This is a genomic window from Streptomyces sp. NPDC044704 (assembly GCF_056433525.1).
In genome coordinates, this window is record NZ_JBWKGY010000001.1 from 575174 (window position 1) to 632844 (window position 57671).

46 protein-coding genes are annotated in these 57671 nt (G+C 72.8%); 20 read left to right on the forward strand and 26 right to left on the reverse strand.

The annotated features are described in order from the left end of the window. Both AC07B0_RS02715 and AC07B0_RS02720 read left to right on the forward strand, forming a co-directional pair. On the forward strand, positions 1 to 3445 hold a 3445-nt coding region (locus tag AC07B0_RS02715; RefSeq protein WP_478896346.1), incomplete at its 5' end, for a HAMP domain-containing protein. Beyond that, positions 3438 to 5780 (forward strand): GAF domain-containing SpoIIE family protein phosphatase, encoded by a 2343-nt coding sequence (locus tag AC07B0_RS02720; protein WP_478896347.1) that lies wholly within the window; start codon positions 3438 to 3440, stop codon positions 5778 to 5780. The genes AC07B0_RS02715 and AC07B0_RS02720, both read left to right, overlap by 8 nt. On the opposite strand, the gene AC07B0_RS02725 is transcribed toward AC07B0_RS02720, so the two are convergent. The 3 genes from AC07B0_RS02725 to AC07B0_RS02735 form a co-directional block, all read right to left on the reverse strand. Next, positions 5758 to 6777 carry a glycoside hydrolase family 26 protein gene (locus tag AC07B0_RS02725; RefSeq protein WP_478896349.1) on the reverse strand — a complete coding sequence of 340 codons (1020 nt, stop codon included), beginning with the start codon at positions 6775 to 6777 and terminating at the stop codon, positions 5758 to 5760. The two genes, AC07B0_RS02720 and AC07B0_RS02725, sit on opposite strands and share 23 nt — an antisense overlap. 142 nt (positions 6778 to 6919) lie before the next feature. Continuing rightward, complete coding sequence (locus AC07B0_RS02730) at positions 6920 to 8308, reverse strand: sensor histidine kinase (RefSeq protein WP_478896702.1); 1389 nt, start codon at positions 8306 to 8308, stop codon at positions 6920 to 6922. Between the two features lie 166 nt (positions 8309 to 8474). Continuing rightward, a complete protein-coding gene (locus tag AC07B0_RS02735) occupies positions 8475 to 9152 on the reverse strand; it encodes a response regulator transcription factor (protein WP_356875177.1) in 678 nt (225 codons plus the stop codon). Between the two features lie 136 nt (positions 9153 to 9288). Between AC07B0_RS02735 and AC07B0_RS02740 the strand changes: the two genes are divergently transcribed. After that, entirely contained in the window at positions 9289 to 9879 is a 591-nt protein-coding gene (locus AC07B0_RS02740) for a hypothetical protein (protein ID WP_469384501.1), read from the forward strand. A gap of 79 nt (positions 9880 to 9958) precedes the next feature. Further along, positions 9959 to 10282: a divalent-cation tolerance protein CutA gene (gene cutA, locus AC07B0_RS02745; RefSeq protein ID WP_469384499.1), complete on the forward strand. Its 324-nt coding sequence runs from the start codon at positions 9959 to 9961 to the stop codon at positions 10280 to 10282. Between the two features lie 61 nt (positions 10283 to 10343). Here the strand turns inward: cutA and AC07B0_RS02750 are convergent, their stop codons facing one another. Beyond that, positions 10344 to 11771 (reverse strand): lamin tail domain-containing protein, encoded by a 1428-nt coding sequence (locus tag AC07B0_RS02750; RefSeq protein ID WP_478896351.1) that lies wholly within the window; start codon positions 11769 to 11771, stop codon positions 10344 to 10346. A 344-nt stretch (positions 11772 to 12115) separates the two neighbouring features. Here AC07B0_RS02750 and AC07B0_RS02755 point away from each other — a divergent pair, with 344 nt between their 5' ends. After that, positions 12116 to 14104 (forward strand): CASTOR/POLLUX-related putative ion channel, encoded by a 1989-nt coding sequence (locus tag AC07B0_RS02755; protein WP_478896352.1) that lies wholly within the window; start codon positions 12116 to 12118, stop codon positions 14102 to 14104. A gap of 238 nt (positions 14105 to 14342) precedes the next feature. Beyond that, a complete protein-coding gene (locus tag AC07B0_RS02760; RefSeq protein ID WP_478864795.1) occupies positions 14343 to 15077 on the forward strand; it encodes an NPP1 family protein in 735 nt (244 codons plus the stop codon). Between the two features lie 143 nt (positions 15078 to 15220). Here AC07B0_RS02760 and AC07B0_RS02765 read toward each other — a convergent pair whose 3' ends face one another. Further along, positions 15221 to 15721: a cupin domain-containing protein gene (locus tag AC07B0_RS02765; RefSeq protein WP_467297660.1), complete on the reverse strand. Its 501-nt coding sequence runs from the start codon at positions 15719 to 15721 to the stop codon at positions 15221 to 15223. Positions 15722 to 16069: 348 nt separating this feature from the next. On the opposite strand from AC07B0_RS02765, the gene AC07B0_RS02770 reads away from it, so the two are divergent. Together AC07B0_RS02770 and AC07B0_RS02775 are read left to right on the forward strand one after the other, a co-directional pair. Further along, on the forward strand, positions 16070 to 17689 hold the full coding sequence (locus AC07B0_RS02770; RefSeq protein WP_478896354.1) for a Rossmann-fold NAD(P)-binding domain-containing protein: 1620 nt from the start codon (positions 16070 to 16072) through the stop codon (positions 17687 to 17689). Positions 17690 to 18025: 336 nt separating this feature from the next. Beyond that, a complete protein-coding gene (locus AC07B0_RS02775) occupies positions 18026 to 18430 on the forward strand; it encodes an aggregation-promoting factor C-terminal-like domain-containing protein (RefSeq protein WP_478896356.1) in 405 nt (134 codons plus the stop codon). A gap of 163 nt (positions 18431 to 18593) precedes the next feature. On the opposite strand, the gene AC07B0_RS02780 is transcribed toward AC07B0_RS02775, so the two are convergent. After that, the gene (locus tag AC07B0_RS02780; protein WP_478896357.1) at positions 18594 to 19808 is read right to left on the reverse strand and encodes a hypothetical protein; all 1215 of its coding nucleotides are present in this window, start codon (positions 19806 to 19808) and stop codon (positions 18594 to 18596) included. Positions 19809 to 20076: 268 nt separating this feature from the next. Between AC07B0_RS02780 and AC07B0_RS02785 the strand changes: the two genes are divergently transcribed. The 3 genes from AC07B0_RS02785 to AC07B0_RS02795 all read left to right on the forward strand — a co-directional run bounded on the left by AC07B0_RS02785 (position 20077) and on the right by AC07B0_RS02795 (position 23216). Next, positions 20077 to 20451 carry a VOC family protein gene (locus AC07B0_RS02785; protein WP_478896359.1) on the forward strand — a complete coding sequence of 125 codons (375 nt, stop codon included), beginning with the start codon at positions 20077 to 20079 and terminating at the stop codon, positions 20449 to 20451. Between the two features lie 201 nt (positions 20452 to 20652). Further along, the gene (locus AC07B0_RS02790; RefSeq protein ID WP_356875199.1) at positions 20653 to 21045 is read left to right on the forward strand and encodes a nuclear transport factor 2 family protein; all 393 of its coding nucleotides are present in this window, start codon (positions 20653 to 20655) and stop codon (positions 21043 to 21045) included. Positions 21046 to 21224: 179 nt separating this feature from the next. After that, the gene (locus tag AC07B0_RS02795) at positions 21225 to 23216 is read left to right on the forward strand and encodes an ATP-binding protein (RefSeq protein ID WP_478896360.1); all 1992 of its coding nucleotides are present in this window, start codon (positions 21225 to 21227) and stop codon (positions 23214 to 23216) included. Between the two features lie 217 nt (positions 23217 to 23433). Here AC07B0_RS02795 and AC07B0_RS02800 read toward each other — a convergent pair whose 3' ends face one another. Both AC07B0_RS02800 and AC07B0_RS02805 read right to left on the reverse strand, forming a co-directional pair. Further along, entirely contained in the window at positions 23434 to 24627 is a 1194-nt protein-coding gene (locus tag AC07B0_RS02800) for a PP2C family protein-serine/threonine phosphatase (RefSeq protein ID WP_356871406.1), read from the reverse strand. After that, complete coding sequence (locus AC07B0_RS02805; protein WP_469381988.1) at positions 24624 to 26231, reverse strand: sensor histidine kinase; 1608 nt, start codon at positions 26229 to 26231, stop codon at positions 24624 to 24626. Before AC07B0_RS02805 ends, AC07B0_RS02800 begins: the two co-directional genes overlap by 4 nt. A gap of 115 nt (positions 26232 to 26346) precedes the next feature. On the opposite strand from AC07B0_RS02805, the gene AC07B0_RS02810 reads away from it, so the two are divergent. Continuing rightward, the gene (locus AC07B0_RS02810; protein WP_356871410.1) at positions 26347 to 27120 is read left to right on the forward strand and encodes a response regulator; all 774 of its coding nucleotides are present in this window, start codon (positions 26347 to 26349) and stop codon (positions 27118 to 27120) included. A gap of 46 nt (positions 27121 to 27166) precedes the next feature. Here the strand turns inward: AC07B0_RS02810 and AC07B0_RS02815 are convergent, their stop codons facing one another. From AC07B0_RS02815 to AC07B0_RS02845, 7 genes are all read right to left on the reverse strand, one after another. Beyond that, complete coding sequence (locus AC07B0_RS02815) at positions 27167 to 28633, reverse strand: PE-PGRS family protein (RefSeq protein WP_478896362.1); 1467 nt, start codon at positions 28631 to 28633, stop codon at positions 27167 to 27169. A 144-nt stretch (positions 28634 to 28777) separates the two neighbouring features. After that, a complete protein-coding gene (locus AC07B0_RS02820; RefSeq protein WP_478896364.1) occupies positions 28778 to 30193 on the reverse strand; it encodes a TerD family protein in 1416 nt (471 codons plus the stop codon). 166 nt (positions 30194 to 30359) lie between these two features. Further along, positions 30360 to 31721 (reverse strand): carotenoid oxygenase family protein, encoded by a 1362-nt coding sequence (locus AC07B0_RS02825; RefSeq protein WP_478896704.1) that lies wholly within the window; start codon positions 31719 to 31721, stop codon positions 30360 to 30362. A 50-nt stretch (positions 31722 to 31771) separates the two neighbouring features. Continuing rightward, positions 31772 to 32233, reverse strand: coding sequence for an SRPBCC family protein (locus tag AC07B0_RS02830; protein WP_478896365.1), 462 nt, complete (start codon positions 32231 to 32233; stop codon positions 31772 to 31774). A 48-nt stretch (positions 32234 to 32281) separates the two neighbouring features. Next, the gene (locus tag AC07B0_RS02835; RefSeq protein WP_478896367.1) at positions 32282 to 33784 is read right to left on the reverse strand and encodes an MFS transporter; all 1503 of its coding nucleotides are present in this window, start codon (positions 33782 to 33784) and stop codon (positions 32282 to 32284) included. A gap of 161 nt (positions 33785 to 33945) precedes the next feature. Beyond that, positions 33946 to 34512, reverse strand: coding sequence for a DUF1062 domain-containing protein (locus AC07B0_RS02840; protein ID WP_478864804.1), 567 nt, complete (start codon positions 34510 to 34512; stop codon positions 33946 to 33948). 247 nt (positions 34513 to 34759) lie between these two features. Next, entirely contained in the window at positions 34760 to 35695 is a 936-nt protein-coding gene (locus tag AC07B0_RS02845) for a LysR family transcriptional regulator (RefSeq protein WP_478896369.1), read from the reverse strand. Positions 35696 to 35864: 169 nt separating this feature from the next. Between AC07B0_RS02845 and AC07B0_RS02850 the strand changes: the two genes are divergently transcribed. Together AC07B0_RS02850 and AC07B0_RS02855 are read left to right on the forward strand one after the other, a co-directional pair. Next, on the forward strand, positions 35865 to 37073 hold the full coding sequence (locus tag AC07B0_RS02850) for an MFS transporter (RefSeq protein WP_478896370.1): 1209 nt from the start codon (positions 35865 to 35867) through the stop codon (positions 37071 to 37073). A gap of 116 nt (positions 37074 to 37189) precedes the next feature. Then, the gene (locus tag AC07B0_RS02855) at positions 37190 to 38005 is read left to right on the forward strand and encodes a hypothetical protein (protein ID WP_478896372.1); all 816 of its coding nucleotides are present in this window, start codon (positions 37190 to 37192) and stop codon (positions 38003 to 38005) included. An 11-nt stretch (positions 38006 to 38016) separates the two neighbouring features. Here AC07B0_RS02855 and AC07B0_RS02860 read toward each other — a convergent pair whose 3' ends face one another. After that, positions 38017 to 39150: a winged helix DNA-binding domain-containing protein gene (locus tag AC07B0_RS02860; RefSeq protein ID WP_478896374.1), complete on the reverse strand. Its 1134-nt coding sequence runs from the start codon at positions 39148 to 39150 to the stop codon at positions 38017 to 38019. Between the two features lie 243 nt (positions 39151 to 39393). Here AC07B0_RS02860 and AC07B0_RS02865 point away from each other — a divergent pair, with 243 nt between their 5' ends. Continuing rightward, positions 39394 to 40665 (forward strand): cytochrome P450, cyclodipeptide synthase-associated, encoded by a 1272-nt coding sequence (locus AC07B0_RS02865; RefSeq protein WP_478896376.1) that lies wholly within the window; start codon positions 39394 to 39396, stop codon positions 40663 to 40665. A gap of 82 nt (positions 40666 to 40747) precedes the next feature. On the opposite strand, the gene AC07B0_RS02870 is transcribed toward AC07B0_RS02865, so the two are convergent. Continuing rightward, complete coding sequence (locus AC07B0_RS02870) at positions 40748 to 41254, reverse strand: DinB family protein (RefSeq protein ID WP_356871434.1); 507 nt, start codon at positions 41252 to 41254, stop codon at positions 40748 to 40750. A gap of 143 nt (positions 41255 to 41397) precedes the next feature. Between AC07B0_RS02870 and pdxR the strand changes: the two genes are divergently transcribed. Beyond that, the gene (gene pdxR, locus AC07B0_RS02875) at positions 41398 to 42819 is read left to right on the forward strand and encodes a MocR-like pyridoxine biosynthesis transcription factor PdxR (RefSeq protein WP_478896378.1); all 1422 of its coding nucleotides are present in this window, start codon (positions 41398 to 41400) and stop codon (positions 42817 to 42819) included. Positions 42820 to 43049: 230 nt separating this feature from the next. Here pdxR and AC07B0_RS02880 read toward each other — a convergent pair whose 3' ends face one another. Beyond that, complete coding sequence (locus AC07B0_RS02880) at positions 43050 to 44567, reverse strand: serine/threonine-protein kinase (protein WP_478896380.1); 1518 nt, start codon at positions 44565 to 44567, stop codon at positions 43050 to 43052. A gap of 171 nt (positions 44568 to 44738) precedes the next feature. On the opposite strand from AC07B0_RS02880, the gene AC07B0_RS02885 reads away from it, so the two are divergent. Next, on the forward strand, positions 44739 to 46658 hold the full coding sequence (locus tag AC07B0_RS02885; RefSeq protein WP_478896382.1) for an FHA domain-containing protein: 1920 nt from the start codon (positions 44739 to 44741) through the stop codon (positions 46656 to 46658). Here AC07B0_RS02885 and AC07B0_RS02890 read toward each other — a convergent pair. The 7 genes from AC07B0_RS02890 to AC07B0_RS02920 form a co-directional block, all read right to left on the reverse strand. Then, on the reverse strand, positions 46648 to 47304 hold the full coding sequence (locus AC07B0_RS02890) for a response regulator (protein WP_478896384.1): 657 nt from the start codon (positions 47302 to 47304) through the stop codon (positions 46648 to 46650). The genes AC07B0_RS02885 and AC07B0_RS02890 overlap by 11 nt on opposite strands. A 47-nt stretch (positions 47305 to 47351) precedes the next feature. Next, positions 47352 to 48554, reverse strand: coding sequence for a sensor histidine kinase (locus tag AC07B0_RS02895; protein ID WP_478896386.1), 1203 nt, complete (start codon positions 48552 to 48554; stop codon positions 47352 to 47354). Between the two features lie 98 nt (positions 48555 to 48652). After that, the gene (locus tag AC07B0_RS02900; protein ID WP_356871450.1) at positions 48653 to 49420 is read right to left on the reverse strand and encodes a DUF4232 domain-containing protein; all 768 of its coding nucleotides are present in this window, start codon (positions 49418 to 49420) and stop codon (positions 48653 to 48655) included. 212 nt (positions 49421 to 49632) lie between these two features. Then, entirely contained in the window at positions 49633 to 51072 is a 1440-nt protein-coding gene (locus AC07B0_RS02905) for an oxygenase MpaB family protein (RefSeq protein WP_356871452.1), read from the reverse strand. After that, positions 51069 to 51758 (reverse strand): polyprenyl diphosphate synthase, encoded by a 690-nt coding sequence (gene uppS / locus AC07B0_RS02910; RefSeq protein WP_478896706.1) that lies wholly within the window; start codon positions 51756 to 51758, stop codon positions 51069 to 51071. Before uppS ends, AC07B0_RS02905 begins: the two co-directional genes overlap by 4 nt. A gap of 324 nt (positions 51759 to 52082) precedes the next feature. Then, the gene (locus AC07B0_RS02915; RefSeq protein ID WP_478896389.1) at positions 52083 to 53084 is read right to left on the reverse strand and encodes an SDR family NAD(P)-dependent oxidoreductase; all 1002 of its coding nucleotides are present in this window, start codon (positions 53082 to 53084) and stop codon (positions 52083 to 52085) included. Next, positions 53081 to 54265, reverse strand: a complete 1185-nt coding sequence (locus AC07B0_RS02920; RefSeq protein WP_478896391.1) for a UDP-N-acetylglucosamine--N-acetylmuramyl-(pentapeptide) pyrophosphoryl-undecaprenol N-acetylglucosamine transferase — start codon at positions 54263 to 54265, stop codon at positions 53081 to 53083. Before AC07B0_RS02920 ends, AC07B0_RS02915 begins: the two co-directional genes overlap by 4 nt. 82 nt (positions 54266 to 54347) lie before the next feature. On the opposite strand from AC07B0_RS02920, the gene AC07B0_RS02925 reads away from it, so the two are divergent. From AC07B0_RS02925 to AC07B0_RS02935, 3 genes are all read left to right on the forward strand, one after another. Beyond that, the gene (locus AC07B0_RS02925) at positions 54348 to 55079 is read left to right on the forward strand and encodes a response regulator transcription factor (RefSeq protein ID WP_469382077.1); all 732 of its coding nucleotides are present in this window, start codon (positions 54348 to 54350) and stop codon (positions 55077 to 55079) included. Continuing rightward, positions 55076 to 56464, forward strand: coding sequence for a sensor histidine kinase (locus AC07B0_RS02930; protein WP_478864818.1), 1389 nt, complete (start codon positions 55076 to 55078; stop codon positions 56462 to 56464). Before AC07B0_RS02925 ends, AC07B0_RS02930 begins: the two co-directional genes overlap by 4 nt. A gap of 140 nt (positions 56465 to 56604) precedes the next feature. After that, positions 56605 to 57009 carry an ASCH domain-containing protein gene (locus AC07B0_RS02935; protein ID WP_469382015.1) on the forward strand — a complete coding sequence of 135 codons (405 nt, stop codon included), beginning with the start codon at positions 56605 to 56607 and terminating at the stop codon, positions 57007 to 57009. Between the two features lie 60 nt (positions 57010 to 57069). On the opposite strand, the gene AC07B0_RS02940 is transcribed toward AC07B0_RS02935, so the two are convergent. Beyond that, entirely contained in the window at positions 57070 to 57435 is a 366-nt protein-coding gene (locus AC07B0_RS02940; RefSeq protein ID WP_478896393.1) for a PRC-barrel domain containing protein, read from the reverse strand. Positions 57436 to 57671 lie beyond the last annotated feature (236 nt).

Genomic DNA, 57671 nt, shown 5'->3' on the forward strand with positions numbered 1-57671 from the left:
CTTCATGGCCGACAACCTCACCGCGCAGGTCCGTTCCATCGCGGAGGTGACCACCGCGGTGGCGCAGGGCGACCTGTCGCAGAAGATCCGCGTCGACGCCCGGGGCGAGATCCTGGAGCTGAAGGAGACCATCAACACGATGGTCGACCAGCTCTCCGCGTTCGCCGACGAGGTCACGCGCGTGGCCCGCGAGGTCGGTACCGAGGGCAACCTCGGGGGTCAGGCCACCGTCCGCGGGGTGTCCGGCACCTGGAAGGACCTGACGGACAACGTCAACGTGATGGCGTCCAACCTGACCGGACAGGTGCGCTCCATCGCCCAGGTGGCCACGGCCGTGGCCCGCGGTGACCTCTCGCAGAAGATCACGGTCGAGGCCAAGGGCGAGGTCGCGGCGCTGGCCGGCGTCATCAACACGATGGTCGACACCCTGTCCGCGTTCGCGGACGAGGTCACGCGCGTCGCGAGGGAGGTCGGTACCGAGGGCCGGCTCGGCGGCCAGGCCCGCGTCCCGAACGTCGCCGGGACCTGGAAGGACCTCACCGACAACGTCAACTCCATGGCGAACAACCTCACCGGTCAGGTCCGCAACATCGCCCTCGTCACCACGGCGGTCGCCAACGGCGACCTGTCGAAGAAGATCGACGTCGACGCCCGCGGCGAGATCCTGGAGCTGAAGACGACCATCAACACGATGGTCGACCAGCTGTCCTCCTTCGCCGCCGAGGTCACGCGCGTGGCCCGCGAGGTCGGCAGCGAGGGCCGCCTCGGCGGCCAGGCCGAGGTCGAAGGCGTCTCCGGCACCTGGAAGCGGCTGACCGAGAACGTCAACGAACTCGCCGGCAACCTGACCCGGCAGGTCCGCGCGATCGCCGAAGTGGCCAGCGCGGTCGCCGAGGGCGACCTCACCCGCTCGATCACCGTGGACGCCTCCGGCGAGGTCGCCGAGCTCAAGGACAACATCAACTCCATGGTCGGCTCGCTCCGCGAGACGACCCGCGCCAATCAGGTACAGGACTGGCTCAAGTCGAACCTGGCGCAGATCTCCGGCCTGATGCAGGGCCACCGTGACCTGGCGGTCGTCGCCGAACTCGTCATGGACGAACTGACCCCCCTGGTCGAAGCCAGCTACGGAGCCTTCTACCTCGCCGAGGAAACCGACGGGGAGACCTGGCTCACCCTGATCGGGTCCTTCGGCCGGCCCGCCGGCAGCCCGGCCGCCCGGCGGGTGCGCAGCGGCGAGACCCTGGTGGGCCAGGCCGCCCGCAGCCGGCGCATCCTCAGCACCGAGAACGTACCGCCCGGTTACCTGATCTCGTCCGGGCTGGGCGGCGCGGCTCCGGCCAACCTGATCGTCCTGCCCATCCTCGTCGAGGACCAGGTCCTCGGCGTGATCGAGCTCGCGTCCTTCACGTCGTTCACGCCCGTGCACCGCGACTTCCTCGGCCGCCTGATGGAGACGGTCGGCGTCAACGTCAGCACCATCGTCGCCAACGCCCGCACCGACGAACTCCTCGGCGAGTCCCAGCGCCTCACCGGCGAGCTGCAGGCCCGCTCGGAACAGCTGCAGGTCCAGCAGGACGAGCTCCAGCGGTCCAACGCCGAACTGGAGGAGAAGGCCGCCCTCCTCGCCACGCAGAACCGGGACATCGAGACGAAGAACCTGGAGATCGAGCAGGCGCGCCAGGAACTGGAGGACCGGGCCCAGCAGTTGTCCCTGGCCTCGAAGTACAAGTCGGAATTCCTGGCCAACATGAGCCACGAACTGCGCACCCCGCTCAACAGCCTGCTGATCCTCGCCCAGCTGCTCTCCCAGAATCCCGGCCGCAACCTGACCCCGAAGCAGGTCGAATACGCCGGCATCATCCACTCCGCCGGCTCCGACCTCCTCCAGCTGATCAACGACATCCTCGACCTGTCGAAGGTCGAGGCGGGCAAGATGGACATCAACCCGGAGCGGGTGTCCCTCAAGAACCTCCTCGCCTACGTGGAAGCCTCCTTCCGCCCGCTGACCACCCAAAAGGGCCTCGAATTCGACATCGTGACCGCCCCGGGCGTGCCGGTGGACCTGCTCACCGATGACGCGAGGCTCCAGCAGATCCTGCGCAACCTGCTGTCCAACGCGGTGAAGTTCACCGAGAGCGGCCGGGTCCAGGTCCGGATCGAGCCGGCGCACGCCGCCGAGCTCCCCCCGGAACTGGAGCGCTCCGGATCGGTGGTGGCCTTCAAGGTCGCCGACACGGGCATCGGCATCGCCGAGGAGCAGCTGGAGGTGATCTTCGCCGCGTTCCAGCAGGCCGACGGCACGACCAGCCGCAAGTACGGAGGTACGGGCCTGGGCCTGTCCATCACCCGGGAGATCGCCCGGCTCCTCGGCGGCGCCGTCACGGCGACCAGCTCACCCGGCGTGGGGTCGACGTTCACGCTGTACCTGCCCGTCTCGGGGGACACCGACGTCCCCGAGCAGAACGCGGGGGCCCCCGCGGAGGTGAGCCCGCCCGGATCCGTCGAGGACTCCGCTGCCGACGCCGCCGGCGCGGGCCCGGCCGGGGACGAACGTCACCCCCGTCGGCTCCTGGTGATCGAGGAACGCCCCCACGGGCTCCTCAGTCTCGTCGCCGAGAGCGCCGCTTCGGACCTGATCGCCGGACGGCCCGCCGTCGACGCGGCCGAGCGGGTCGAGGTCATGACGGCCGTGACCGCGACGGAAGCGGCCACGATGCTCGCCCAGACACCCTTCCACTGCGTGGTCCTCGAACTGGGCGCCGGCGACGAAGCCCTGACCTTCCTCAGGGCTCTCGCCGGAGACACGGCCCTGGCCTCCCTGCCGGTCCTCGCCCACGACAACCGGCGCATGACGGGAGAGCTTCAGGACGAGGTCGCCCGGCACGCGACGGGACAGCGCCTGGAAGTACTCGCCAGCCTGGACGAACTGCGCGAACGGATCACCCTGCACCTGTCGGTCGACCGGCTGCGCGACGTCCTTCCCCTCGTGCGGTCCGCGGGCGGCGCGCTCCCGTCGGACCACGCCCGGGTCGACGCCAGCCTCGCGGACAAGTCCGTCCTGGTCGTCGACGACGACCCGCGCAACCTGTACGCCATCAGCGGCATCCTCGAACTCCACGGCATGCGCGTCCTGCACGCCGAGAACGGCCGCAAGGGCATCGAATCCCTGACGAGCACCCCCGGCATCGACCTGATCCTGATGGACGTCATGATGCCCGAACTCGACGGCTACGCCGCGACGGCGGAGATCCGGCGGATGCCCCAGTACGCCGACCTGCCCATCATCTCGGTCACCGCCAAGGCCATGCCGGGCGACCGGGACAAGAGCATCGCCGCCGGATCGAGCGACTACATCACCAAGCCCGTCGACGCGAACGACCTCGTCGACCGGCTCCGCCAGTGGCTCCTGCCCCAGGACGCCCCGGGAGCCCCCCGTGCCTGACTCTGCCGAGGTGGGCCGGCTGGCCGCCACCGTCGAGCGGCTGCGCCAAGAGGCCCTGGAGGCCCAGGAAGCCGCCGACGGGCGCGCCCTCGTCGAACTCGCCAAGGGCGTCCTCGTGGGACGCCTGGGGTGCGGCCCCGGCGAGGCCTCCCGGCAGTTGGCCAAGCTGGCGGAACGGGCGAACGTGACCGTCCTCGCCCTGGCGGTCGACGTCATCAACCAGGCCTCCCGCGACCACGTCAGCGAGGCCGCACAGCTGTTCCTCAAGGCCGCCGACGGAGAACCCGCCGCCGACGGCGACACGGCACCGGCCATTCGGCTGAGGGCCGCGGAAAGCCGCGTGCTCGCGGCCACCGACGCGCAAGCCGTCGCCGCCGCCCTGCTCGACAACGCGCTCCGAGCCCTGGGCGCCCAGGCCGTCGCGATCTGGTCGGTGGCACCGGACTCCTCACTCGCGCTCGTCGGCCAGGCCGGATTCACCGCACAGGACGCCGACCGCTGGCGCCACGTCCCGCCCGAAGTGGCCACCTGCGCACGGCTGGCACTGACCAGGCGGGAACTCACGGTCGTGGACTGCCTCGCCGACTCGGGCATCCCCACCATAGGAAGGCGGCACCACCCCAACGGCGGGCGCGTCATGGTCCCCGCCGGGACCGGCGGACGCATCATCGGCGTACTGGAGGCGAGCTGGCCGGAATCAGCGCCGCCGCGCCAGCCCCGGATCCTGCGCCAGCTGGAAGCCCTCGCCGAACTGTGCGCCCACACCCTGGAAGAGGGTTCCCCCGCCCCCGCACCCCTCGCTCCCGGTGCACCGGACCTCGCGGGCATCGCGGAACTCGCCGACCTGGCCGACCAGTTGTACGACCCCGTCCTGGTCCTCGCGCCCCGCCTCGACTCCGCCGGACGGCTGGCCGACTTCCACATCCACCACACCAACCACCGGTTCGTCGACCCCGCCGGACGCCCCCGCTCCATGGTCACCGGTACGCACTTCCTGGAGGCCTACCCCGCGGCCGCGGAGGACGACGGACTCTTCTCGAAGCTGGAACGCGTGTACGCCACCGGCGAGCCCTGCCAGGCACCGCGCACCACCTTGACGGCCGTCGTCGACGAGGTCCCGCTCACCTCCGTCGCCGACGTGAGCATCACCCGGCACGGCACGGCCCTCCTCCTGATCTGGAAGATCGAGGACGAGACCGCGCGACTCGCCAGCCTCCTCCAGCACGCACAGCGCCTGGGCCGGGTCGGCGGCTTCGAGCAGAACGTCAACACCGGCGAAATCAGCTGGAACGGCCAGCTCTACGCCCTGTTCGGCCTGCCGGCGACGGCCTCCCCGATTCCCCTGGAGGAACTGGCCGGCCACGCCCACCCCCACGACGTCAACTCGATCGGGCGGTTCCTGCGCACCCTGCTGCACACGCTCCGGGAGTCCTCCGTGGACTTCCGCCTCAAGCGCGCCGACGGCATCATCCGCCACATCCGCATGGTGGCGGAACCCGTCCTGGACCAGCACGGACGCCTGTACTCCGTCCGAGGAGCCTGCCAGGACGTCTCGTCACAGCACTGGACCGAGGTCGCGCTGGCGGCCACCCGCGACCAGCTCGCCGACAGCGAGGCCGAATCCGCGGACCGCACCAAGCTCGCCCTTCAGCTCCAGCACGCGATCATGCCTCCCGCACCCGCCCCGCTGGAGGTCCCCGGCATCCGCATCGCCGTGCGCTACCGCCCGGCCGAAACCCAGTCCCTCGTCGGCGGCGACTGGTACGACTCCGTCGTCCTGCCCGACCACAAGATCCTCCTCAGCGTCGGGGACGTCGCCGGGCACGGCATCCACGCCGCGACCGGCATGGTCGTCCTGCGCAACGCCCTGCGGGGGCTCGCCGTCACCGGCGCCGGCCCCGCCCAGCTGCTCTCCTGGCTGAACAGGGTCGCCCACCACCTCACCGGCCAGCTCACCGCGACCGCCGTGTGCGGAATCTACGACCCGGCCACCCGCACCCTGCGCTGGGCCCGCGCCGGCCACCTGCCGCCCGTCCTGGTACGCGGCGACCACGCCCTGGCCTTCCCCCTGACCCCGGGACTCCTGCTCGGAGCCCTGCCCGACGTGGAGTTCACGGAAGAGGAGGTGCAGCTGGAGCGGGAGGACATCCTCCTCATGTACACCGACGGCCTCGTCGAACGCCGGGACGTCTCCGTGACGGACACGCTGGCGCAGCTCCTCGCCGTGGCCTCGCGGTCCGGGGGCTCACTGGAGAAGCGCCTCGACAACCTGCTGACCTACAGCGCTTCCGACACCGATGACGACACCTGCCTCATCGGGGTGCAGGTGCGCTGACCCGCCCGGGCCCGTCGGGCGACAGGGACTCCCGGAACACCCGTGCGGAGCGCGGGTTCTGGGCGCACTGCCACACACCGTGCGGGCAGTAGTCGGTGATGCTGTGGTACAGCGGCTCGTGCTCGGCGATCCACGCCAGCATGCGCCGCATGTAACCGGGGTTGTCGCCGTTGCGGAACAGCCCCCATTCGGGATACGAGATCCGCTTGCCGTGCGCCTTCGCGAAGTCGACCTGCCGCTGGAGTCCGTAGGGCTGCGTGACGTACTCGTCGAAGGTACCGCCCGGCGGCTGGTCGTAGCTGTCCATGCCGATGACGTCGACCACGTCGTCGCCGGGGTAGCACCGGGTCCAGGCGATCGCGTCACCGCCGCGGTTCGGGGCGAAGTCGAAACGGAAGCGCTGCCCCTCGACCGAGCGCATGGCGGCCACGATGCGCCGCCAGTACCTCTTCCAGTTCTCCGGGTCCGGCCGGCACCGGTGGGTGTAGTCGAAGCCGTTCATCTCCCAGCCCAGCACGATGACCGTGTCCGGCACCCCGAGGCCGACGAGCCGCCGGGCCAGCCGCTGGAAGTGGTGGTCGTACTCGCCCCGGGCGCCGGAGCGCAGCAGCTCGGCGACCCGGCCGTCGGGGACCCGGGCCTCGTTGTGCTCCAGCATGGGCACGTTCAGGACGAAGAGCCGATCGGCCCGCGCCTTGCGCCACCGGGCCCAGCTGCGCAGGGAATCGGGTGCGCCCTCGATGTTCGACCAGGTGTCGCCGGGCAGGTAGGTGTGCCCGGCGCGCAGCTCGGCGCCCCCGAGCCATTGCGAGAGCTTCTGCATCCTTTCGACCCCGGGCGAGCCGTAGTGGAGATAGGCGCCCACGGCGACCTCGCCCGCGACGTCACCGCGGGGACCTTCTCGCGGCGGTGCCGTGACGGCGCCCCCGGTGACGAGCAGGCCGGCGGCGACCGTACTGGTGCAGGCGCCCACCAGCCAGCGGCTCCGACGGGACATGGTGCCTCCACAAGATCCGCGGACCGATGTGTCTGGCAGTGACGTTAGGCATCTCATCCGACTCCCGGCCTGTCCGGTGTCCCGATGCTGGGCCATTGGTGCCCGCCGGCCGCCTCGGCTTGGCCCGACCGGGCGAAATCCGTCACCCCCGATACGGCGCGACGGCGTGGCCGGGCGACACGGGGAGCCGGAGCACCAGGCGGGCCCCCTGCGCCGCGTCCTCGGCCGTCAGCGTCCCGCCGTGGTGGGCCGACAGGTCGCGGGCGATGGCGAGACCCAGACCCGCACCGCCGTGATCCCGGCTACGGGAGTCGTCCAGGCGGGTGAAACGCTCGAAGACCCGCTCCCGGTCGGCCGCCGGGATGCCGGGACCGTCGTCGGTGACCTCCAGCACGGCGCTGCGCGGCCCCGGGCCGCCCGTGGTGCGCAGGGTGACCCGCACGCACCGGTCCGCGTACCGCTGCGCGTTGTCGAGGAGGTTGGTGACCACCCGGCTGAGCCACAGGGCGCTGCCGGTGATCCCCACCCCGTCGTCCAGGCGCAGGTGTACGGGAACCCGGTCGCCCAGCCGGGCGGCCACGGCTTCCTCCACCAGGGCGGTCAGGTCCAGTTCCACGGCGGCCACGGGCTGGGCGGCGTCGATGCGGGCGAGCAGCAGCAGGTCGGACGCGAGGTGCTGGAGCCGTTCGATGTCCTGGAGGGCCCCGCCGATCAGCTCGGGCCACAGCTCCGGGTCCCGGACCGCCAGGGCCACTTCCAGCTGCGTGCGCAGGACGGTGATGGGGGAGCGCAGTTCGTGCGAGGCGTCGGCGATGAACTGCCGCTGGCGCACCCCGGAGGCCTCCAGCCGGTCCAGGGTGGCGTTCATGGTCTGCGCCAGACGGGCCACCTCGTCCTGGGTGGCGGGCACCGGCACCCGGCGGTGCAGATCGCGGTCGGAGATCTCCGCGACCTCGGCCCGGATCGCCTCCACCGGCCTCAGCGCACGGCCGGTGACCCGCCACGTCACCAGGGCGACCGTGGCCAGGAGCAGGGGCATGCCGATCACCAGGGCGGCCGTGGCGGTGTCGTCGGCGGCGTCCGCGTCGCGCAGGGAGGCCCCGGCGTAGACGACGGCGGGGCCGTCCGGGGTGTCGGTGATGACCTGGACGACCCGCTGACGGTGGTCCCCGCCCAGCGGCCGGACCCGCCAGGTCTGGAAGCGGGTCCCGGGTACGCCGGGGCCCGCCGGGCGGAACGCGGGGACGCCGATGAGGTTGGGGGTGGCGAACAGGACACGGCCGTCGGCGCCCACCACCTGGACGAATTCGACGCCACGGGCCGTCAGCCGGACGCGGTCGAGCCGGCCGGCCGCGGTGAGCTGCGCCACCGTGTCGGCCTGCCGCCGCGCGTCGTTCTCCGCGTTGCGCAGCAGATTGGCCTCCAGCAGTCCGAGCAGCGTGAACGAGGCCAGCGCCAGGGCAGCGGCGACCACGAGACTCGCTCCCACGGTGGCCCGGGCCCGGACCGTGGTGGGCCACAGCCGGCGCAGCCCGGGCCACCGCTCCAGCGCCGTGCCGGCGACCGCGCGCACGGCGGCGGCCGGGCGGCCGGCCAGCAGGCGGCGGCGCAGGAGGCGGCCGTGTCCGAGGAGGCCGCGGGCGGGGAGGTCGCGGGCGGGCAGGTCGCGGCCCCGGAGGCCGCGGACGCGGGGACGCTCAGCCACCGTCGGCCGCCAGCCGGTAGCCGGCCCCGCGTACGGTCTCCAGCGCGGCGCGGCCGAACGGAGCGTCGATCTTGCGGCGCACGGCGCTGACGTGGACCTCGACGACGTTGGGATCGCCCTCGAAGGCGCTGTCCCACACCTGTTCCAGGATGTCCCGTTTGGGCACCACCTCGCCCGAGCGGCGGGCCAGGCACTCCAGGACCGCGAACTCCCGGGCGGTCAGGCGTATCTCGGCGCCACCGCGGGCGCACGACCGCCGGGCGGGATCGATCACCAGGTCGCCGCACCGCATCACCTGCGGGCGCCGAGCGCCCGCGCGCCGCCCGAGCGCGCGCAGCCGGGCGACCAGGACCAGGTAGGAGAACGGTTTGGACAGGAAGTCGTCGGCACCGGTGTCCAGCGCCTCCGCCTCGTCGTACTCGCCGTCCTTCGCGGTGAGCATCAGGATCCCCGACTCGTTGCCGGCCGTCCGCAGCTTCGCGCAGACGCGGTAGCCGTTCAGCCCGGGCAGCATGATGTCGAGCACGATCAGGTCGTAGTCGTGCTCGGAGGCCATCCACAGGCCCTGGAGCCCGTCGTGGGCCACGTCCACCGAGAAGCCCTCGGACTGAAGTCCCCGTTGCAGGGCCACGGCCAGCCGCCGTTCGTCCTCCACCACCAGTACGCGCATGCCGAACAGGGTCTCAGGCCCGGGCCGCGGCAGGCTGAAGAGGTCTTCAGGTGGCTTCAGCTGGGCTTCAGCATCGGCTCGGCATGCTCGGGCACCTAGCCGGGCGACGTGCCCGGTTGTCCTGAGGAGTACCTGTATGTCTGATGCGTCGACCCCGCCGCCCGCGCAGCCCGTACCGTCCGAGCCGTCGGAGAACGGGACCCCGGCCGCCAGCCCCCGGGAGCGCACGGCCCTGGGCCGTCTGGTGCCCCGGAGCAACGGCGCCCGATGGGCGGCACTGGGCGCGGCCGTCGTGGTCGTCGGGGGCGCGGTGACGGCCGTGGCCGTGGCCGAGCACCACCACGACCGGACGGACCGTCCCCGCCTCGCCTGGTCGGTGCCGGGGGCCGACGGCCCGGTCGAGCGCCGTGCCGAAGGCGCGGGCCCCGGCCGTCCGGCGGGCCCCAAGGAGCACCGGGTGTTCGGCGCGCCGGAAGCCCCGGGCGGGCGGGGCGGCGACTCCCGGACGGCCCCGGCGCCACTGCCCTCCCTGGCCATCGGAGAGGCGGCCGCCAAGGCCGCGGCGGCGGTGACCGGCGGCAAGGTGGAGAGCCTGCGCGTCGTCGCACAGGAAGGCGGCGGCAGCGCCTGGCTGGCCGTGGTCCTCGGCCCGGACGGCGTCCGGCACGCCGTCACCGTCTCCGGCACGGACGGGACGGTCTCCGGCAACACCCCGCTGGCTCGGTAGAAGTTACCGCTCGCCCGGACCGGACGGCGCCGCGCGCGCGGTGGGTAGGGTCGGGTGCATCCGACCGAGGAGGATCAGAGTGACGAGCATCGTCATCGCGCAGACGACCGTGAACGACGAGGACAAGGCGTACGGCCTCGCGCGGGCCGCGGTGGAGGCCCGCCTGGCGGCCGGTGCGCACGTCGACGCGCGGATGACGACCTTCTACTGGTGGAAGGACGCGGTGCAGCACGAGCGGGAGTACCGCGTCTCCTTCAAGACGACCGAGGAGAAGGCCGCGGAGCTGGAGGCCTGGGTGCACGCGAACCACCCGTACGAAGTGCCGCAGTGGATCCTGCTGCCGGCCGTGCGGGCCTCGGAGGAGTTCCTGGCGTGGGTCGTGCAGGAGACCACACCCAGGTAGCTCCGTCCGTGGGCCGCCGCGGCCCTGCCCGCCGGGGCCGGAGCCGCGGCGGGCCCGCCGGTCAGCAGGCGATGGCACCCTTGCGCAGCGCGTGTCCGCCGGTGTTGCTGTCGTCGGCCCAGTACACGGGCTTGGAACCACCGGCGCATTCGGCGGCCCCGGACACCGAGAAGCCCTCGTTGTTGAGGTCGGGCATGCCGCTGGGACGGTCGTAGACCGCGGTGGTGGCGAAGACTCCGGACGCGTTGACCCGCATGGTCCGGTGCGCGCCGCCGCAGGTGTCGTCGCAGACGGCCCACAGACGCGCGGCCTGCGGCTCCCACTGCACCTCCATGACGCCGTCCAGGCCGCTGTCGACGGAGGCGACCCGGGTGAACGTGCCCGTGTCCTGCAGGACGTACCCGTGGATCGTCCCGGTGCCCTCGACCCCGACGAAGAACACGCCGCCCGTGTGAGCGCCGTACCCGCTCGGGTCGTAGGCCGAGCCGGTCGACTCGTCCTTGAAGCCCGCGCCGGTCAGGTAGGCGTCGGGAACCCAGGTGATCCCCTCGAAGCCCAGGTTGGATCCCACCGACGGCAGGGAGGAGGTCAGGTTCCACTCCCTGGTGGCCGTCAGCGTGGTGCCCGTACCGCTGACGTCGTACCGCAGGACCGACAGGCGGCTGGTTCCGGAGGAGGCGCTGTTGCGCTCACTGGCGACGAACACACCGCCCGCGGCGCCGGCGCCGGTGACGGTCACGCCCTCACCGTCGGGGCTGCCGGAGCCACCGCCCGGGAAGCGCAGCGCCTTGCCGGCGGACCACCCGTTCGCGGTGTCCGGGGTCCACCCGCCGGCGCCGTTCGGGAGCAGGCGCCACAGCTTCCCCGAGTTCTGCGCAGCCCACATCACGCCCCCTTCCTGATGGAGGCCGCTGAGGTCCTGGCCGAACACGTTCGAGGCGTCGGCCGTGGACACCGAGCCGCTCCCCGGCCAGGCGACGGGCGTGCCGCCACCGCCACCGCCGCCGCAGTCGTTCGGGGCGCCGAGCGTCACCCCGGCCGCCTTGAACGCGCCGACGCCGTCGGCGCACCGCGACCACGAGGGGCCGGAGTGCTCGCTCCAGGTGAAACCGTCGACCAGCGTGCTGCCGTCCGGCAGGTACAGGCGCGCCTTGTCGGCCGAGCCCAGGCCGAAGGAGGCGTGCACGTCGAAGGCGCGGACCGCTCCGGGAGCCAGGGTGACCCCGGAGGAGATCTTGTACTTCGAGCTGTTGCTCTCGTCCTTCAGGATCCATCCGGAGAGGTCGACGGCCGCGGTGCCCTTGTTGTACAGCTCGATCGAGTCGTCGACGCTGCCGGTGGTCACCACCTCGTTGATGCGGATGTCGTCCGCCGGGGCCGCGTGGGCGGCGGGCGCGAGCACGGCCCCGGCGGCCAGAGCGGGGCCCGCGACGGCCACGCAGAGGATTGCGAGGCGACGACGCCACTCGGGCGCGCGTACTTCGGGCATGGTGTCCGTCCTCAGGGGAGTGGTGGCTGGGCGGAACGAGGGTCCCGACGCCTGCGGAACGGCTCGCCACCGGCAGGGGGTTCTCGCGCGAACGGCGGCGGAATTGCCGGACACCTGCGCAGCTCCACGGGACGACGCCGGGGCGGGCCGGCCCCCGCCCGGGCCGGCCCCCGCCCCGGCCCGAATCCGAAAGCGAGTCCTGTTCCTCACGCTACAGGTGGGTTTAACCCCTCTGCCGCTTCCGGGTCGTGACGCCCCGTTAAAGTGCCACGTGCACCGACCCGTTGCCGCCGGGCCCCGCACCGCAGGGTGCGCCCGAACCCCATCCGACCGAGGAACTCCGGTTGTCAGGACCCAAACCCCCGGCGCGAGCCGCCCGGCCCACGCCCGCCTGGGCACGCACCCGCTACTGGTTCGACACCATCGTGGCCCGCGGAACGGCGGTCCTGATCGGCTGGCTCGTGCTGATGTGCCTCGCCGTCGTCATCCCGGCCAGCGCGGCCCTGGTGTGGGCCGACGAAGACGGTCCCACCAGCCTCTCGGGCCGGATGCTGGCCGTCTGGGTGAGCGTCGGCCAGACCCTGAAGATCGGGGGTGCCGTCGGCAGTCCCGTGTACGTGCTCCTTTCGGTGGTGCTGGCGCTGGTGGCGCTGCTGTTCGTCTCGACGCTCGTCAGCCTCATCACCACCGGCCTGAACGACAAGGTGCTCGCGCTCCGGCGGGGCCGTTCCACCGTCCTGGAGTCGGGCCACACCGTCCTGCTCGGCTGGTCCGACCAGGTGTTCCCGATCGTCTCCGAGCTCGTCGTGGCCAATGCCAACCGGCGCCGGGCCGTCCTCGCCGTCCTCGGCCCCAAGGACAAGGCCGAGATGGAGGACGAGATCGGCACGGCGGTCGGGCGGCTGGGCCGGACCCGGCTGATCTGCCGCAGCGGCGAGACCACCGACCCCGCCATCGTGTCCCTGGTCACGCCGGAGACCGCCCGCGCCGTGCTGGTACTGACCCACGACGGCGAGGACGGCGACGCCCACGTGGTGAAGACACTGCTCGCGGTGGAGGCGGCGGTCCGCGGACGGGGCCGGCCCGGCGTGGTCGCGGCGGTCCGCGACGGCCGGCACAAGCGGGCCGCCGACCTGGCCGCCGGCCCCCACGGCCACGTCCTCAACATCGAGGACGTCACCGCCCGCCTGATCGCGCGGACGTCCTGCGAACCCGGACTCTCCCTCGTCTACCGCGAACTGCTCGACTTCGACGGGCACGAGATCTACACGGTGCCCGCCGGCCGCCTCGCCGGAAGCTCCTTCGGCACGCTCCTGTTCGCGTACGCCGATTCCAGCGTGATCGGCCTGCTGCGCTCCGACGGGCGGGTGGAGCTCAACCCGCCCTGCGACAGCGTGCTCGGCGACGACGACCGGATCGTGGTGATTACCCAGGACGACGACACGGCGGTCGCGGCGGACGGGCCGCTCCCCGTCGACGACGGGGCGATCGTCGCGGCACCGCCCGCGCCGAGGCCCCCGGAGCGGTTCCTGCTCCTGGGCTGGAACCCCCGCGCCCCGCGCATCATCGAACAGCTCGACGAAGGCGTGCCCGACGGATCCCTGCTGGTGGTGATGGCCGAGGGCGAGGAACACTTACAGGAGGCGGACCGCTGCGCCCGCGTGCCGGGGCGCCGGATGCCGGTCACCGTCCTCGAAGGGGACGTGACGGACCCGGACGTACTGGCGGGCCTCGACGTGCTGACCTTCGACCGGGCCGTCGTCCTCGGCTACGACGGCCCGGCCGCGTACGGCAGTCCGCGCGGCGGTGACGACGGGACCCTGGTGACACTGCTGCACCTGCGGGACCTGGAGGAGGCGGCGGGACAGGAACTGGCCGTCGTGACGGAGATGGCCGACGACCGCAACCGGCTCCTCGCACCCGCCCGGGACGGCGCCGACTTCATCGTCGGCAGCCGTCTGATCAGCCTCCTGATGACGCAGATCGCGGAGGACGGACACCTCGCGGCGGTCTTCGACAGCCTGTTCGCGTCCACCGGACACACCCTGCACCTGCGTCCGGCCCACGACTACGTCGTGACCGGGCGGCCCGTCGGCTACGCGACCGTGGTGGAGGCCGGGCGCCGCCGGGGGCACTGCGTCATCGGGTTCCGCTCGCACCCGGACGGGCCGGACGACTCCGCGCACGGTGTACGGATCAACCCGGACAAGCGCGAGTCGGTGTGCTTCGGGCCCGCGGACGCGGTGATCCTGCTGGCGGCCGGCCCGCGCTGCTCCGTGCCCTTCCCCGCGCAGCCCGACGTCCGCGTGGCGGAACGGGCCGGGGATCGATGACCCGGTTCCCGGGACCCTGGGGCACCGATCGTCAACTCCACCTGTGCGCAAGGCCGTCCACGGTGCGGCCGGGGAAGGGGAGGGGCTGTCGGAATCCTTGCCGGTTGGGCCTCCTTCGCGAATGATGCTCCGGGCGTTCGGATTTCGGCACGGGTCGAGGCCCGTCCGCCCACCCGACCGCACCCGACCGACCAGGAGGCGTACCTTGCGGACGTACCGTCGCACGCGGAGATCGTTCGTGGTCGCAGGCGCCGCCCTCGCACTCGTCGTAGGGGTGGCCCAGCCGGCCTTCGCCGCACCGCCCCCGGCCCTGCCCGCCCAGGCCGAAGCGATCGAGCTGACCTTCCAGCCGGCCTACGACTACGACACCGACGGCTGTTACCCGACACCGGCCATAGGCCCGACCGGCGTGCTGAACGCCGGACTCAAACCCACCGGCGCCCTCAACGGAAGCTGCCGGGACGCCTCGGACCTCGACAACACCAACGGCTACTCCCGTTGGAAGTGCAACAACGGCTGGTGTGCCGTGGCGTACGCCCTGTACTTCGAGAAGGACCAGGCCATACCCGGGATCAGCCTCGGAGGTCACCGCCACGACTGGGAGCACGTGGTGGTGTGGATCCAGGGCAACGAGGCCAAGTACGTGGCGACTTCGGCCCACGGCGACTTCGTCGTCCACGCACGCGACCAGATCCGCTGGGACGGAACCCATCCCAAGATCGTCTACCACAAGGACGGCGTCAGCACCCACTGCTTCCGCGCGGCGAACAGCAACGACGAACCGCCCGAGAACCACGAGGGCGCCTGGCAGTTCCCCGCGCTCATCGGGTGGAACGGCTACCCTCCCGGCTTGCGGGACAAGCTGACCCAGGCCGATTTCGGCAGCGCGCACTTCGGCCTGAAGGACGGCTCCTTCGCCTCCCATCTGGCCGAGGCCAAGCCGGCCGGAATCCCCTTCGACCCGAACCTCTAGCCGGACCCGGGCGAAACCGTCCCCGGGCGAAACCGTCCCCGGGCGAAACCGTCCCCGGGCGGAACCGTCCCCGGGCGGAACCGTCCCCGGGCGGAACCGTCCCCGGGCGGAACCGTCCCCGGGCGGAACTCCTCGCGGGCGTACTACTCCGAAGACGGCCGGCAGTAGCGGTGTACGAGATCGGCGTGTCCGGGGAAGCGGTGCAGCAGGTCCTGGGTCTCGCCGAGGGTCATGTCGGCGTAGTCGAATCCGGGCGCGACGGCTTCGCTGATCAGGGCGTGGTCCCCGGAGGTGAGGTGGGAGGCCTTCCACACGCCTCCGGGTACGGGGAGGGTGAGGGACTGCCCCTGGCCCGGGTCCTGGCCGAGGACCGCGGTGGTGTGCCGGCCGTCCGGGTGGAGCAGGTGATAGGTGACCGGTTCGCCGTGGTGGTGGAAGTGCAGGATGTCGGACTCGTTGAGGTGCCAGTGCCCGATCGGTGACCAGTGCGTGAGCAGGTACTGGATGGAGGTCAGGGTGTAGCGGTCGCCGCGGGCCGTCCGGATCGGGGGGCGGTGGTCGGCCTGGAAGGTCCGCCGGAAGTACCCGCCCTCCACGTGTGCTTCCAGGCCGAGGGCGTCGATCCAGTCGTGTGCTGTGAGCACGTGTCCTCTTTCTCTCGCTCGATATCCGGTCCGGATGAATTCGAGTCGGAGGCCGTAACGGTTTCCGGCCCGTCGGATGAACCCTATGGTGCGGGACGGCCGGAATCCGGTGCCTTCGACCGTACGACCTGCCGGAATTCAAGCATCCGGTTCCCGAGCCCGCCTTTTCGTCTTGATCGATCCGGTGGAGAAGAGCAGGTCAGCGACGTGTAAAGGGAAATATGGTCGAAGTCTGCGCGAGAATCCCTATTCCCCTGCACGTGCATCACGGGAGTTTCGTTGCGGCGGACGATGCCTCCCTGTACAACGGATCGAAATTCAACGCCGACGGATCGAGGATTCACCACCGTGACCACCCGACGTCCGGACCACCACCACGTTCCGTTGCCCGCGACGGCCCCGTCCTCCTTCACGGCGACCACGGTCGACGTCGTCGCCGCCCCCGGTGACGGCCCGCACCTCCTGCACCGTGCGGCCCGCCGCCTGTGCGACGCCGTCGGCCCGCACGCCGTCCTGGGCCAGAGCGCGGGTGAACTCACGGTGCAGCTCGCGCCGGACCTCCACGCGGCGATGTTCGTCTCCACCGAGATGCGCCGCGACACCGCGGGAACGTCCCTGCTGCGCCTCACCCTGCGCCTTTCGGGCAGTGCCGCGTCGCGGCCGGAGGACTCCCTGGACCGCTGGGCCGAGATCTGGCACCGCCAGCCCCTTTCCGTACAGGAATCGGAACGGGTCGCGGGCGAACTGCCGCTCATGAGCGCTGCCGTCGACCGGCTGCGCGAAGGGAAGCCGCTCGCGGGCTTCGCGGTCCTGGTCACCGGCCACTTCCTGACCGATCTCGTCCATCTCGTCGCCTGCCTGGCCGAGCTGGGTGCCCCGCTGGACGCCATGACGGTCCTGCGCAAGGACTACGCCTACCAGTGGCGCCACCGGGTCCACGGCCACCTCGACGCACTCGGCGTACACGTCACCGACGCGACGGACGCCCGAGCGGTCGCGGAGCACACCGCCCGCGCCCGGAGCAAGGGCTTGCGCTGCCTGGCCCTGGACGACGGGGGCTACGTCGTACCCGCGCTCCTGGACCAGGGCCGCCACGGGGCCGTGCCGGGATCCGCGGTCGGAGACTGGGCGGGCGTGGTGGAACAGACCATGTCCGGGATCTACAAGCTCCAGGGCCGCGAGGAGGAGCTGCCCTTCCCGGTCTTCTCGGTGGCCCAGTCCCGGCTCAAGGGCCGCATCGAGTCGTACTGGATCGCGGAGAAGGCCGTCACCACGGCCCTGGAACTGCTGCCCGCGCTGAAGATCGAGGGACAGCCCGCACTGGTCATCGGGTACGGCAACGTCGGCGCCCACATCGCGGCCCTCCTCACCCAGCGCCGCATGCGGGTCGCCGTGTACGACGCCGACATCCTCCACCTCATCGAGGCCCACGAGAGCGGCTACACCACCGCGCGCGCACTCGGTCCCCTGCTGACCCGGCACGAGCCCCTGCTCGTCTTCGGGGTCACCGGACGCACCAGCATGTCGACCCGCGAGTACGCGGCCCTCAGGCGCTCGGTCTACCTCGCGAGCGTCAGCAGCCGCGACATCGAGTTCGACCTCCCCGCACTCGAAGCCGCCGCCACGCAGGAGCCGGCGGCCCGGCCCGTGACCCACCCCGCCTACCGCACCCACGCACTTCCGGGGGGTGTGGACGTGACCGTCCTGGCCGGAGGCCGCCCCGTCAACTTCCACGAGACCGACAGCATCAGCAACCTCCACTCCGACCTCGTCTACGCGGGCATGCTCACCGGCGCCTGCGCCCTCGCCACCCGCCCCGCCCCACCCGGGCTCGATCCGGCCTGGGCCGACGCGGTCCTGGACGCGTCGGGGCTCCTCCACGACTACTACGAGCGCTACGGCCCCGGATCCCCGGCCGGTTCCGACCCGGCCGCACGGCCGGGCCCCGCAGAGGGGTACGAGCAGTGACGTTCGGTGAGATTCGGGCGGCTCGGGGGTGAGCCGCCCCATAGGACCCACGTCACATACGACCCGGGGTAGTAGGCCTCGCGGGCCGGTACGGTGCCCCGTGCCCGGGGCTCCGGCCCGCACCCCGCCGGCGGGCCGGGGGTCCCCGGCTGCGAAGGCGGGTAGTAAGCGGGCTCGTTGCCAGGGGGGTGGGGGGTCGGTAGAACTGGATGTGTCGCCGGGCGGCCCGGGCGCTTCACTCACCTGCCGCTGACGAACCCCTCTCCACCGCGTGAAGGGATCACGCATGCCTTCGGCATGCCGCGACCGCCCTTGTTCCCTGTGGAAGGTTTCCTCGTGTCGAACGCTGTCATCCGCCGCATCGCCGCTTCGAAGAAGACCCTCGCGGGTGCCGTCGTCGCCCTCGGCGTCGCCGGTTCGATGCTCGCCACGGTTCCCGCCCAGGCGGCCCCGACGAGCGCCAAGGCGATCGCCCAGCAGATGATCAAGGACCCGGCGCAGTTCGCGGCGTTCAACAACATCGTTTCCCGTGAGAGCGGCTGGAACCACACCGCCACGAACTCCTCCTCGGGCGCCTACGGCCTGGTCCAGGCCCTGCCGGCCTCGAAGATGTCGTCGGCCGGTTCGGACTGGAAGACCAACCCGGCCACCCAGATCAAGTGGGGCCTGGACTACATGAACTCCCGCTACGGCAGCCCCGTCGGCGCCTGGAACTTCTGGCAGACCCACCACTGGTACTGAGCCACCAGCGGACCCGAGAACACATCGCGAGACGCCCGGCCGGGACACCCCCGCCGGGCGTCTTCGCGTACCCGGGACGCCGGATGCCGATCCGCGGGTCACCCGCAAGCGGTCCGGCGAGCAGGGCCCGCCCTGGCGGGGGCGGCTCAGTCCTGCCGGCGGCTCAGTCCTGCCAGTAGAACAGCAGCGTCTGGATGTCCAACGGGTCGCGACGCCCGAAGTAGTACACCCCCAGGCCGGTGACCCGGATCGCACCGACGCTCTGGTCGATCCAGCGGAAGCCCGCCGATTCGAGGGCGCGGCGCACGGCGGGATCGTCGTCGTGATCGGTGGCGAAGCGGCCGAGCGTGCTGACGAGCACCTCGCCGCCGCACGCGCCGTAGCCGATCACGTCGTACGTACCGTCGCCCTGGTGGTGGGCCTCTCCGCAGGAGACCGGCGGCTTCGGCGTGAGCCCCGCCGCGGTGAGCGCGGTCACGGCCCGCGAGGTCCGCTCGGCCGCGTCGGTACCGGAGGGCGGCTCGGTGCACAGCGCCTCGATCCGCCACCGCGGATCGCTGCGCTCCGCGCACCCGTGCCCGTACTCGTGGACGATCGCCGCGCGCAGCTCCTCGTCCAGGCCGGCCACCTCGACGCGGGGCCGTCCCAGTGCCTCGTACACCCTGCGGGTCTCGGCGGTGTCATGGGTCAGGCGGTACAGCGCGTAGGCGGCCCACAGTTTCGCCTCTTCCGTCGGCGCCTCGGTGAGGTAGCCGCGCAGCCGTTCCGGATCGGCCAGGAGGGTCACGGCGAGGTGGGCGACGCCCCGATCGGGGTCGGCGAGCGCGTCCGTGACGTCCTCCCCGGCGCGGTGCCGCATCCGGACCCCGAAGGCCCGGTCCTCGGGCCGGGCCCCGCCGAGATCGGCGAGCACCGCCTCGACCCCGTACCGGGCGGCCAGTGCGTCCAGCCCGGCCTCGCCGATCACCTGCCGGTGCCCCCACGGGCTGAAGGCCAGCGTCGCCAGGGCCTCCGCCGACGTACGGTCGCCGAGCGCGCCCCGGGCCTTGAGGATCGCCTCGGGCATGCCGTACGCGCTCTCCTGGAGCCGGTCCTCGTGCCGCAGCCAAGGCAGCAGCTCCGGCCGGTCCGCGAGGAGCTCCAGCAGGGCGATGCGCACCGAGCCCGACTGGCCGGCGTCCTGGACACAAGCGATCAGCTCGGCCACGTGCCCCTCCGGCACCCGCCCGGCCAGCGCCTCCACGCAGGCCTTGCGGCGCCACCACGGTTGTGCCGCATCGGCCGCGCACCGCGCGACGGGGTCCGGGTCGTACGCGCGCAGGCCCGCGGTGTCGGTCCGCCCGGCTCCGGGCGTCAGCGTCTCGATCGTCTTCGGCATCCGGGGATGCTACTCGGCGCCGTCGGGCGGCTGCGCCCACCATCGAACGGGCGGCCGCGCCCGCGGCGACGCGCGTGACGCAACGCGTTGGGGAAGCAGGGGGGGGTCGCGCTGACGCGGGTGCGGGCCGGTGTTCGACATCGCCCGGCCCGGGGGCCGGATCGAGCCCGGCCGGGCAGGTCCCGGCGCATGCCCGCTGCGGCGGCGGGGAAGACGCCTCCCGTACAGGACGGGACGGAAGTGACCGAGGACTGAAGGAGCGGCGGCAGTGATTCGAAAGTTGCAGGCTGTGGCGCTGGACTGCGCCGATCCGGTGCGGCTCGCGCGGTTCTACGCGGATCTGCTCGGCGGCAAGGTGGTCGCGGACCCGGAAGAACCCGACTGGGTCGAGGTGCGCGGGTTCGAGGGAACGCCACTGGCCTGCCAGCGGGTGGACGGCTACCGGCCGCCCGAATGGCCCGGCCAGCGGCACCCGCAGCAGATCCACCTGGATTTCGACGTGGACGACCTCGAAGGGGAAGAGGAGCGGGCGCTCGCCCTCGGCGCGACCGTGCTGGAGCGGACGGACCAGATCCGCCCGGAAGCCAACTGGCGGGTCTACGCGGACCCGGCGGGCCACCCGTTCTGCCTCTGCCTCCACTGACCCGGAACCGGCGGGACGTCGAACCCGTGGGATCCGGCAATTGCCCATCGGCGAACGGTTGTTAACCTATGGCCAGCGGTCGGGGGAGTGTGGGGCGATGCGACATCGCCGCCGTTCGTCATGCCGTTCTGTCCGAGGGGCGTGCCGGCTCCCAGTCGCCGGAGCCTCCCCGCATCCCCACTCTCCGAGGCGAAGACGACGATGACAGCGACCAGCATCACCCGAGCGATCACCGACCTGCTGTTCACTCCGGGAAATGACCTGGCCGAAGCCCTCGACCGGCACTTCACCTCCGACTACCGCCAGCGCACCAACGGCGTGTGGAGCGACCGGACCGCCTTCACCCAGCACATCACCCGCCTCCGCTCCCTGATCCGCAGCGGACACATAGAGGTCCACGACGAACTGCGCGACGGCCTCCGGTACGCCGACCGCCACAGCGTCACCCTCACCCAGCACAACGGAGGCACCTCCCGCACCGAGGTCTACCTCTTCGCCCAGCTCGCCCCCGACGGCCGCTTCCAGCGCGTCGAGGAGACCACGCTCCTGATCACCGGCGAGCCGGAAGACGAGAACCTCGGTCTCGTCAAGTGACCGGAACAGGGCCTCGGTTAGGATCTGCCACGACGTAGCCACTCCGGCGGCGGACCGGCCCCCGGAGTGCCCGACGCGGCACCTCCTCCCACCCGGCGCGGCACCGACCAGCCCGCTCGGAGCTGTCCGCGGGATCGGCAGTCCGGTGCCGGAACGAGGGGGAAGCCGCCATGGTGTCCGTGGGAGAAAGACTCAGCCGAGCGCGGGTACGGGCCTTCGTCGGCAGGGACGACGAACTCGAACGCTTCGACCGGGCCCTGGCGGGCGATCCCCAGGCGCCGTTCGCGTTCTACGTGTGCGGCCCCGGCGGCATCGGCAAGTCGACGCTGCTGCGACGCCTGGCGGACCGTGCCCGCACGGCGGGCCGACTGCTCGTCGAACTCGACGGCCGGTTCGTGAACCGGGACCCCGCCGATTTCGAGCGCGCCGCCGGCCCCTTCCTGGACGTCCCCGGCACCGTGCTGCTCGTGGACTCCTTCGAGCACTGCCAGTGGCTGGAAAGCTGGCTGTGGCACCACTTCCTGCCCCGCGCCGCGAACGACACCCTGGTCGTCCTGGCCGGCCGGCGCGCACCGCAACCGCAGTGGACCGCCGACCCCGCCTGGTCGCCGCTCCTGCACGTCACCGAACTGGGGGCGTTCTCCGAGGAACAGGCGCGGAGCCTGCTGGTCGCGGCGGGGATCCGGCCGGAACTGCGCGACCGGGTGCTCCGCTTCGCCGGAGGCAACCCGCTGGCCCTGTCGCTGGCGGCCGCCACGGGATCGGAGGGCTGCGGCCGCGAGGAGATCTGGGCCCCCTCGGCGGACGTCCTGCGCATCCTGCTGGCGGGGCTGATCGGAGAGGTACCCACGGCGGCCCACCGCCGCGCCCTGGAGGTGGCGGCGCAGGCCCATTCGACGTCCGAGGAACTCCTCGCCGCGGTACTGCCCGACGAGGACGCCCACCTGCTCTTCTCCTGGCTGCGGGACCTGCCCTTCATGGAGTCCACGCACCGGGGACTCCACCCGCACGACGCCGCACGCGAGACGCTGGCCGCCGACCTGCGCTGGCGGGCACCCAACGCGTTCGAGACGATGCGCCGCCGTCTGGCGGACGAGTACCTGCGCCTGCTGCGCGAGGCACCCGACGAGCGCGTGTGGACCGTCACCGACGAGCTCTTCTACCTCTTCCGGGAGGCGGAGTCCCTCACCCGGGTGCGGACGTGGTCGCGCGAGGACGAGGTCCACGACCGGCCCCTGCACCCGGACGACCTCGACGCCGTGCTGCGCATGGCCGAGGAATCCGAAGGACCCGCCTCCGCGGACATCGTCCGCTACTGGGCGCGGCGCCAGCCCCAGGCCTTCAGCGTCTACCGCCTGGTGAACACGGGCCGGATCGTGGCGTTCACCGCCCGGCTCGTCCTGCCGGCCCCTCCCGACCCCCAGGACCTGGCCACCGATCCCGTCGTGGCCGCGGCCTGGCGGTACACCGACACCTCCGTACCGGTGAGCCCCGGCGAGCACATCGGCATCAGCCGGTTCTCCGTCTACCCCGAGCGGTACCAGGTCCCCTCGCGGGTCATCGACCTGAGCAGCTCACGCGCCCAGGCGGAGGCGGCCCGGGCCCGCGGCCGCGCGTACGGCTTCGCCGCCTGGCAGGACGCGGAAACCTGGGCCGAGCGCGTCAAGGGCTCCCTCGCCGACACGGGGGCCCGGCCGCGCGTCGGCGCCCACACCTACGGACTGTTCAGCGTCGACTGGCGCCGCATATCCGTCGAGGCATGGCTCCAGCGGTTCATATCGACCACCGACGAGCCGGCCCCGTCCGGGCCGTCGCCCCTCTCGCGCACCGGGTTCGACCAGGCCGTGCGCGAGGCCCTGGCACACTGGCGGGACGAGCGCGCCTTCGCCGCCTGCGGCCTGCTGCGGACCCGGCTCGCCGCCGACCTCCCCCAGCCGGTGGCCGAACTCCGCGCCCTCCTGCACCGGGCCGTCGACGACCTCGCCCGCGACCCGCGCGGAGTGCGGGCCCGAGAGGCCCTGATGGGGGGCCACTTCTCCGGTGCGCCCACCCAGGAAGCCGCCGCCCGCCGCCTGGGCCTTCCGTACGGCACCTACCGTCGCCACCTGCGCCAGGGACTCGACCTGCTCTGCGAGGCCCTGTGGCAGCAGGAGCTGCACGGCCCCCGGTAGCCGCCCGGGACCCGCGACCCGGCAAACCTTTCCGGCCACGGCACTAGGGCCTGTCGTCAAACTCCCGTCTGCCCCGCGACGCCTGGCACGCGCTCTCGCCGCACCGGGCGAAAGCCAAGTACGTCCAGTACGCGGGCTTCCGCCCGGCGCACCGAGAGCACGCACCAGACGCCGCAGGGCCGCCCTCCGGGCGACGACGGGAGTTTGACGACAGGCCCTAGCGCGGTTTCCAGTCGAGCCGGAGCACGGCCACGTCGTCGGTGTGCCGGCCGGCGTTGAGGGCCCTGGTCTCCCGGATGAGACTGTCCAGGTGCGCCGCGGGGTCCGCCGACGGCAGACGGTTGATGAGGGGCAGCAGCCCTTCGGCGCCGAGCCTGCCGCCGGCTTCGCCGTTGTGCCCTTCGGTCAGGCCGTCGGTGTACAGGGTGAGGGCTCCGGCCTCCGGGAGCGGCACGACCGTGGCGGGCCAGTCGCGCTGTCCCGGGACGAGGCCCAGCGCGATGCCGTGTGCGGCGGCCACCTCACGGGTCCCGTCCGGGGTCGTGAGCAGGGGCTCGTGGTGCCCGGCCAGGTGGAACGTGCCGGTGGCGGACCGCTGGTCGAGGGTGAGCAGCGTGCACGTGGCGAACAGGGGCTGGGCGCCGCGCTCGGCGACGAGCAGACGCTCCATGAGGCGGAGCAGGTCGGTGCCGCGGTGTCCGCCCAGCACGAGCGAGCGCCAGGCGATGCGCAGGCAGACGCCGAGGGCCGCCGCGTCGGGGCCGTGCCCGCTGACGTCCCCGACGACGGCGTGCAGCAGCCCGTCCTCGCCTTCGACGACGTCCAGGAAGTCCCCGCCGAGCAGGGCCAGTTCCGCACCGGGGAGGTAGCGGGTGGTCACGGTGACGGTGGAGGTGTCGAGCATGGGCTGGGGCAGCAGCCCGCGTTCCAGGCGGGCGTTCTCCTGCGCGCGCAGCCGGGCCGACTGGGCCTGCGCCGCGGCACGCTCGGTCTGGCTGCGGTAGACGGCGTAGCGCACCGTGCGGCGCAGCAGGTCCGCGTCGACCTTGCCCTTGACCAGGTAGTCCTGGGCCCCGGAGGCCATCGCCTCGGAGCCCGCCTGCGTCTCGGACAGGCCGGTCAGGACGATCACCGCGGTGTGCGGAGCCAGACCGCGGACGGTGGTGACGGCGTCGGTTCCCGACACGTCCGGCAGGTGCAGGTCGAGCAGCACGCAGTCGATCGTGCGGGTGGTCAGCTCGGTGCGGGCCTCGGCCAGGGTGGGACGGGTGGTCAGCTCGAACCGCAGCCCCGTGTCGTGCAGGAGCTCCTCGACGAGCAGCGCGTCGCCCCGGTCGTCCTCGACCAGCAGGACCCGGTACAGGGGTTCGGCGGTGGCCGCGTCCTGTGCGACCGGCGTGGTGGCGGTCACGGATTGGCCCCCGCGTCCGCGCGGCTCGCCTCCGGCAGCGGCGAGGGACCGGGGCTCGGCGGAGGCTCGGGCGCCAGGGTGAAGGTGATGCGCGTGCCTTCGTCGTACTCGGTGTCGACGCCGATCGTGCCGCCGTGGAACTCGACGATCTTCTTGCACATCGCCAGACCGATTCCGCTGCCGGAGTAGGTGTCCTTGGTGTGCAGCCGCTGGAAGATGACGAACACCTTGTCGGCGTACTCCGGGTCGATCCCGATGCCGTTGTCGGTCACCGTGAAGCGCCACAGGTCGCCTTCGGGGGCCGCGGTGACGTGGATCTCGGGCGCCTGGCCGGGGCGGCGGAACTTGACCGCGTTGCCGATCAGGTTCTGCCAGAGCATGCCCAATTGCGTCGGGTCCGCGACGAGCGTCGGCAGCGGGTCGTGGGTGATCGTCGCCCCGGCCTCGTCGATGCCGACGCTGAGCGCGGACAGGGTCTGCTTCAGCACCTTGTCGAGATCGAGGCTCTGGTGGGTGTTGTGGACCCGGCCGACCCGGGAGAAGGCGAGGAGGTCGTTGATGAGGGTCTGCATGCGGTTCGCGCCGTCGACCGCGAAGTCGATGTACTGGTCGGCCTTGGCGTCGAGCTGGCCGCCGTAGCGCCGCTGGAGGAGCTGCGTGAAGCTGGACACCTTGCGCAGCGGCTCCTGCAGGTCGTGGGAGGCCACGTAGGCGAACTGCTCCAGCTCGGCGTTGGACCGCTGGAGGTCGGCGGCCTGTGCGTCCAGGCGCAGCCGTGCCTCCTCGGCGAAGGCCAGTTCCCGTACGAGGCGCCGCCGCATGAAGTCGATCTCGCTGCCGAGGCGGCGCAGGTCCGCGGGACCGGTCTCCGCGATGGGATGGTCGAAGTCGCCCCCGGCCACCGTACGGGCATCCGCACCGAGCTGTTCGAGCGGCATGGTGATGCCCCGGCGCAGACCCTCGAAGATCAGGGCCGCGAGCGCGAGGATGAGTACGGCGATGGCCGTGAACACCCCGTTGCGCAGCGACATCGTGGCCAGCAGGTCCTCCCGCGACCGGGCCCGCTCCGCCCGCAGCCGGTCCTGCTGGGCGGTCATGGCCGTACGGAGCTCGTCGAAGGCGGTCTTCCCCTCGGCGGCGCGTTCCGTCGCCAAGGGCGAGGGGGATCCGGGCGGCGAGGCCGCGACGGGCCGGGCGATCCGGTCCTGCCACCGCTCCAGAGCCTTCTGTACGGCCGCGAGGTCCTCCAGGGCGGCCTTATCGCCCTGCAGCAGCTCCGACAGCCGCGAGATGTCCGTTTCCTGCTCCGCGAGCCCCGCCCGGTAGGGGGCGATGAACTCGGAGGTGCCGGTGAGCCCGTACCCGCGGATCCCGGTCTCCTGGTTCAGTACGGCCGCTTCCAGCCGGATCGCGCTCGTCAGCGCGGGGGACCTCACGTCCACGAGTTCTTCGCTGATCGAGGCCGTCCGGCCCAGCACCCAGGCTCCCGTCGCCCCCAGCAGGGTCAGGACCACCAGGGAGGCGGCCACACCCACCCGCAGCCAGCGGCGGGTCGTCCACGCGGCGAGCCTCCGTGAGCGCGGGCGCTCCTGATCGCCGTTCATCCTGTGAACTCCTCGTCGAGTCGGCCGCCTTTGAAAGAGCGCGGGCGTGCATACTCTAAAGGGGTTCCGACAACCGTTGTTGTCCAGGTTCCCCGGGGCGCCTAAGGTGCCGGGTATGCCTGGCAAGAACTTCGTACTGCGGACCACCCCGCCGGAGACCGCCGCCGTCGCGGACGCGGCGGTGGGTTCCCTGGCGCGGCGCCTTGCGCGGCAACTGCTGGAAACCCCGGCGCATCCGAAACCGGACGACCCGGCACAGGCACTGACGCTCCTCCACCTGCTGGACCACATCCAGCAGGCCACCGCACGCATCCAGCAGGAAGCGGCCGAGGCGGCCGCCCGGGCGGGTGCCGGCTATCCACAGATCGGCTCCGCCTGCGGGATGACCCGCCAGGGCGCGCGCCGCCGCTGGCCGGGGCTGTTCGACCACTCCAACGAAGCACCCACGGAGCATCCGATGATGACCACCCCCGCCCGCCCCTTCGACGTCCTGCTCGTCGAAGACGACATGGCCGACGCCATGCTCATCGAGGAGGCCCTCTCCGAGCGCGGGGCACGCAACCTCGTCCAGGTCACCGACGGGGTCGCCGCACTCGAACACCTCCGGGCGCCGGGCAGCGTGCGCCCGGACCTGATCGTGCTCGACCTCAACATGCCCCGCATGAACGGCCGGGACCTGCTGAAGGTCCTGAAGAACGACGACGACCTCCAGACCATCCCCGTCGTCGTCCTCACCACCTCCTCCGCACCGGACGACGTCACCGGCGCCTACAGCAGCCACGCCAACGCGTACGTGACCAAGCCCGTCAACCTGGAGGAGTTCGAGCAGGCCGTCCAGAGCATCGACGCCTTCTACCTCGACACCGCCACCCGGCCGCCCCGCGCCTGACCTCCCGCCCCGCCGCCTGCCACCCCGCCCGGCCGGAACCGGCCGGTCACGGCCGCTCCGCCAGCAGGTCGGCCATCCGGCGCATCACGGGCACGGGCAGCGCCGTGTTCACGGCGGCGGAGCCCGCGGTCCGGGGGTCGAGCAGCAGCCGGAGCAGGACCTCCCGCGGAAGGGCGGGGTGCCGGGCGGCGAGGGCCCGCACGGAGGAGTCCGGATCGTCGAGCAGGCGCACCGCGGCGGCGGGGGAGAGCCTCGGGTCGCCCGCGGCGTCCTGCCGCACCTCCTCGGCCTCGTCCCGGCTGAGCCGGTCGACCAGCTCGGGCGTGGACCCGGGGTCGCCCAGGGCGAGTCGCCGGAGCCTCGGGTCCGGGTCGGTGGCATGGCGCAGGAGTCCCTCGCGCGGGAAGTTCGGGTGGCTGCGCGGGCGCCCGGGGAAGCTCAGGCTGCCGTCCCACCAGCGCCAGACCTCCAGGAGCAGGTCCGGCGGCGCGTCCTCGCAGGACTCGGCGAGGAAGAGCCGCACGACCCGGTCCTCGTCGCCCGCCAGCCGTGCGACGACGTCCGGCGGCAGGTGCCGGGCGCGGGCGACGCTGCTGCGCACGTGGGGATGGCCGGAGGCGGCGAGCCGGCGCATGGCCCCGGGGTCGTCGTGGAGTTCGGCCACCCAGGGCAGGAGGTGGTGGTGCCCGTCGCCCGGACCGGCCGCCAGGCGGACGGCGGCCCGCTGCTCCTCGGTCAGGTCGGCCCGCACGGCGAGCGCGCGGCGGACCTCCTCGTGCTCGTCCTCGGCGAGGAGGGCGATGGCCGCCGGGTCGAGACGGGGACTGCGCGCCAGCCTCTCCCGGACCTCCGCGGACCCGTACGAAGCCAGCCGCGCGGCCAGTCCGGGCGCGAGGCGACAGGTGTCCAGGGCGCGGCCGGCCGTGCCCCCGAGCCGCTCGAAACCGGCCTCGGACAGCGGATGGTCCCGGTGGTGGCGGAGCCGGGCGGCGGTGCGGACCCGCTCGTCGGGGTCGGCTAGCAGGCCCTCCCGCACCGGTGGGGGGAGGTGGGGCCAGACCGGGTCGCAGGCGGCGGCCCGGACGGCGGGAGCGGGGTCGGCCGCGAGAATGCGGAGCAGAGGCACGGGAAGCCCGCGCAGCCGGGCGGCCTCGGCCCGGACCAGAGGGGACGCGTCGGCGGCCAGCTCCTCCATCGCCGCGTCGGCCAGCGGCTCCCCCCGGTCGGCGGCGAACTCCACGAACAGTGCCCGCCGCGCCCCGCTGCGTTCCCCGCGGAAGAGCCGGGCCCACTGTTCCGGGGTCAGCTCGTGCCGCGCCTCGACGACCCGGCCGCGCACCGCCCGGTCCGGGTGGCCGACCGCCGCATCGAGGACGCGGGCCGGTAGGTCCTCGCGCCACAGGAAGTCGGGGGCGACGTCGAGCAGCCGGACCAGCAGTTCCTCGGGAGCCGCTCTGTTGTGGCCGAGGAAGGCCCAGCCGTCGACCGGCTCCGTCAGCTCGTCGGGTGTCATGTACGCCATCCTGCCCGGTCCGCGGCCGACCGCCGTGGGGGACCCCGAGGGCGTGCGGGGCCGGTGGTGGCGGTTGCCCCGCACGGCGACTCGGTCCACCGGCTCCGGCCCACCGTCACGGGCCCTCGCGGTCCCGGCCGGCGGTCAGCGCAGGCGCTTCCAGAAGGGCGGGACCTCGCCTTCCGTCCGGTTGGCGTGCGGGGTGACCTCGCGGGGGGTGATCGACCAGGGGCTGTCGCACTTGATGACCAGCAGTCGCGCCCCGCGCGTCAGCGCCACCGTGGTCCGCCCCGACTTGTACCCGCTGCACAGGTTGCGGCGCGAGGCGCTGCGCCTGATGGCCTCCAGCTCGAACCAGTCGTCCTTGCGGTTGCGGTGCCTGACGGCGAGGTCGACGGCGGGTCCGGCGTACGCCAGGACGTCCGGACCGAAACCCTCGACCCGTTCGGAGACGTCGCGGAGCACCGAGATCGGGCTCACGGTGATCTTCCACTCGCCGTGTGCCTTCACGCGCAGCCGCAGGGGCCCGTTCCCGTCGTGGTCCACGATTCCGCGCCCGCTGAAGTCCTCCAGCCAGCTGCTGAGGACCGAGGGGGACTGCTCGTGGTTGCGGTGGTTCAACGCCGCGATCTCGATGAGGCTTTCCCCCACCCTCACCACGTCGACCACGGCGAACCCGGCCGGCATGGGCACCTCCACCCGGACGATGTCGTTTCCCTTGCCCTCGTGCGTGAAGACGGGGAAGTCCGGCCCGAAGTCGGTCGGGAGGTTGTTCAGCCGTGTGGTGATGGTGCCCAGGAGCGGGGAGTCCGTCTTGGAGACGGGTGTACCGGCGGGCTCGGTGGCCGTGGCCGTGGAGGTGGGGGCCGGTGATGCCGCTACGGCCTCTGCGGCCCCGGACGGTTCCGGCTCCGGGGGCACCGGAGCTGCCGCCGCCGCCAGGGGCGGGGCGGGCGGGGGAGCCTCGGGGAGCCGGGGCGCGGGCGGCGGCGCGGAGGCCGACTCGGGCTCGGCCTCTTCCTCCTCGACCGTGAACCCGTAGTCCGTGGCCAGCCCCGGAAGCCCCGAGTCGTACCCCTGCCCGACGGCACGGAACTTCCAGCCCCCGGCCCGGCGGTAGAACTCACCCAGTACGTAAGCGGTTTCGGTCGTCGCGTCGTCCTCGTCGACCGAGTACACCACCATCCGTTCACCCGTCACCGTGCTGACGGCCTCCACGTACAGCCCCGGTACGTCCCCGAAGGTTCCGCCCTCGGCGGAGGCCGCGATGAGGATCCGCTCCACCTCCGGCTCGACCCCGGCCGGGTCGATCTCCAGCCAGTCCGCCGTCCGGCCGTCCTCGCCCTGGGCGTTGCCCAGGAGTTGTACGGCGCTGGTGGCGTGCGCGCGCTGGTTGTAGAAGACCAGGTCGCTCCGTCCCCTCACCTGACCGCTGTCGTCCAGCAACAGTGCCGCCGGGTCGAGCTCGGGCACACCGGGCCCGGCGGCACGACGGACCACGGCGACCCGCATGGGCTCGCCGGACACGGGCAGGTTGCCCCCCTTGATGATCTGCGTCATGAGGGCATCGTCGCAGGCCAGTTGGCCGTTCGTCGAGCGTTTGTTCCTTTTGGGAGGTGACCGTCCGGTTGCTGGACGCACCCCCGTGCGGCCCGTGCCGCAGGCGACGGCGTCAGCAGGGGGCGTCCCCGGGGCGGCTCGGTGCCGGGCCCCGGGGACGGGAGGGTCAGCCCGCGCTGCCGTCGAGGGCGCTGTCGGGGATCCAGGAACCGTGGATCCCGGCGGTCACCCGGCGGGGGAGGTGGACGACGGCGATCCGGCCGAGGCCGGAGGCGTCCAGCACCAGGAGTTGTGAGGCGTCCTGCTTCAGGTCGGAGACGACGGTGAGGAGGTAGCCGTCGTCCTCGTTGGTCGCGCCGGCCGCCGGGACGAAGACGGCCTCGCTGGGCAGGCGGGCATCGCCGACCTGGTGGATGCGGCGGGCTCCGGTGGTGCGGTCGTACTTGACGACGCCGTAGCCGCCGAAGCCTTCCTGGTCGGGGAAGGACACCGCGTACTGGTACCGGTTCTCGGCCCCCAGGTACTCCTCGTTGAGGGTGGGGAACTCCACCGCGAGGTCGTCGATGATCCGTTCGTCGACGGTTCCGGCCGTCATGTCGATGGTCCAGCGGCGGGTGTAGGAGCGCGTGTTGGGTTCGCTGCCGCGCCCGGGCGCGCCGACCCACCAGTTCCACGAGAGCTGGAATCCGTCCCGGTCGACGGTGGGGCCTTCCAGGACGATGCGGCCCTGGCCGTCCTCGTACGCGTTGCCGACGTGCAGCATGTTGCCGGGTTCGACGGAGAACCAGCGGACGTGCCGGGCGCCGTCGTCCCCCCGGGGCATGACGCCTATGCGGGAGGGCTGCCGGTCGCTCCAGGCGTAGGGGATGCCGGAGTGCTCGGCGGGGTCGAAGGTGACGTTGCCCTCGACGAAGACCACGTGGCGGCGGGTGATGGCGAAGTCGTGCTTGAGGGAGGCGGTCGCGCCGGGGATCTCGACGCTGTGGGTGATCGCACCCTTGGCATCGGCGACGTAGTACGTCAGGAAGGGCGGGAAGGGTGAGGATCCGAAGAAGTGGAGTTCCCCCGTCATCGGGTCCTCCTTGGGGTGCGCGGTCATCGCGGTGCGCAGCCGGCCGTCGAAGTCGTGGGCACCCACCGTCTCCAGGTCCGGGGTGAGCTCGAAGGGGAGGTTCGCCTCGCACAGGGCGAGCAGCCGTCCGGCGTGCTCGATGACGTGGGTCCCGGCGGTGCTCGCGGTCAGGTCCGGGCCGTGCTCGGTCATGTAGGGGGCGCCGTCGAGGGCGGGGGTGTGGACCCAGCGGTTGCGGTACCACTCGGCGCGGCCGTCGCGCAGCCGGATCCCGTGGACCATGCCGCTGCCCTTGAACCAGTGGGTGGGGGTGATGCCCGGCTTGGGGTTGTGGCTGTTGCGGATCAGACGGCCGGTCAGCTCGGGGGGCAGGGCGCCTTCGACGGTGAGGCCGGTGGCGGTGATCTCGTCGGTGACGGGGGTGTAGTGGCCGTTCAGGTAGGGCGGGGTGGTCATGACGGGTCCTCGGATCTCATCGGTGGCGGTTGCGGTGGTCGTCGTCTTCGTCACGCGGGGTGGGTGCCGTCCCCGGCGGGCTGCTCGGCGTGTGCCTTGAGGCGGTCGAGCCAGCTCTGGAGGGAGGCCTTCAGGGCCGAGGAGAGCGCGTCGACCGCGGCGTCGACGGGCTCCCCGCTCCAGGACTCCTCGGTGCGGACGAGGACGCCGGCCCCGGTCGGTTCGAACGTCCAGACGTGGATGCCGACGATTCCCTCGACCGTCCCGCCCCAGACGATCCGCTGTCCGGGGACGAGTTCGTGGATGGTGGAGGTGATGTGCATGCCGTGGGTGAGCCAGACGAAGCTGCTGCCGACGGCGGCGGGCCCGTCGAGCCGGGCCCGGTCGATGTCGGCGTTCCAGGCGGGCCAGTTGTCGATGTCGGTGTGCAGTGCCCAGACGGTGGCGAGCGGGGCGTCGATCACCGTCGCCAGGGTGACGACGACGGGGGCCGTGGTGTCGATGGTGTGCATGCGGTGTCCTTTTCGGTTCTCGGTACGGGAAGGGCTGACGGGTCGGGATCAGGTGGCGGGTGAGCGGTCCGCCGCCCGGGCGGGGCCGGGCGGTGCGGGGTCCGTGCCGGTGTGGGGCGGGACGGCGCCGGGTGCACGGCGAGCCGCTCGGGTGAGGGGCAGGGCGAGGAGCGCGGTGGCGGCGAGGACCGCCGCGGAGACCGCGAACGCGGCCCGGTAGCCGGCGGTGAGGGCCGCCACGTGGGACTGGTGGGTGGCGGCGTGGGCGGTGACGGAGCCGGCCAGGGTGGCCAGGGCGGCGAGGCCGATCGCACCACCGACCTGGCGGGTGGTGTTCACCAGTCCGCCGGCCAGGCCCGCGTCGTGCTGCGGCACGCCGTCCACGGCGAGCGCCGTGAGCTGGACGAAGGCGGCGCTCAGGCCGAAGCCGACCAGGACGCTCGGACCGAGGACGTCGACGAGGTAGCTCCCGTCGGCGCTCATCCGTGACAGCCACAGCAGCCCCGCGGCCTCGGTGAGCAGGGCAGCGGTCAGGGTCGCGGTGACCCCGATGCGCTGGGAGACGCGCGGCGCCGCGGCGGCGCCGAGCATGTTGGCCAGGGCGAGGGGGAGTTGGCCCGCTCCGGTGGCCAAGGGGTCCATGCCGAGTACCTGTTGCTGGTAGAGCGGCAGGAAGAAGAACAGGGCGATCCACACGGAACCCAGCAGCGCCATCAGGAGGTTGCCCGCGGCGACGCGGCCGGTGGTGAACAGCCTGGGAGGCATCAGGGCGTGCGGCCGGCGACGCTCGATCAGGACGAAGACGGCGAGCAGCGTGACGGCGCCGAGGAGGCCGCCCAGCACCCGGGCGTCCGTCCAGCCCGTGCCGCGTGCGCTGGTCAGGGCCCAGACCAGGCAGGTCAGGGCCAGGGTGACGGTGACGGTGCCCAGGAGGTCGAACCGTCCGGACCCGCGGCCGACGGCCCGCGGTACGAGCTTCACCACGGCGACGAGCACCAGCACCGCTCCGAGCGCGACGGAGTGGAAGATCCAGGGCCAGCCCCACGCCTGGGTGAGCACACCGCCCAGCAGGACGCCGCCCGCTCCCCCCGCACCGGAGACCGCGCCCCACACCCCCAAGGCCCTGCCCCTGCCCGGGCCGGGCGGGAACACGTCCATCGTCAGGGCGAGCGCGGCCGGGGCGATCGCGGCCGCGCCGAGACCCTGTACGGCGCGGGCGGCGATCAGCACGCCCGGCGAGGCGGCCGACCCCGCCGCCACCGAGGCCCCCGCGAAGAGGGCGAGGCCCACGGTCAGGACCCGGCGGCGGCCGAAGAGGTCGCCCGCCCGGCCCCCGGCCAGGAGCAGCGCACCGAACGCCAGGCCGTAGGCGTTGACCACCCACGTGGTGCCCCCGTCGGACAGGCCCACCCCGGCGCGGATCTGCGGCAGCGCCACGTTCACGATCGACGTGGCCAGCATGACGGTGAACTGCGCCGCGGCCAGGGCCGCGAGGGCGGTCCCCGGCCGGGGCGCTGGGGGTGCCTGGTCCTTCGTGCGTCCAAGGTTCATGGCACACAGCCTCGTGTCCGGCGGTGTTCACATTCCATGCCCTGCGGCGGCGAGCACTGTCCAGTCCTGTCCACACCTGTCCACCCGGCTGCGGAGCACGCTGCTCCGCAGCCGGACCTCGCCGGCCCGGGTTCCCCCGACACGTCCCGGGCCGGAGGGACTCAGCGCTTGAGCGTGAAGGTGAAGTCGCCCGAGAGCTTGCCGCTCAAGCGGACCGTCGACACGAGGTTCCCCTCGGTGAGCAGTCTCTCGACCTCGGCTCGCGGAAGGCCGAACCCTTCGGCGATCAGCCGCACCGGCCGCACGGGTATCCGCGCCGCGAAGCGGACCGAGACCTCGGTCGCCTCACCCTCCGGCCGGTGCGGCTGATCCGGCTGATGCGGTGCCCCGATGTCGAGGCGCCAGGCGTCGTCCCAGTCGAGGGCGATGCGATTGCGGCGCCGTACGACCGGGTCCTGGAGCAATTCGGCTGCCAGAGCGGGGTCGTTGTCGTGCAGCCGGTCCAGGAGCTCGGGTCGTACGGAACGTACGTTCACCCGCTCCAGGACGGTGATCCTGGTGGTGTCCCCGCACCCGGTGCAGAGTGCGAGGAGCCAGACGTCGAGGAGCTTGTGGTTGGCGTTGACGCGGAATTTGCCGTTCGCCCGGAAGCGCCCGGAGGCACACCTGTGGCAGCGGCGGAGAACGATCGGCAGGCAGGTGGGTACGACCACCCAGGTTTCGGACACAGAGATACACCGGTTCCAGTGAGAAGACCGCAGCGAAAAGGAGCACGGCGCACAGGTGCGACGCGCGACGGTTCAGCGCTCGGGGGGTCTCACTTGGTGTACAACGGCACGTCCTTGACCGGGCGGGGGTGGGTGGGAGCACGGTAACGGCGCACGGGAGTGCGGTTCCACTGAATTTCGGGAAGGTGGGTCCGGCTGTCCGGGAGGGCCGCCCCCGGCCCCGACGCGACCGGGGAGGCGCGCGCGTTCAGCGCGGGGTCACCCAGTCCGGGACCCAGGTCCCGGCGGCGTCGGGCCCGGCCGCTCCGGCGGCGAGGTGGGCCCGGAGGGTGGTCAGTCCCGGGTGGGGGTTGTCGCGGTGCCAGAGCAGCGAGTGCGGGTAGACGGGCGTCGGGTCGGTCACCGGGATGCGGCGCAGGCCGTGGCCGGCGGGCCAGACGAGGCGGGTGTGCCCGCCCATGAAGGTGGCCAGGGCCGGCGTGTCGGCGACGGTGTCGAGCAGCGCGTCGGAGCCGAAGTTGGGGCCGGTCGCCTCGATGGTGAGGCCGAACTCGGCGACGAGGTCGTCGTAGAAGGCGGCCCACTCGGAACCGGGAACGATGCCGGGCATCCAGATCCGGTGCCCGGCGAGCCGGGCGAGCGGCACCGACCGGGCGCCCGCCAGCGCGTGGGCGGGGCCGGTCAGGAGCTGGAGCGGCTCGTCGAGCACCCGTACGGACCGGAAGTCCGCGGGCAGGGGCCGCCCGGGCGCGGAGACGGCGCGGAAGGACGCGTCGATCGCACCGGACCGGATGGCGGCGACTGCCGCCTCGATGTCGAGCAGCATCACCACGTCGAGCTCGATCTCGGGGTGCGCGCGGTGGAAGCCGCGCATCAGGCCCGACGCCGCACCTCGCGAGGCGATCACGTCGACGCGCAGCGGACGCCGGCCGGTCCGCACGGAGGACACCGCGCGCTCGGCGACGCGCAGCAGCTCGCGCGCGTGGGGAAGGAACGCCTGCCCGTCGATGGTGAGCTCGGCGCCGCGCGCGGTACGGGTGAACAGGCGCACTCCGAGGCTGCGCTCCAGCGCGGCGATGCGTTTGGAGACCGCCTGCTGGGTGACCGCCAGCTCGGTGGCGGCCTCCTGGAACTGCCCCGCGTCGGCGGCGACGACGAAGGTCCGGACGGTGTCGAGATCCATGCCGACACCCTAGGGGCACAACGGTTGGTTGTGGCCGGTGGCGCTGCGGTTGTTTGATCCCCGCGTGCCGCGCGCGCTTTGATGCTTCCGGTCGCGGATCGGTTGTGCGGGTGCCATGCGGCTGCGGCCGAAGGCAAGGACAAGGGCAAGGGCAAGGGGCGTCGGGGGCATGAGGGGCGGGCACCGGCTGGGGCGGCCGTTCGGCTGGCTCTGGGCAGCGTACGGAACCAGCGCGCTCGGTACGTGGCTCTCCTTCGGAGCGTTCCCGCTGATCGCCATCCAGGTGCTGCACGCCGGACCGGCCGAGGTCGCCGCGCTCTCCTCCGCGGGTGCCGCGGTGGGTGCGGCCGTGGCGGTCCCGCTCGGCCCGTGGGTGGAGTTCCGCCGCAAGCGGCCGGTGCTGATCGCGATGGACCTGGTGCGGTGCGGGGCGCTGCTGACCGTCCCCGCCGCGTACGCGCTCGGCGTGCTCACCTTCGTCCAGCTCCTGCTGGTCTCGGTCGTCGTCGCCGCGGCCGACATCTCCTTCCGCGCCGCCTCCGGCGCCTACCTCAAGACGCTGCTGCCGGCCGAGGACCTGCTCGTCGCCAACGCCCGGTTCGAGTCCACGGCCTGGACGACCACGATCATCGGACCGCCGCTGGGAGGCGCCGCGATCGGGCTCCTCGGTCCGGTGGCGACGGTGGTGGCCGACGCCGTCACCTACCTGCTCTCGGCCCTGGGCATCCGCGCGGCGGGCGGGAACGAGCCGCCGCCCCAGTACCGGGAGGCCGGACGCATGCGGGCCGCGGACCTGCTCGACGGCTGGCGGTACGTCCTCGCCGACGCCACCTTGCGTCCGCTGCTCTTCAACACCACCTTGTTCAACGGCCTGGTGATGGCCGCGCAGCCACTGCTCGCCGTCCTGATGCTCGGCCCCCTCGGATTCGCGCCGTGGCAGTACGGCCTCGCCTTCGCCGTGCCCTCGATCGGCGGACTGCTCGGTTCACGGCTGGCCCAGCCCCTCGCCGCCCGGTTCGGACAGCACCGGGTCCTGGTCGTGGCCGGGTGGATGCGCGCGGTCTGGCCCCTCGGCCTGGCCTTCGTGGGACCGGGCACCGCAGGGCTCCTGCTGGTGATGGGCGTCGAATTCGGGCTCATCCTCTGCTGCGGGATCTTCAACCCCGTCTGCGCCACCCACCGTCTCCGGCGCACCCCGACCGGCCGGGTGGCCCGCACACTGTCCGCCTGGGCCGTGACGTCCAAGGCCTCGACCGCGCTGCTGACCGCCGCCTGGGGCGTACTGGGCGCCCTGCTCGGCCCGCGGACCGCCCTCGCCCTGGCCGGCGTGATCCTCCTGGCGACCCCGTTCCTCCTCCCGCGCCGCACGGCGGGCTGACGGGCGCCGGCCCGGCGGTGGGGCAGGCCGGCCCCGGGACCGAGGCGCTGTCACGCGCGCGGAGATCCGCCTATCCTCCTCGTGACTCCTGGTACGACGACACGAAGGACACGGGCATGAGCACAGGCGGGGGCGCCGGCGAGGCGCCGTGGAATCCGTACGGGGCGGGACAGCCGCCGACCGTGCGCCGGCTCACCTTCGGACGCCTCTTCAACCCGATCGCCGTGGCGCGCGCGGTGTTCACGCCGTCCCGACCGGACCGCGTGCACGATCCGGTGGTGAAGAGGGCCCAGGTCATCCGGACGGTCATCGGACTGGTCGCCATCACCTGGATGATGCTGTCCTACGGGCTGGCGGCGGACGCCGACGCCGTGGTGCACGACCGCTTCGATCAGATCCGTACCACCCTCATCGTGCTGGCGGTGACCTTCCCGATCGCCGTCGCCGCCTTCGTCATCGCGGCCCGCCCGCCCAACCGGAGGCTGTACCTGCGCCGCGTGGGCAAGCCCGCGGGGGCTCTGCTCGCGCTGGTCGTCGCGCTCGCCGTGCCGAGGCTGATCACGGGGCTCGGCTACGTGGACGCGGAAACGGACTGGACGGCGTCCGCGGGGCGGGTGGTCCTGCTGTTCGCGCTGGGCGCGTTCCTGTTGTGGCTCGCCCCCTTCGTCCTCTACGGGATCGCGCAGTCCCTCGTGCACGTCTTCCGGACGGCGGACCTCCACGAGACGGTTCCGCCCCTGCTCGCGACCCTCCTCGTATGGGAAGTCGCCCTCTTCGACCTGTTCCGAGGGGCCTACGACGGCGTGCCGCCGGGCGTGCGGCTGGCCTTCGTGCTGGGAGCGCCGCTGACCGTCACCGCCGTGGCGATGTGGGAGCTGCGACGCCTCCGCATGCGGCACGGCATCACCCTGCGCGGCGCGCTCCTGCGCTGAACCGGGCCGCGTCAGGCGTGGGCGCCGACGTTCACGGGGCCGAGGGTGAAGGCGGGCCGGGCTTCGAGGACGCCGCCGATCCTTTCGACCTGCTCGCCGAGTTGCCGGTGCTGACGGGCGGTCAGGGGGCGGAGCGGTTCGACGGTGATCGAGACCGTGCCGCCCGTCTTCTTCTGCTGCCACACGCCGGCCACCACGCCGTCGATCAGGAGGACGGGGAAGTTCCCGGCTTGGCTGCTCCTGGCGAGCGCCCGCTGCCGCGCCGCACCGGGGAACAGCAGTTCCCGTGGCTGCGAGCCGACCGTGAACGAGTCGAAGTGCGGCAGCAGCAGGACGCCCCGCGCGCTCTCGCCGGGTTCCGCGTCCGCTCGGGAGGTCCAGGCACGGGTACCTTCCAAGGAGACCTCGGTCAGGCCGGCCGCTTCGAACAGGTGGCGGGTCCAGGCGGGCGTGGTGGCCAGCCACCGGGCGAAGTGCTGCGAAGTCGCCGGCCCGTAGGAGTGCAGGTAGCGGCCCAGCAGCCAGTCGACCGCCTCGGACGGCGGGGCGGGGGCGAAACCGGGCAGCCAGCGGCCGGGGTTGGTGTACGTGGTCCTGCGGCCCTTGTCCGGGCCGAAGCACAGCACACCCCTGTGAGCGGCGGTCGCGACCATCTGCCGCCAGCGCGGCCACATCGTCTGGAACGCGGGCATCACCGGATCGACGGCCCACGCCCCGACCTGCTCGGCCAGTGCTCCGGTCAGCTCGTCCACGGTCAGCTCCGCCTCCGCCAGGATCACTCCGATGGCGACGACGAGTTCCTCGGTCTGTTCCCCGGTCAACCGCGCCTCGGGCGCGAGCCGTCCGGCCGCCGGTACCGCTCCCAGGGCCCCGCACCACAGGCCCAGCTCCGCCGCCGGAAGCAGATGGACCGTACCGCGCGGCCCGAACGTCTTGATCAGGCTGTGCTCCGACCACAGCGCCTCCCGCACGTCGGTGCGCGTCACGCCGTCCAGCCTCAAGCCGATCGACACCTCGGCGGCCGACAACACCTGGGCGTGCGCGCCGCACATCGCTGCCGCCGCCTCCGCCGGAGTGCCCAGCGGCGACGACAGGCCGTGCCGCCGCAACCGTCGTCCGCAGACTTGCGCCCATGTCAGATCCACGCCCGATCCTAAGCATCCCGCCGGCCGGCTGACGGCATCTCCGCGCGGACACCGTACGGATCCGCCCCCACACCGGCCGGCCGTGCGGGGAGGGCGGGACCGGCCCGGGCACCGTAGGGTTCACCAACGCCGTCGTGACCGGGGCGGCGCCAACGAGGGCCGCCGCCACCGGGGTTCGCGCCCGGCGCCGTCCCCCCTTCCCGCGCAACGTGATGCGTACCAGTACCTGGAGAGGTCTTCGCCGTGCCGCACTCCGATTCCCGTTTCAGCGTTCTGTCCGAGGGGTTCGCCACAGATCCCTACCGCCACTTCGGACAGTTGAGGCAAGGGGCTCCGGTGCACTACGAGCCGGCGATCGACAGCTACTTCCTCTCCCGCCACGACGACGTGAAGCGCGTGCTGACCGACCACGAGGCGTTCACGACGGAGACGCTGCAGGTGCGGGCCGAGCCGGTGATGCGGGGGCCGGTCCTGGCGCAGATGACGGGGGCCGAGCACACCGCCAAGCGGAAGATCGTCGTCCGAGCCTTTACCGGTGCGGCCCTCCAGGACCAGATGCGCGCCGTCCACGCCAACGCCGCCGACCTCCTGGCCCCCTTCCTGGCCCGGGGCCGGATCGACCTCGTGAACGACTTCGGCAAGCCGCTCGCCGTCCACGTGACGCTCGACGTGCTCGGACTGGACAGGAAGGACTGGCGGCAGGTCGCCGCCTGGCACAGCGGGGTGGCCGAGTTCATCACCAGCCTCGCCCTCACCCCCGAGCGACGCCGGCACTGCCTGGACTGCGCGGAACAGCTCGAGGCCTACCTCGTCCCCGTCATCGAACAGCGCCGCCGCCACCCCGGCGACGACCTGATATCGAAGCTCTGCACCGCCGAGTTCGACGGGGTCGCCATGAGCAATCGCGAGGTCACCGCACTGATCATCAACGTGCTCGCCGCCGCCACCGAGCCCGCCGACAAGACGCTGGCCCTGCTCTTCAAGCACCTGATCGACCACCCCGAGCAGCTGACGGAGGTGCGCCGCGACCTCGGGCTGCTTCCCGCCGCGATCGCGGAGACCTTGCGCTACACCCCGCCGGTCCAGCTCATACCCCGCCAGGCGAAGGAGAGCGCGGTCTTCGCCGACACCGCGGTCCCGGCCGGTGCCACGGTCTTCTGCATGATCGGCGCGGCCAACCGGGACCCCGGTGCCTTCGCCGCCCCGGACACCTTCGACATCCACCGCCCCGACCTGGGCACGGCCCGCTCCTTCACCGCGGCCGCCCAGCACATGGCCTTCGGTACCGGACTCCACCAGTGCGTCGGCGCGGCCTTCGCGCGGGCCGAGATCGACACCGTCGCCGCGATGCTCCTGCCCCTGCTCGACGAGGTCCGCTACAGTCCCGGCTTCCGCTACCGGGAGACCGGCCTGTACACGCGGGGCCCCGTGTCCCTGTCGCTGGACTTCGCTCCCGTCCACGCGTTTTCGCCGGATCGGCGACCTCACGTCGGTCCGGGCGTCCTGCCCGCGTGAGGAACACGTGGAAAGCCCGGCAGACCCTCCGTGGACGCCTACGTGGCGGCCGCGCGAACCTGGAACCTGCCGGGACGGCCGGTCAGCCTCCGGTCGTGCCGTCGAGCATCTCGCGCAGGATGTCCAGATGGCCGTTGTGGCGGGCCGTTTCCTCGGTGAGGTGAAGGAGGATCCAGCGCAGGTCGACGTGCACGCCGTCGCGTACGGCCCGTACGGCCCGTTCGTCCAGGCCGCGCCCGTCGACGAGTTCGCGGTAGCGGGCGCTCTGTTCGGCGTACTCGCCGAGCAACTGCGGGAGCGGGAAGTCGACGGCGATGCGCATCTCCCGGTCGGGGTCCTCCTCGGTCCAGGGCCCTTGGTCCTCCTCGCCGAGGAACACCACCTGGAACCAGTAGTACTCGACCCAGCGGAGATGGTTGATCACCCCGCTCATGGTCATCAGCGGTGAGCCCGGCAGGAGCGCCTTGCGCGCGTTCTCCGCGGAAACGCCCCGGCACTTGGCGCGGGCGGTGTCACGGGTGTAGTCGAGGAACGTAGTGAGCTGAGTGCGCTCGTCCCATGCGGAAGGAGTGTCATCGATTCTGGTCATCGCGCGAAGCGTCCCCGATCAGCGCGACCGTTGTCGAGGCATTTACGGCGGCCCCCCCGCGCGCGGGCCGGGGGAGACCGGGGCCGAGCGGGTCATGGTCATTAATCTAGGGAGCCCACAGACCATCGGAGAGGTGCATTCAAGTGTCCGGATCCTGGGTCAATTCCGCCGAGCGGATCGGCGCTGACCTGCACCTCGAACTGGCCGGGACGGGTTCACGCCGGGCCGCCCTCGCCCGGGCCCTGCGCGAGGCGATCCAGGAAGGACGGCTGGCCGCCGGGATCCGGCTACCGCCCTACCGGTCGCTCGCGGCCGACCTCGGCATCGCACGGAACACGGTCGCCGACGCCTACGCGGAACTGGTCGCCGAGGGCTGGCTGACCGCCCGGCAGGGCTCGGGCACAAGGGTCGCGGAACGCGCCGCGCCCGCCAGGACGGTGCGCGTGCCGAACAAGGCGGTCACGGGATTCGCCGCGCCCGCACACAATTTGACGCAGGGTCAGCCCGACGCGTCGTCGTTCCCGAGGAACGCCTGGTCGACCTCGACCCGCCGCGCGCTCGGCGCCGCACCGCACGAGGCCTTCGGGCCGGGCGACCCGCAGGGCCGCATCGAACTGCGCACCGCGCTCGCGGACTACCTCGCCCGGGTGAGGGGCGTGCGGACCGACCCGGAGCGCATCGTGATCTGCTCGGGTTTCTCCGACGCGCTGCGGCTGCTGTTCGGCGGCGGCGTGCTGCGCGGCACCCTCGCCGTCGAGGCGTACGGCCTGGAGTTCCACCGCGCCCTGCTGACCGCCGACGGCGTGCGGACGGTACCGCTCGGCTTGGACGAGCTGGGCACGAGAACGGAGGAACTGGACGGGCGGCGCGGCGTGCGGTCGGTGCTGCTCACCCCCGCCCACCAGTTCCCCGTCGGTGGACCGCTCGATCCGAAGCGGCGCAACGCGGCGGTCGACTGGGCGCGTGCCCGGGGCGGCGTGGTGATCGAGGACGACTACGACGGGGAGTTCAGGTACGACCGCGAACCGATCGGCGCGGTCCAGGCGCTGGACCCCGACCACGTGCTCTACGTCGGGTCGGCCAGCAAGAGCGTCTCGCCCGCGCTCAGGCTGGGCTGGATGGTGCTGCCGGAACGCCTGGTCGGTCCGCTCCTCGCGGCGAAGGGCCGGCGCGAACGCTGGACCAGCGTCGTCGACCAGCTCACCTTCGCGGACCTGATCACCTCGGGTGCCTACGACCGGCACGTCCGGCAGATGCGCCAGCGCTACCGGGACCGCCGCAACCGGCTCGTCGCCGCGCTCGCCGAGCACGCGCCGCACGTCGAAGTCACCGGTATCGCCGCGGGGCTGCACGCGGTGCTGCGGCTTCCCCCGGGCACCGAGGCCGCCACCGTGAACGCCGCCACCTGGATCGGCCTCGCACTCGACGGCCTCGCCGGCTTCCGGCACCCCGCCGCCGGGACCGTACCGTTCGACGGGCTGGTCGTCGGCTACGCCACCCCGTCCGACCACGCCTATGCCGCGGCCCTCGAAGCGCTCTGCCAGATCCTGCCGCCCGCGCGGTGAACCGCGTCCCGCGGACGGGCGGTGGGTTCAGCGCCGGGCGAGTTCCCGGCCGAGCGTGAGGACCTGGTCGTCGAGCAGGATCCGCACGGTCCCGTCGAGGACTGGAACATCTCAGTGGGCCCGCCGCCCGGTGTTCCCGGCGGCACCACTCAACCTAGGCCCCGAATAGACCCGGAGAACGGTGCATTGCGAGCGTGGAATCCCGGGTCAATTCGAGTCCGCCCCCGTTCTCAGCCGGTGCAGGTGATCGAGAAGGGAACCGGGTTGGAGGTGGTGCGGGTGGGGCTCTGGAGTTCCACGGCCATTCCGGTGGTCAGGGTGCCCGCCTTCGCGTAGGTCGTCAGCCGTACGGTGTCGCGCCCGGTGGGGTCGGCCTTGTTCCCGATCGACAGGGTGCGCCAGTGCGGGTCCACCACCGAGCCGTCGCCGGACACCCAGCGGTAGGAGATCAGGGTGGGCTCGGAGGCGGTGAAGGTCGCGGTGAAGGCCGGGGCCCGGTTCTCGGGGGTCGGGCAGCTGCCGGTGTAGGTGGTGTTCGCGCCCGTCACCGACATCCGTACGCCGCCCGGACCGGGAGCGGAGTCCCCGCCGTCGCCGCCGAGGGCGTGGACCAGCCCGGCCGTGATCAGTACGCAGGCGACCGCGCCGCCCGCCGCGAAGGCCGCCGTACGGCGCCTGCGGCGTGGGGCGGCGGGCGTCGTGACCGGCGCGGGGGCGGGCGCTGCGGGGGAAACCTCCAGGACGGTCTCCGGGGCGGCGGGTGCCACCGGCGAGGGGACCGCCGGCGTCGCCGCCGCGGCGGGTTCCGCCGGGGCCGGCAGCACCGGGGCGGCGGTCGTCGTGGCGTCCGGTTCGCGGGCGATGCCCCACAGGGCCTCGGCGACTTCGGCGGCGGGTGTCCGCCCGGCCGGTTCCTTGCGGAGCAGCCCGGCGATGACCGGGGCGAGCGGGCCGGCCCGGACCGGCACCGGCGGCTCCTCGTCCACGACGGCCCGCAGGGTGCTCAGCGCGGTGTCCTGCCGGAACGGGGAGACCCCCTCCACGGCCGCGTACAGCATCACGCCGAGGGACCACAGGTCCGACTCGGGGCCCGAGGGGCGGCCCAGCGCCCGCTCCGGCGGCAGGTACTCGGGGGAGCCGACCACCTCGCCGGTCATGGTCAGCGCGGTGCTGCCCTCGACCGTCGCGATGCCGAAGTCGCCGAGCACCACCCGCCCGTCCTCGGCGAGCAGCACGTTGGCCGGCTTCACGTCGCGGTGCTCCACCCCGGCGGCGTGCGCGGCCCGCAGCGCGCTCAGTACCTCCGCGCCGATGTGCGCGGTGTGCCGCGGGGTGAGCGGCCCCTCGGCGCGCAGCAGGTCGGCCAGCGACCGCCCGCGGACCAGCTCCATGACGATCCAGGGCCGGTCGTCCTCCATCACCACGTCGTGGACCGTCACCACATTGCGGTCCGGTATCCGGGCCGCCGCCCACGCCTCCCGCTCCAGCCTGCTGTACATCCGCGTGATGTCGCCGGCCCGCAGATGTGCCGGCGCGCGGACCTCCTTGACGGCGACCTCGCGGTGCAGGGTTTCGTCGCGGGCCCGCCACACGGTGCCCATACCGCCCTCACCGAGCCGGGACAGCAGCCGGTAGCGGCCGGCGATCAGCCGTTCGCCGGCCGGTGATTCCGGCGCGGCCGCGGTGGTGGCCGCGGTGGTGGCCGTGAGCGTGCTCTCCGTCACGGTCTCGGATTCCTCGTTGTGCATGGGGGCGGTTCTCCTCTGATCGCCTGCCGACGCCAACATCACGAGCGGACCGGGACCCCCGGTTCAACGGGGTGGCCGAAAATCTTCGAAAATGATTGAACCGAACACGATCGCGAGGGCGTGTTGCTGTCGTACGAGCAGTCAGCAGGCGTCTTCTTCAAGGAGTGTGGAGTGCCTTCGGTCATCGTTGGACGCACGGGTCCCTTCACCGGGCAGAGCGTGGTTCTGGGCAGCGAGCCCCTGAGCTTCGGGCGCAAGAGCGACAACGGCGTCGTGATCGTCAGCCCCAGTGCCTCCCGGCTGCACGCCGAGATCCTGATGGAGGACGCCGGTTTCGTCCTCTACGACCGGGACAGCCGCAACGGCACGTTCGTCAACGACCAGCGCGTCACGCGGCACGTACTGCGTCCGAACGACTGCGTCCGGATCGGCGCTGAAACGTTCCTTTACGAGGCTCAGGACGTGATGGAGACGGTCATGGACCTCTCCCTCCTGGACGTGCCGAGGCCGAGCGCCGCGGACCCCGGCACGCTGCGGGTGACCGTCACCGGCGGTGGTCCGGTGGGCCTCGCCTTCGCCCTGGCGCTCGACGAGATGCTGCCGGGGCGGACCGCCGTCACCGTCTACGACGGCCGCTGGACCAGGAAGGGCTCCTCGGTCGTGTGGAAGGACGAGACCCAGGGCAACTTCCGCCGCCAGCAGGTGGTGACCGTCCAGAGCCGCCAGTACCTCGCCCTGCCCGAGGAGGTGCTCTCCGCCCTCTTCGACGACAGCGGCGCCTACTCCGAGATGTGGCCCGTCGGCCCCGACTCCGTCGACGGCCGGCCGCCCCGCAACGTCCGGATCGCCCACATCGAGGACCGGCTGCTGGACCTGGCCAACCGCAGGCCGGCCATCCGCCTCGTCCCCAGGCGTTTCGACGTGGCGGAGGAACAGGGCCGGATCACCCAGGAACACGTCCTGGTGGTCGCCGAGGGCGGTCGTTCCCGAACCCGGGAGCACTACGCGGACCGCTTCGGCGCGGCCGACGCCTCGATCTACTCCCTCGACGGCGAGCACCTCCAGGACATCGTGCTGGGGCTGCGCGTCAAGTCCAGGCTGCCTGACCCCATGAGCGTGCTGCTCACGGTGTCGCAGAACCGGTTCCTGCTCAACTCGCTGCGCGGCGAGGGCTTCCTGAACATGCGGCTCACCCGTGAGGAGGCCAAGAACGTCATCGGCATAGACCCGGTCCGGCACGTCTTCGAGGAGTGCATCGCCTCCCGCCCCTGCCTGATGAGCCGCCAGGAGGAGGACAACGAGTTCCGCTGCCCCACCCACGGCACCCTCTTCCTGCCCGCCCTGCTGCGCGGTTCCCCGCTGTGGAAGGAGATCCGGCAGGGCCTCAGCCTGTTCGGGGTGGCCGAGGAGGACCTGTCCGCGATCACCTCCTTCCGGCTGGACATGGTGCAGCGCCCGCGGTTCACCGCACAGCTGCACCGGCCGACCGCGACCGCCCCCGGCACCTACGGCTTCCTGCTGGGCGACGCGGCCAACGCGATCCACTTCTGGCCGGGCCGGGGCCTCAACAGCGGCCTCGCCTCCGCCACTTCGCTGGCCCGCTCGCTCAGCCGCGCCTGGCGGGGCAAGCCACTGCGGGACGCCGACTTCATCCGGCACGAGGCGGCGATGTCGATGCTCCAGTACCGGCACAAGAGCCGGGCCTGGAACGCCATGGTGACCACCGACGACCAGGGCGTCACCCGCGCCATCAAGGACGTCATCGCCCGCAGCACCGAAGCCGGGCCCGGATCCGGTGCCGCGGCCGGGAGCGATCTGGAAGCCCTTCTCGACCGCATGGCCGGGATCCGCGAACGGCTGGCGCCCCGGATGCCCGGCCTGCCCGACGACGGGGAACTCCGCTCCCACCTCTCCTCGATCGCCCCGGCCACCCTCCGCACCCTGCGGGAGAGCGGCGCCTGGGACACCCTGATCGTCGGCGGCGAGGAGGCCGACATCGACCTCTTCTACCAGTCCGACTCCCCGGTCTACGTCCCCCGGCCGGCCGACCCCCGAAGCCCCTCCCCGGCGGGAATGGCCGTCACCTCGTGACCAGCCCCGCCTCGTAGGCGAACACGACGGCCTGCGCGCGGCTGGCGAGGGCGAGTTTCGTCATGCAGCGGTGTACGTGGGTCTTGACGGTCGCGGGACTGAGGAAGAGACGGGCGGCGATCTCGGCGTTCGACAAGCCCGCGCCGACGAGGGTGAGGACCTCGCGTTCCCTCCGGGTGAGGGAGTCGAGCGGGCCGGCGGCCGGGGGCGGCGCGGCGGCCCGCGGGGCGCACAGGGCGAGGAGTTCCTGGAGGGCCGCGGGGCTGAGGAGGGTGTCGCCGGCGTGCACGGTGTGGATGGCGGAGATCAGGCGTTCGGGCGGGGTGTTCTTGAGGAGGTAGCCGCTCGCTCCGGAGCGCAGGGCCTGGAGCACGTAGGCGTCGAGGTCGAAGGTCGTCAAGATGATGATCTTCGGCCGTGCCGGGGAGGCGTCCTCCAGGATGCGGCTGGTGGCGGCGATGCCTCCGATACCCGGCATCCGGATGTCCATGAGGATCACGTCGGGGCGGAGTTCGGCCGCGGCGACGACGGCCGCCTCACCGCTCTCGGCCTCTCCGACGACCGTGATGCCGGGGGCCGCCCTCAGGAGCGCGACCAGTCCCGACCGGACGAGTATCTGGTCGTCGACGACGAGAAGCGTGGGCATGAGTTCGCCTTCCCCCGGGGCACGACATCAGTGACCGGCGGCCGCGATCACAAGTGGTTCGGTATCGGCAGGGTGAGGTCGACCTGGTATCCCCCATGGGGGCGGGGGCCGACGGTGACGCCACCGCCGTAGATTGTGGCCCGTTCGCGCATGCCCATCAACCCGTGACCTGGGAAATCTCGCTGTGCGGGCACGGTCGTGACGGATCCGTCGTCGGTGATGCGGACACCGAGGCCCGTCGCGTCCTGCCGGAAGGCGATCTCGACCGCGGCCTGCGGAGCGTGTTTGAGGACGTTGGTGAGGGCCTCCTGCACGACCCGGTAGACGCACATGTCGATGCCGGCGGGAAGGCTGGTGGGGACCTCGCCCGCCACGCGCACGCCGACCCCGGCCGCCCGAACACGTGCGAGCAGTCCCGGCAGCGCGGCCAGCCCGTGGGGCTGGACGTCGTCCTCGCCCTGCCGGGAGCCGGCCCGCTCGGTGCCGTGCCGCAGGACGGTCAGCATGCGGCGCATCTCGTCGCCCGCCTCGCGGGCACTGTCCGCGGCCGTGCGCAGGGCCTGGCGGGCGGCGGGCGGGTCGGTGGTGAACACGTAGTCCGCCACGCCCGCCTGGATGGAGATGACGGAGACGTGGTGGGCGATGACGTCGTGGAGCTCGCGGGCGATGCGCATGCACTCGTCGGTGACCGCGCGGCGGGTCCTCTCCTCCTGCTCGGCGCGCAGCTGCCGGGTGAGGACCGCCAGGCGCTCGCCGCGTTCCGCGAACCTCCGGGAGACGTCCCCGGTCACCCACGTGACGGCGGCCGTGGCGGTGACGAACGCGGCGCTGAGGCCTCCGATCCCCGGCTCGGCCAGACGCGTTCCCCACAGCAGCACCAGCCACGTGATCACCGCGACGGGCACGGACACGGTGCGGGGACGGCGGGCGGCGACGGTGTAGCAGGCGAGACCCGGCCCGCACACGGCGACGGCCGGATAGTGGGCCAGGGTGAAGTAGGTGACGGCGCACAGGGCCACGCAGACCCAGACCGCGACGGGATGGCGGCGGCGTACGGCGAGGGGGAGGTAGATCGCGGCCACCAGCCCGTAGGACCACAGGTCGTTGTCGCGCCAGTACCCGTTCGGGTCGGGCCAGTTGTGCAGCATCGTGGCGGAGATGCCCACCGACCCGACCGCGTAGACCACGTCCGCGATCTGGGCGAGGAGCGCACGGGGTGGGAACGCGAACGCGGCGGAGGGTCTCGTCATGGGCGCAGCCTGGGCACTTTCTCTCCGGTGAACGCACCGCGGAACGCCCGGCCCCGTGCGGCGGCCGGTGCGGGCGCGAGGGGTCGGGCGTTCGGGCGTCACGTGGCCAGCAGGTACTTCTCGACCACCTTCACGTCGGTGTTCCAGTAGGTGACCCCGACGCCGGCGTCGACGTTGAGTCCGCCTCCCTGGTCGGCCAGCGACACCTTGACGGGCTTGCCCGCGTCGGATGAGTTGTCGCTGTTCCTGAAGGCGACGGTCATCGACGTCACGACGCGGAGCTCCTCGCCGACCCGGTAGAGGCGCACGCCCGCGTACGCCTTCTCGCGCGGCCGGATCGTGGCGACCGCGTGCCAGTCGGACTCCAGCGGACCGATCTGGTCCGGGGCGCCGTCGAACCGCACCGAGGGGTAGCGGTAGAGGGTGCAGGGCTTGTCACCGGTGTTGGTGGCCGTGAGGAGGACGTGCTTGGTGGAATCCATCCGGTAGTACGTCGTCGTGATCGAGACGTTCGCGTCGGTGCAGGACGCGAGGGCCGTCTTGCCGTCGCCGCCGGGGCTGCCCGAGGCACCGGGCTTGGCGGTCGCGGTCGTCTTCGGGCTCGTCGCGGCCGGCTTGGTGGGCTCGGCGGACGGACTCCCGGCCGAGGTGGGCCCGGCGGAGGCCGACGCGCCCGGCGCGGCGGGCGGGGTGGCGCCCGGGGACACCGGCCCGGCGGAGGCCGACGCGCCCGGTGTACCGGCCGGGGTGGCGCCGCCCGCCCCGTCGCCCTTGTCCGCCGGGCCGCAGGCCGTGGACGAGAGGAGCGCGGCGAAGGCCACGCCGCCCAGGGCGAAGGTCTTCCACGTCTTCTGGGTCGTGCGCATGGTGGTCCCCCCGGATGCCTTCGTGTTCGTTCGGTTGCCGCGGCCGGCCGTTCGGACGCGACCTGACGAACAAGAAGCTACGGGGGGACCGTCCGTGCGCGCGGCCACCCACCGGTGTATTCCGCCCCGCCACCACGGGTGTACGACGGCCTACACCCAAGGGTGTACAACCCTGCGGGCGCGGCCGCACCGACGGGTGGCCGGAGCGGGTCTCAGGCCTGAGCGAACAACGGGTCGTACGCCCGTGAGGGCCTTCGGCCCGCCGTGAAGGACAGGAAGTCCTTCACGAACGCGCTCCGCGAGTACGTGCCCGCCGCGTCGGTCATGTCCCGCTGGAAGCAGGTGCGGAACAGGGCCCGGTACTCGTCCGCGTCGATCGACTGGTTGCCGTCGGCGTCCGTGGCGTCGAACAGCACGTCCGCCAGTTTGATCAGCGCGGGCCCGGCCAGGCCCGGTGTCGCCGCCGCGTACTCCTCGGCGCTGATGCGGCCGTCACCGTCGCTGTCGAGGGCCCCCTGCAGCTCCTTCCACCAGGCGGCGAACGCGTTGTACAGCATGGTCTCCGCGGGTTCTTCCAGGTCGAGCCGGCCGCAGACCTCGCGGGCCATGGCCGCCAGGTCGGGCCAGTCCAGGTAGCCGTCTCCGGTCTGGTCGAGCACCGTACGGAAGAACTCCTCGGCGCTGCGCCCGCCGCCCGGCGCGGCGGTTTCGGGCTGCGCCGGGATCGGCGTGATCAGCCGGACCAGCGCCCCGGCCCGCTTGATGCCGTCGCGGACCGCGGCGACGGTCCTGGCGCGGGGGTCGTCACTGTCCGGGGACATGGCCAGCAGCCCGGCCAGTACGTCGGCCTGGATCCAGCCGTCGGGCAGGAACCGGGCCAGCCCCATGGCCAGGTAGGCGCTCTGGGCCAGCGTCCGGGCGCCGGGGAAGTCCGGCAGTCCCGCCCGGCGGCGCAGGGATTCCGGCAGGGACGCCACGGTGATCGCGCCGAGGACGGGCCCGGCGACCGCCCGGCCGGCCGCCCACACCGTGGGCAGGCCCTCCAGGAGCGCCGGCGCGGGCAGGTGGTCGAACAGCTTGTAGAGGATGATGCGCAGCGCCTCGGTGTCCTCCAGTTCCTCCACCATCCGGTCGAAGTACGGCCAGAACTCCTGGAGGGTGGGCGGGAGATGCCCCGCCTGGTCGCCCAGGGCCGCGAGGTACGCCTGGAATTCGGTGTACAGGCGTTCCATCGTGGTCTGTTCGAGGGGCTGGCCGCTGAACCGGCACATGGCGACGGTACTTTCGAAGAGGGTCGCCACCACCCATGCCCGGACGTGCGGGTCCATCGCGTCGTACGGCCGGTCGCGGGCATCGGCGCCGCTCAGCCGCGCGTGCAGCCGGTTCAGGCGCTTCGCCTCCCGCTCCCGCACCGCGTCATCGGCGCCGAACATGCGCTGCAGGCTGAGGAACGTGTTGTGCAGCCGCCGCCACGGGTGCGCCACGAACGTGGAGTTGTCGACCAGTGCGGCGCCGATCTGCGGATGGGCGGCCTCCAGCACGGTGGCCCGGACGATGGCCAGGGCCCAGCGCGGGTCGTTGAAGAACTCGTCGAACTGCGAGCCCGGGCCGAACAGGGGTGGCTCGCCGCCGTGGGAGTCGGTGGTGGTCACGGTGTGGGTGCTCCGTTCACGTCCGGTGTGACGCCGCCGAACCGGCGGTCGCGCTGCTGATAGGCGTGCAGGCACTCCACGAAGTGCGACGCGCGGAAGTCGGGCCACAGGACGGAGGGGAAGACCCACTCGGCGTACGCGACCTGCCACAGCATGAAGTTGGAGATGCGCTGCTCCCCCGAGGTGCGGATGACGAGATCCACATCGGGGGTGTCGGGGAAGGGGAGATGGGCGGCGAAGGCCTCCTCGGTCAGGGCGTCGGCCGGTGCACCGCTGCGGATGAGGGAGCGCGCCGCCTCGACGATGTCCTTGCGCCCGCCGTGGTCGAACGCCACGGTCAGGGTCATGCCCCGGTTGGCGCCCGTCAGCGTCGTCAGGTCCTCGAAGTCCCGCGCCAGCGGCGGGGGGATCCTGGGGTCCGACACGCCCAGGAACCGGCAGCGGATGCCCCGGGCGTGCAGCAGCGGTGCGTGCTTGCGCACCACGCGCCGCACCAGGTGCATGAGGAAGTCGACCTCGCTGCTCGGGCGGCCCCAGTTCTCCGTGGAGAACGCGTACAGGCTCAGCCACCGCACCCCCGCCGACCGCGCGGCCTCGATGACGTCGATCACCGTCGTCTCCGCCGCGCTGTGGCCCGCGGTCCGGGGCAAGGACCGCTGCGCAGCCCAACGTCCGTTCCCGTCCATCACGCACGCGACGTGACGCGGTACCTCCCGGCGCCGGCTCCCGTCGACAGCACCCGGCGCCCCGCCCTGCGACGGCAGCCGCACTCCGGTCTCCCCTTCAGCCTGCACGAGCGGCCTTCCCCCTTGCCCCAGTGCGAACAGGGACCGGCTGCCCCTGGCCTCCCGGCCCCCGTGCACGCGGGAGCCCCCGTTCGACTGGCAGCAGACTGCCCGACCCGCGACCGGCGGGCCCGGGCCTTGGCGCCGCGTTCACTCCAACGGGTTGCCCCCGCCCGGTACGGCGGCCGCCGTACCGGGCGGGGGCGCGACCGCTCCTCGGCGGCCTCAGACCGCGTAGCGGTCCGGGGCGAAGAGCGAGGGGTTCGCCGCGATCCAGGCCGAGGTGTGGCGCAGCCCCTCCTCCAGCCCGACCCGGGGCCGCCAGCCGGCCCAGTCGCGGGCCCGGGAGTTGTCGGACAGGAGGCGCTGCACCTCGCTGCCCGACGGGCGCAGCCGGCCGGGGTCGACCACGACCTCCGCGTCCCGGCCGGACGCCGCGATCAGGGCCTCGGCCAGGGTCCCGACGGAGATCTCCTCGCCGGTGCCGAGGTTGACCACCTCGCCCAGCGCCCGCTCGCACTCCGCCACCGCGAGGAAGCCCTCGGCCGTGTCCGTCACGTACGTGAAGTCGCGGGTCGGGGTGAGCGAGCCGAGCCGGATCTCCCGGGAACCCGCGTGGAGCTGGGCGAGGATCGTCGGGATGACGGCGCGCGCGGACTGGCGCGGTCCGTACGTGTTGAAGGGCCGGACCACCGTCACCGGCAGTTCGAAGGCGTGGTGGAAGGACAGGGCCATCATGTCCGCACCGATCTTCGACGCCGAGTACGGCGACTGCGGCTGCAGCGGGTGGCGCTCGGAGATCGGGGCGGTCAGCGCCGTCCCGTAGACCTCGCTGGTGGAGGTGTGCACGAGGCGGCGCACGCCGTGGCGGCGGCAGGCCTCGGCCACGTTCTGGGTACCGGTGACGTTGGTCTGCACGTACGCGCCCGGCGAGGCGTAGCTGTACGGGATCCCGATCAGCGCCGCCAGATGGAAGACGGTGTCGCAGCCGGCCACGGCGTCGCTGACCCGGCCCGCGTCGCGGACGTCGCCGGCCCACATCTCCACCGGCCCGTCGGGGTCGGCGAGGTAGCGCGCCAGGTGGCCCTTCTCGGCGTACGGCTTGTAGTGGACGAGGGCGCGGACCCGCGCGCCCCGGGACACCAGCAGGTCCACCAGGGTCGAGCCGATGAAGCCTTCGGCGCCGGTGACGAGGACGGTGCGGTCGGTCCAGCTGTAGGGGTTCACGCGTGCTCCAGGTGGGGTGTGGGGACGAAGCCGGCGACGCGGAGGACTTCCGCGGCCAGCAGTTCGGCGGCCCGCGCGTGCGGACCGGGGTCGGCGGCGCCGGCCATCGCGGCCAGCCGGGCCGGGTCGGCCAGCAGCGGTCCGATGAGGCCCGCGAGGCGTTCGGCGGTGGTCTCGGCGTCGGGCAGCAGCAGTCCGGCGCCCGCGTCGGTCAGGACCCGCGCGTTGTGCGTCTGGTGGTCGCCGGGCGCGTACGGGTAGGGCACGAGGAGGGCCGGGACTCCGGTGGCCGCGAGTTCGGCGACGGTCGCCGAACCGGCCCGGCACACGACCAGGTCCGCGGCCGCGTAGACGAGGTCCATCCGGTCCAGGTACGGCACGGCCCGGGCGATCCGCTGCCCGCCCGAGGCCGCGAGATCGGCGACCGTGTCGGGGAGCGCGGCCGGGCCGGTCTTGACCAGGAGCTGTACGTCGTCCCGGTACTGCCAGAGCCCGGCGAGCGCCGTCGCCGCGCCGGTGAGCCGGACGGCGCCCAGGCTGCCGCCGTTGAAGACGACGAGGCGACGCCCCGCGGGGACGCCGAGCGCGCGCCGGGCGTCGGCGCGCAGGGCCGCCCGGTCGGCGGCCGGGAGTCCGGCGAGGCCGGAGAGGGCGGCGGAGATCGGCATCCCGGTGGTGAGCGCGCGGGCGCCGCCCGACAGGTGACCGCGGCTGCGGTCGAAGGCGACCGCGATGTGCGGTGTGAGCCGGGCCGCGAACTGGTTGGCGCGGCCGGGGACGGCGTTCGACTCGTGGATCACGGCCGGCAGTCCGGCCAGCCGGGCTCCGAGGACGGCGGGCGCGCTCGGGTAACCGCCCATGCCGACGGCGACCTGGGCGCCCTGGGCCCGTATCACCGAGCGGGCCTGGTGCGCGGAGCGCAGGAGCGCGGCGGGCAGCAGGTAGCGCTTCGGGCCCAGGGCCGGGTCGAAGGGGATCATGTCGACGGTGTGCAGACGGTAGCCGGCGCCGGGGATCAGCTCGGTCTCCAGGCCCCGCTCGGTCCCGATGAACGAGACCACGGCGCCCGGCACGGCGGCGCGCAGGGCCTCCGCGAGGGCGAGACCGGGATAGATGTGCCCGCCGGTGCCGCCCGCACCGATCACGACGGAGAGGACCGCGGATGTGTGTGGTGTGGTCATGGCCGCACACTCGCGGTGCGCCCTAAGAAGGTTCTAAGAGGTTCTCTCAGAAGGCTTTGGCAGGCTTTGCCCCATGAGCTCCATGAACAGCACGGGTGACGCGTACGCCACCGACAGCGCTGCCGGCACGGGCGGGCGGCGGATCCTCGTCGTCGACGACGAACCCGAGGTGCGGGCGGCCGTCGAGGACGGACTGGCGGTCGAGGGGTACGAGGTCCGCGGCGCCGCGGACGGCCTCTCTGCGCTCTCGCAGGTGGCGGCCTGGGAGCCCGACGCGGTCGTCCTCGACGTGATGATGCCGGTGCTGGACGGGCTGGCCGTCTGCCGGCAGCTGCGGGCGTTGGGCGACCGGACGCCCGTGCTCGTGCTGACCGCGCTCGACTCCGTCAGCGAGCGGGTGGACGGGCTGGAGGCCGGGGCCGACGACTACCTCGTCAAGCCGTTCGCCCTGGACGAGCTGGTCGCCCGGGTGCGGGCGCTGCTGCGGCGGGCCGCGCCGGAGCCCGCGGGGGCCGCGCCGCTCGGCTTCGCCGACCTCGTACTGGATCCGGCGACGAGGACCGGGAGGCGGGGCGGGCGCCCGCTGGAGTTCAGCCGTACCGAGGCGGCCCTGCTGGAGCTCCTCCTGCGCCACCCGGGCCAGGTGCTCCCGCGCGAGCTGATCCTGGAGCTGGTGTGGGGCCGGGACTTCGGCCCGGATTCCAACTCGCTGGCCGTCTACGTCGGCTACCTGCGCCGGAAGCTGGAGGCCGCGGGCGAGCCCCGGCTGGTCCACACCGTGCACGGGGTCGGCTACCGGCTGGGCGCGGCGTGAGCGGCGCCGGCCGTCGCCGGCTCGGCGCACCCTGGCGCAGGCGGCGCCCGCTGCGGACCCGCCTGGCCCTGGCCGTCACCGCCGCCGTGGCGTTCGTGGCCGTCGGAGTGTGCGCGGCGGCGTTCCTGGTGGTCCGTTCCGCCCTGTACGAGCAGCTCGACCTGAGCCTGACCCAGTCCGCGCGGCTGGCCGCCCAGCGCAATCCCGGGGCTGGACCGGGCACCCTGGCGGGGGAGTGCCGTTTCCTGGCGGCTCCGGCGTGCGCGGAGGTGGTGGCCGCCGACCCGGCCAGGGATCCGGACGGGCCGGGGCTGCTGCCGGTCGCTCCGGCCGCGCGGGAGGTCGCCGGGGGCCGGCGGGCCCCGTACTACACGAACATCACGGTGGCGGGGTATCCCGCCCGGATGCTCACCACCGACTACGCCAAGGGGCGGGCGCTCCAGGTCGCGCTGCGGGCCGACACCGTCGAGGACGGTATCGAGGAGGCCTCCCGGTGGCTCGTGGTGACGGCGGCGGCCGGGGTCCTGCTGGCCGCCGTCCTGGGGTACTGGGTCTCCCGGACCGGTCTGGCTCCGGTGACCCGGCTCACCGCGACGGCCGAGCGGATCGCCGCCACCCGCGACCCCCGGCACCGGATCGAACTGCCGCCGCCGGGGCGGGAGGACGAGATCACCCGGCTGGCCGGGAGCTTCAACACCATGCTGGGTGAGCTGGAACAGTCGGTCACCGCCCAGCGCCGGCTGGTCGCGGACGCCTCGCACGAGCTCCGCACGCCGCTGACGGCGCTGCGGACCAACGCCGAGCTGCTGGCCCGGGCCGACCGGCTCACGCCGGGCCAGCGCGAGCGGGCGTCCGCCGCGCTGGGGCGCCAGCTCCGGGAGGTGACGGGGCTGGTGAACGACCTGATCGAGCTGGCGCGCGACGAGGAGCCGCAGCCCCTGGTGGAGCAGGTCCGGCTGGGCGCGCTGGTGGAGCACTGCGCGCAGGCCGCGCGGACGCACTGGCCGGACGTCCCGTTCCGGGTCCGGGTACCGGCCGGACCGGTGGTGGTGCCGGGGGTGCCGGCGCGGTTGAGCCGGCTGCTGGGGAACCTCCTCGACAACGCGGCCAAGTTCAGCCGCGGCGGGCTGCCGGTGGAGGTGGAACTGGTGGCGGGACTGGCCGGCCGGGGACCGGAGCTGACGGTCCGCGACCACGGTCCCGGGATCGCGGAGGAGGACCTGCCCCACGTGTTCGACCGGTTCTACCGGGCCGGGACGGCTCGCGCCCTGCCGGGCTCGGGGCTGGGCCTGGCCATGGCCAGGCAGATCGCCCGGGCGCACGACGCGGAGCTGACGGCGGAGGCCGCGCCGGGCGGGGGAGCGTTGTTCCGGCTGACGTTCTGAACGCCGCCGGCCCGCTCGGGGGGACGCGGTCCCGGCCGGGTGGGCTGTTGGACGCATACGATCCTCGCGGGCCTGCCCGTCGGAGGGCGGCGGCCGTCGAGCGAGGGGGCGACAGGACGATGTGGCCGCGGGTGAACGGCATGCGCGCGTTGGAACTGGGGTCGGCCGGGGAGGTGCGTGCGCGGCTGAACGCCCTGGTGCTCGCCGGATCCAAGAGGGCCACCACCGGCCTGCTCGACGAGTACGGGGCGGAGGCCGAAGAGCTGGAGTTCGTCGGCGAAGCGCTGGCCTTGCTGGACGATTCGGGCAGACCGGTGGCGACGGTCGAGATCACGGGGGTGGAGGTCAAGCCCTTCGGAGAGGTGACGTGGGCGCACGCCCAGGCCGAGGGTGAGGGTGACGCCTCGCTCGGGGAGTGGCGCGCCGGCCATCGGCGCTTCTGGGCCCGGACGGGCACGCCCGTGGAGGACGACACGTTGCTGGTGTGCCTGACCTTCCGCCTCGCCGGCACCCCCCGGGGCGGCGACGAGAACCCCGGAGCCTGAGTCTCCCGACCGGTCCGGTGGCTCGGGTATGACGGCCGCGGGGCCCTGCCGGGCGACCGCTCAGGCGGGCGGGACGCCGAAGGGCATACCGGAGAAGAGGTGCGTCCCCGGTGTCTCGCGGTGGTCCGCGCTCCCGAGGGGCCCGTCCCGACGGGGTTCCGGAGCCGCCTTGATCTGTTCCTGCGTGCGGTCCACGTAGACCTTCTCCGCCACGTGGTCGATGCGGGTCACCAGGCCGGCCGGCAGCAGGAGCTTCCTGTCGAGGGCCCACCCGCCGGCATCGACGACCAGATACGCGTCGTTCACCTCGTCGGAGTGCTGGTCGACCTTCCCGATGTCGCCGTCGAGCGCCTCGATCCCGTAGCCGGTGAGGTCGGCGGCGAGGTAGTCGACGCCGGCGCGGTAGCACCACAGGTTTTCCGTCATGCGGAACAACTCCTTCGATCGGGATCTCCGTCGACGGCGCGCTTGCCCGGCGATCCGCGGCCCTACTCCCCGCGCCGCGTGCGGCCGCCGAAGTTTTCGGCGAAGAGAACGCGATCCGGTGGTTTGAGCCGGGAAAGACCGGTCATAAGCGGGGTCACGGGAGGCCGCGGCGGTGAGCGGCGCGGACTCCCGAGCCCGGGCCGCGCGGTGGCACCCCCCCCCGCCATCACGCGGCC

Bases quoted from the DNA above. Each gene is read 5' to 3' on its own strand.
- AC07B0_RS02725 (WP_478896349.1), bottom strand. From the start codon at position 6,777: ATGTCCCGTCGGAGCCGCTGGCTGGTGGGCGCCTGCACCAGTACGGTC.
- AC07B0_RS02735 (WP_356875177.1), bottom strand. From the start codon at position 9,152: ATGCGCGTACTGGTGGTGGAGGACGAACGGCGGCTGGCCGTGGCCCTG.
- AC07B0_RS02740 (WP_469384501.1), top strand. From the start codon at position 9,289: ATGTCTGATGCGTCGACCCCGCCGCCCGCGCAGCCCGTACCGTCCGAG.
- AC07B0_RS02750 (WP_478896351.1), bottom strand. From the start codon at position 11,771: ATGCCCGAAGTACGCGCGCCCGAGTGGCGTCGTCGCCTCGCAATCCTC.
- AC07B0_RS02780 (WP_478896357.1), bottom strand. From the start codon at position 19,808: ATGCCGAAGACGATCGAGACGCTGACGCCCGGAGCCGGGCGGACCGAC.
- AC07B0_RS02790 (WP_356875199.1), top strand. From the start codon at position 20,653: ATGACAGCGACCAGCATCACCCGAGCGATCACCGACCTGCTGTTCACT.
- AC07B0_RS02805 (WP_469381988.1), bottom strand. From the start codon at position 26,231: ATGAACGGCGATCAGGAGCGCCCGCGCTCACGGAGGCTCGCCGCGTGG.
- AC07B0_RS02810 (WP_356871410.1), top strand. From the start codon at position 26,347: ATGCCTGGCAAGAACTTCGTACTGCGGACCACCCCGCCGGAGACCGCC.
- AC07B0_RS02815 (WP_478896362.1), bottom strand. From the start codon at position 28,633: ATGACACCCGACGAGCTGACGGAGCCGGTCGACGGCTGGGCCTTCCTC.
- AC07B0_RS02820 (WP_478896364.1), bottom strand. From the start codon at position 30,193: ATGACGCAGATCATCAAGGGGGGCAACCTGCCCGTGTCCGGCGAGCCC.
- AC07B0_RS02825 (WP_478896704.1), bottom strand. From the start codon at position 31,721: ATGACCACCCCGCCCTACCTGAACGGCCACTACACCCCCGTCACCGAC.
- AC07B0_RS02830 (WP_478896365.1), bottom strand. From the start codon at position 32,233: ATGCACACCATCGACACCACGGCCCCCGTCGTCGTCACCCTGGCGACG.
- AC07B0_RS02835 (WP_478896367.1), bottom strand. From the start codon at position 33,784: ATGAACCTTGGACGCACGAAGGACCAGGCACCCCCAGCGCCCCGGCCG.
- AC07B0_RS02845 (WP_478896369.1), bottom strand. From the start codon at position 35,695: ATGGATCTCGACACCGTCCGGACCTTCGTCGTCGCCGCCGACGCGGGG.
- AC07B0_RS02850 (WP_478896370.1), top strand. From the start codon at position 35,865: ATGAGGGGCGGGCACCGGCTGGGGCGGCCGTTCGGCTGGCTCTGGGCA.
- AC07B0_RS02855 (WP_478896372.1), top strand. From the start codon at position 37,190: ATGAGCACAGGCGGGGGCGCCGGCGAGGCGCCGTGGAATCCGTACGGG.
- AC07B0_RS02870 (WP_356871434.1), bottom strand. From the start codon at position 41,254: ATGACCAGAATCGATGACACTCCTTCCGCATGGGACGAGCGCACTCAG.
- AC07B0_RS02880 (WP_478896380.1), bottom strand. From the start codon at position 44,567: ATGCACAACGAGGAATCCGAGACCGTGACGGAGAGCACGCTCACGGCC.
- AC07B0_RS02890 (WP_478896384.1), bottom strand. From the start codon at position 47,304: ATGCCCACGCTTCTCGTCGTCGACGACCAGATACTCGTCCGGTCGGGA.
- AC07B0_RS02895 (WP_478896386.1), bottom strand. From the start codon at position 48,554: ATGACGAGACCCTCCGCCGCGTTCGCGTTCCCACCCCGTGCGCTCCTC.
- AC07B0_RS02900 (WP_356871450.1), bottom strand. From the start codon at position 49,420: ATGCGCACGACCCAGAAGACGTGGAAGACCTTCGCCCTGGGCGGCGTG.
- uppS (WP_478896706.1), bottom strand. From the start codon at position 51,758: ATGGACGGGAACGGACGTTGGGCTGCGCAGCGGTCCTTGCCCCGGACC.
- AC07B0_RS02920 (WP_478896391.1), bottom strand. From the start codon at position 54,265: ATGACCACACCACACACATCCGCGGTCCTCTCCGTCGTGATCGGTGCG.
- AC07B0_RS02925 (WP_469382077.1), top strand. From the start codon at position 54,348: ATGAACAGCACGGGTGACGCGTACGCCACCGACAGCGCTGCCGGCACG.
- AC07B0_RS02935 (WP_469382015.1), top strand. From the start codon at position 56,605: ATGCGCGCGTTGGAACTGGGGTCGGCCGGGGAGGTGCGTGCGCGGCTG.
- AC07B0_RS02940 (WP_478896393.1), bottom strand. From the start codon at position 57,435: ATGACGGAAAACCTGTGGTGCTACCGCGCCGGCGTCGACTACCTCGCC.